Source organism: Kitasatospora sp. NPDC098663 (assembly GCF_044760075.1).
Taxonomy (GTDB): Bacteria; Actinomycetota; Actinomycetes; order Streptomycetales; family Streptomycetaceae; genus Kitasatospora.
Genome location: NZ_JBIWAP010000050.1, coordinates 1 through 56,629, shown reverse-complemented (window position 1 = coordinate 56,629; position 56,629 = coordinate 1). Strand labels below are relative to the sequence as shown.

Genomic DNA, 56,629 nt, shown 5'->3' with positions numbered 1-56,629 from the left:
GGCGTCCAGGTAGCCGAGCAGGTGGCCGAGGACGCGCCCGGCCTGCCCCTGGGCGCTCATGGCGTGCGCCCGGGCCCGGATCCGGCGGTAGCCGGCCGGCGAGGGCAGGCTGGAGGACGGCCAGCGCACCACGACGCACCACGGGCGGAACCCCTTGGCCAGCCCGGGGTAGGAGGTCGGTGCGGACCGGTGCAGGGCGGCGGCCTCGGTGAGCAGGGCGGCGGCCGAGCGGTCGGCGGCGGCGGGGCTGGTCTGCCAGCCGTGGACGTAGACGTAGATGTCGGTCGCCCGCGGGGGGATGCGCAGGTGCCGGGCGAGGTGTTGGGCGATCCGGGCCTCGGGCACCGGCGTGCGGGTGCCGGGCACGAGCAGCCGGCCCTCCTCGTCCAGGTCGACGGTGGCGGTGGCGATGGGCGTGGGCGCCGTCACGGGGTCAGCTCCAGGATGCTGTCGAGGCCGCAGTGCAGGGAGTAGGTGAGCGCCAGCGGGTTGCGGTACTCGCGGGCGAACCGCCGGACCAGCTGCTGGGTGATCTCGCCCGCCGTGAACTCCCCGGTGAGGTAGAGGTCGAGGAAGGCGAAGGCGTACTCGGCGGCGAAGACCTGCGGGATCTCGATCTGCGGGCCGAGCACGCCGTTGGCGCCGAGGTCGACCAGTGCCCGGCCGAGGTGTTCCAGTTCGGCGGCCGTGGACTGCCCGGTGTGGCAGGCGTTCAGCAGCACGAACGGCCGGAACATGGCGTCCGGCGCCTCGGCGTGCCGCCGGCGGTGGCGGCGCACCAGGTCGGCGTCGATCTGGCGGTCGTCGGAGAGCCGGACGGCGAGCTGCTCGTACGGGGAGTCGCCGGGGACGAACTGGCCGTGGCACCAGAAGTACATGACGTCCTCGTCCAGCACGGCGGAGGACAGCGCCTTGAGCAGCGGTTCGGACTCGGTGCGCACGGTCAGCTGGGAGCGGTCCTCCAGCAGTTTGCGGACCTCGGGGGCCCGGCCGACGTCGGTGAGCTGGTCGTCGGTGTTGAGGCTGGTGACGGGCCTGGTGCGGGCCGGGTACGGCGGCTGGATCGGCGGGTAGCCGGCGCCGGTCTGCTCGACCTGGTGGCGGTGGCCGAGGAAGTCCGCCCACGGGTCGGCGCGGCCGCCGTCGACGGCGAGCATCGGCCAGGGCAGGTGGAGGTCGGAGTCGAAGCTGATCCGCAGCGAGCCGTGTTCGGTGAGCGTCCGGGTGAGGTACTCGCGGAAGACGGTGAGCTCGCGCTCCGGACCGTCGAGCATCACCTCCAGGAAGTACCGTCCCTCCTCGGCCAGTTCGGCGACCTGCCGCTCGGCGACGCCGGCCAGCCGGTTGAAGTCGACGGCCTGGGCGAAGGGGTAGCCGCCGATCGGCTCGGGGTCGTATTGGACCAGGCGGTCGCGCCAGACGGTCCGCAGCCGGGAGGCCCGGGCGAGCAGGGCGGGGGCGGACACCTTCAGCTCCGCGCGGTGGGGGCGGGACCAGGGCGTGCGCTCGCCGGGCCGGAAGGCGGAGACGAACAGGTCGTCGCGGTGGCGGCGCAGCGAGACCACGAGGTCCAGGGGGGCCGGCTCCTTGGCCTGCGGGGCGTCCGGTGCCTGTTGCCGGGGGAGCCGGGTGAAGTCGGCGGAGGGGTTCTGGCGGATCTCGACGAGGAGGTCCCGGGCCACGCGTTACTCCTCGTCCTGGGCGGTGTCGGCGGTGTCGGCGGTGTCGGCGATACGGGCGACGGCGGGGCCGGGCGGGACGTCGACGACGGCGGACAGGTCCTGGAGCACGGCGCCGTGCCCCCGGTCGTAGACGGTGATCCGGACGGTGTGCGGCCCCGGCACGGACGGGGTCAGCGCGAAGCGGACGGGTTCCCCGGCGGGGCTGTAGTCGGCGACGGGTGGATCGAGCACGGCGTCCGAGGCAGCGACGGCCACCAGGCGCAGGCCCGGCAGCTCGCCGGGGTCGCTCTGCGGCACCTCGGGTTCCAGCCGCAGTTCCAGGTGCACGGTGGCCCGCACCGCCGGCTCGTCGAGCAGAGTGAGCCGGGGCCGCCAGGCCGTCCTGGCCGGCGCGGGCGCCGGGGGGAGGTGCCGCGACCCGCGCGAGCGCCGGATCAGCGCGGCCGGTTCGGCCGGTTCGGACGGTTCCGACCCCAGCTCCGCGCGGACGGGGGTGGACGGCAGCGACTCCGGCCCGCCGCCGTCGAGCGGGGCCGGCGACTGCGTCGCGCCGCCGTCGAGTCGGGCCAGGGCCGTCCGGCTCTCCGCGGCCAGCGGATGGCCGTGGCCCAGCAGGGTCCGGCGCGTGGTGTGGACGGCCGCCAGCAGCTCCCGGGCGGCGTCCCGGCGCCCGCTCGCGGCGAGCGCGGCGGCCAGGCCGACGGCCAGGGTGGGGAACACCGGGAGCAGCCCGGGACGCAGGGTGCCGAGGCTGACGGCGACGTCGTCGGCGTGCCGGTGCCCGGTCAGCAGTGTTCCGGCCGGGAGCCGGTCGGCGACGATGCCCTCGTAGACCCGTACCGCCCCGACGGCGTCGCCGGCCCGCAGCCGCGCGTGGGCGAGGCTCTGGCGGATGCTCAGGGTGAGGGGGTTGCGCGGGCCGTGGCTCGCGGCGCACTCCTCGGCGAGTTCCTCCAGCCGGACGACGGCGCGCAGCGGCCGCGGGCCGCAGGCCAGCAGCAGCGCGTGGGCCTCGCGGGCGATGAGGGTGGCGTCGTCGGTGCCGCCGAGGGCGTCGTCCGCGCAGGCGGCGAGGGTGGCGGCCAGGCGCACCGCCGCGTCGTGCTCCCCGTCGAGGTGGCGGGCGACGGCGAGGACGCACCCGGAGCGGACGAGGCCGGGCAGGGCGGGGCCGGCCGGTCTGGTCCAGTCCGCCGTCAGGGGCGACAGTTCGGCGATCGCGCCCTCGTGGTCCCCGGCGAGCAGCAGGGCCTGGGCGAGGCCGTACCGCACGGCGTGGGCGAGCAGGTGCTCCGGGCCGAGGGCCGATTCGGCGGCGGCCAGCGCCTCCCGGTAGCAGTCGGCGCCCTCCGCGTACCGGCCGGCCTCGACGAGGTTGAGCGCGATGCTGTCCAGGTCGTCGAGAGTGTCGAGGGCGTCGGGGGCGTCGGGAACGTCGGGGTGTTCGGCACCGAGGATCCGGGTGCGGTCGGCCAGCACGGCGCGGTAGAGCGCGTCGGCGCGGTCGTGCTCCCAGCGGCGGCGGTGGGCGTGGGCGAGGTCGGTGCACGCGGTGAGGGTGGCGGGGTGGTCCTGGCCGTGGACGCGCTCGTGGTCGGCGAGCAGCATCAGCCGTTCGACGATCTCCTGCCGCTGCCGGCCGGCGCGGGCGTGGACGGAGGCGAGGCCGGAGCGCTCGCCGAGGGTGTCCGGGTGGTCCGCGCCCTGGACCCGGGTCCGGTGGGCGATCAGCTCGGTGAACAGGGCTGTGGCGCGGTCGAGTTCGCCGGTGGCGAGGACGGCCTCGGCGAGCTGGGAGAGCTGGAGGAGGGTGTCCGGGTGGTCGGGGCCGTGGAGGCGCGCGCGGTCGGCGGCCAGCGCCTCCCGTTCGGCCTCGGCCCGGTGCAGGAGGCCCGCGAGCCGGCGGTCCTGGGCGAGGCTGCCTCGACAGGCGAGGGTGTCGGGGTGGTCCGGGCCCTGGAGCCGGATCCGGTCCCGCAGCAGTGCCTCGTCGAGTTCCGTCGCGGGGCGGTGGTCGCCGCCCGACCGGTACGTCCAGGCCAGCAGGAACCGGGCGCCGAGGGCGTCGGGGTGGTCGGGCCCGAGCACCCGCTCGGTGTCGGCGACCAGGGGCGCGGCCAGGTCGAGCGCGCGTTGGAGGTCGTAGCCCGCGCGGTACGAGGAGGCCTGCCACCAGCGGGCGTTGAGGGTGTCCGGGTGGTCGGCGCCGAGCACCCGGGCCCGGTCGGCGGCGACGGCGCCGAAGGCCTCGGCCGCGCGGCGATGGTCGTCCGCGTCGCGGTGGGCGGCGGCCTGCCACCACCGGGTGGTGAGCGTGTCCGGGTGGTCCGGGCCCTGCGCCCGCTCCTGGTCGGCCAGCAGCGCCGTGTACAGCTCGGCGGCGGCGGGGTGGTCGCCCGCCGCCACCACCGACCGGGCGAGGCCGAGCCGCGCGTCGAGGGTGTCGGGGTGGTCCGGTCCGAGCGCCCGCTCGTAGTCGGCGATCAGGGCCCGGAACAGGCCGACCGAGCGGTCGTGCTCGGCCGCCTCGCGCCAGGTCCGGGCCAGGCCGAGCCGGGTGTCCAGGGTGGCGGGGTGGTCGGGGCCCTGGAGCCGGGTGCGGTCGGCCACCAGCGCGCAGTGCAGCTCCGCGGCGCGGCGGTGCTCGCCCGCCTCGGCGTGCGCCCAGGCCAGGGAACCGCGGGCGTCCAGGGTCAGCGGGTGGTCGGCGCCGTGGATCCGGGTGCGGTCGGCGGCCAGGGCCTCGTAGCGGGCGATGGCGCGGCGGTGGTCGTTCGCGCTGGAGGTGGCCCAGGCCAGGCCGGAGCGCGTGGCCAGGGTCTCGGGGTGGTCGGCGCCGCGGATCCGGGTGTCGTCGGCCACCAGTGCGTCGAACAGCTCCACCGCACGGCGGTGGTCGCCGGCCCGCTGGTGACCGTTCGCCTGCCACCAGCGGGCGGTGAGGGTCTGCGGGTGGTCGGCGCCCAGGATCCGGGTGCGGTCGGCCGCCAGCGCGTCGTACAGCTCCACCGCGCGGCGGTGCTCGCCGGCCCGCTGGCAGTCGTGTGCCAGCCACCAGCGGGCATTGAGGGTGTCCGGGTGGTCGGGGCCCTGGATCCGGGCCCGGTCCGCGACGAGCTCCCGGTGGAGCTCCAGCGCCCGGCGGTGCCGGCCGGCGGCGGTGAGCGCCTGCGCCAGCGCCAGGCGGGCGCCCAGGGTGGCGGGGTGTTCCGGCCCGTGGACGCGGGTGTGGTCGGCCACCAGGGCTTCGGACAGCGTGACGGCCCGCCGGTGGTCGCCCGCCTCCCGGCAGCTGTCGGCGTGCCACCAGCGGGTGTTGAGCGTCTCCGGGTGGTCGGGGCCCTGGAGCCGGGCGCGGTCGGCCGCCAGCGCTTCGTACAGCTGCGCCGCGATCCGGTGCTCCCCGGCGTCCCCGTGCGCGGAGGCGAGCCACCACCGGGTGCTGAGGGTGCGGGGGTGCTCCTCGCCGTACAGCCGGACGCAGTCGGCGACCAGGTCCGCGTACAGCTCCAGGGCGCGCGGGTGGTTGCCGCTCTCGTCGTGGGTCCGTGCCAGCTGGAGGCGGGCGCCGAGGGTGGCAGGATGCCCGGCGCCGAGCACCAGGGCCAGGTCGGCCAGTACCTGTTCGCGTTCGGCGAGCGCCTCCCGGATCCGTCCCGCGCTCTGGAGGGCGTAGGCCAGGCCGGTGCGGGCGTTGAGGGTCTGCGGGTGGTCGGGGCCGTGGACCCGGCCGTAGTCGGCCACCAGCCGTTCGCGCAGTTCCACGGCCTGCCGGTGGTGCTCCGCCGCGCCGTGCAGCCAGGCCTGCCAGCCGCGGGTGTGGAGGACGGCGGGGTGGTCGGCGCCGAGCACCCGCAGCCGGTCGGCGACGAGTCGGTCGCACAGCTCCGCCGCGTGTCGGTGGTCGCCGGCGTCGCCGAGGGCCCGGGCCAGGCTCAGCCGGGCCTCGAAGGTCTCGTGGTGGTCGGGGCCGTGGACCCGCTCGCGGTCGGCGAGGAGCCGCCGGCATTCGGCGAGCGCCGCGCGTGGGCGCCCGGCCAGCAGCAGGGTGCGGGTGAGGTTGGACCGTTCGTCCAGGGTGTCCGGGTGGTCCGGGCCCTGGACGCGGGCGCGGTGGGCCACCAGGCCTTCGAACTCGGCCAGTTCGCGGTCGGTCCGGCCCGCGACGCGCAGCGCGTAGGCGAGGTCGCTGCGCTCCTCCAGCGTGCCGGGGTGGTCCGGCCCCTGGGCGCGGGCGCGGTCGCGGACCAGCGCCCGGTGTTCGTCCACCGCCGTCCGGAGTTGGCCCGCCTCGCGGTGGGCGTGGGCGAGACCCCTGCGCGCGTCCAGCGTGTGGGGGTGGTCGGGCCCGAGGACGCGGGTGTAGTCGCCGACCAGATCGGTGAACCGGGTGACCGCCGAGGCCGGGTGCCCGGACTCGCAGTGGGTTGCCGCCAGCCGGCCGCGCGCGAAGAGGGTCTGCGGGTGGTCCGGGCCCTGGACCCGGACGTGGTCGGCGACCAGCGCCTCGTACCCGGCGACCGCGGCCCGGTGGTCTCCCGCGACGAGGTGGGCGGCCGCGAGCCAGTCGCGGCTGGTCAGGGTGTCGGGGTGGTCGGCGCCGAGCACCCGGGCCCGGTCGGCCACCGCCTGCTCGTACAGGGTGATGGCCAACCGGTGCTGACCGGCGGTGAGTTGGGCGTACGCGAGCCCGTTGCGGTGGGCCAGGATGTCCGGGTGGTCAGGGTCGTCCAGGACCCGGCCGGCGTCGGCCAGCAGCCGCTCGAACTCCGCCACCGCCGCCTGGTGCCGACCGGCCACCTGGAGGGCGTAGGCCAGGCCCGCGCGGCTGGTGAGGGTCTCCCGGCTGTCGGCGCCGAGCACCCGCGTCCGGTCGGCCACCACTGAGTGGAACTCCTCGACGGCACGGTGGTGTTCACCCGCCTTGCGGTAGGCGTGGGCGAGCGTGCTGCGGTCGGCGAGGGTGGCCGGGTGGTCGTGGCCCTGGCGGCGGGTGCGGTCGGCCACCACCGCCCGGCAGAGCGCGACGGCGCGGGCCGGGTCGCCGGCCCGGGTGTGGAGCTCGGCGAGCCGGCCCCGGGTGGCCAGGGTGTCGGGGTGGTCGGAGCCCAGCAGGCGGGTCTGGCCGTCGGCCATCGCGGTGACCAGCGGGATGGCGAAGACCCGCTGGGCCCGGTCGGTCAGCTCGCCGGCGGCCAGCCGGTACAGCGCGACGGTCTGCGGGGTGGGGTGCTCGGACGGGCCGCCGGCGGCCAGCTCGCGGATGTGCGGCAGCAGCGCCCGGCGCAGCCGGGGCCCGGCGGTCGGCCAGAGCCGGGCGGCGGCCTCGGCGAGCTGCTGTTCGGCGCGCCGGCGCAGTGGGCGGGCGCCGTCGGAACGGCGCAGCACGCCCTGGAGCAGGCGGTGCACGGTGACGGTGTCGCCGAGGGTGATCAGGTTGTAGTCGGCGAGCAGCCGCAGCGCGGAGTCGACCTCGGCCGGGCGGCGCGCGCCGAAGGGCGTCAGGACTTCGCGCGGCAGCGCCTCGGGGGCGTACCAGGCGAGCGTGCGCAGCAGCTCGACGGCGAACGGGGTGGTGGCCTGGACGGTGCGCAGGGTGGTGTGCCAGAGCCGGGAGACGGTGGCCACCGCGCCGGAGCCAGTACCGGAGCCGGAGCCAGTACCGGAGCCGGAGTCGGCGTCAGGGCCGGCCGGGCTGCTGGTGCGCAGCAGCTCGCGGTAGGCGGCGAAGGTCGTGCCGGTCTGCTGCACGTAGGCGCCGGCCTGGGCGAGGGCGAGCGGGAGGTGGCCGAGTTCGTCGGCCAGGGCGAGCACCTCGGCCTGTTCGGCCCGCGCCCCGGGGTGGGCGGTGCCGCAGAGCAGCCGGGTGGCTTCGGCGGCGTCGAGGACGTCGATCCGTACCGGGCGGATGCCGGGGTGCCAGCCGCCGGCGCGGCGGCTGGTGACCAACTGGTGGCCGCGGCCGAGCAGTCGGCCGAGATAGGGGGTGAGGTGGACCGGGTCCTCGGCGTTGTCGTAGACGAGCAGCCAGCGGTCGTGGGCGCGCAGCCAGGCGAGCGCCCACTCGACCTGCTGGCCGGGCGGGGCGGTGAGGGCCCAGGTGGGGTGGAGGTGGACGGCGAGGTCGGCGAAGGCCTCGGCGAGCTGCTCCTCGGACTCGGCGGCGATCCACCAGATCAGCCGGTAGTGCGCGGCCTCGGCGTAGGCGTAGTGCAGCGCGACGGTGGTCTTGCCGACCCCACCGAGACCGTGCAGCGTGGTGGCCTGGGTGACCAGCCCGCTGCCGTCGCCGTCCGACAGCGCCTCGGCGATCGCCCGCAACGCGCCGTCGCGGCCCACGAGCCGGTCCGCGGCGCGGGGTGGCAGGTTGGGCGCGGGGGCGCTCGCCTCGACGGTCAGCGCGGCCCGCGCCGCCTCGGGCGGCAGTACGGCCGCCCGCTGCTCGGCGTGCGGGTTCCCGGCGGTGGCGGGCGAGGCCGGGCGGCGCCGCTGGTCGAAGGCCTCGTGGTCGGGCAGGCCGCCCTCGGGCCGGACATGCGTCGTCCTGGACATCAACACTTCGGCGCCCTCACCCCCACGTACGGTTCCGCCCGCCCACCGTAGTCGCGGGCGGGCGCCGTGTCACCGGATCCCGCCGCCCGCCCGGAGGCGGGTACGCGCCCCTGTCGGTACCGGACGGTAGCGTACCCGGATGATCATGCACACCGTTCCCACCTGGCAGGTCACCGAGACGGACGGCCTGGAGACGTCCTGGATCGAGCTCGGTGCCGCCGCCCTGCACGCCCGCGGCCGGGTCGCCGCCGCGCGGCCCGCGCCGTACTGGCTGACGTACGAACTGGAGACCGGCGAGGGCTTCGTCACCCGGCGGATGCGGGTCCGGGCCGAGACCGCCGACGGCGTCCGCGAGCTGGAACTGCGTCAGGACGGCGGCCGCTGGAGTGTCGACGGCGTGGAACGGCCCGACCTGGCCGGCGCGCTGGACTGCGACCTCGGGCTCTCCCCGGTGACCAACACCCCGCCGGTGCTGCGCCACGGCCTCCACCGGGGCCCGGGCGAGCGGCACTTCCTGATGGCCTGGATCCGGGTGCCCGACCTGACGGTGCACCCCTCCCGCCAGACCTACACCCACCTCGGCCTGGACGGCGGGCGGGCCACCGTCCGCTACGCCTCCGGGGACTTGCGCAGCGACCTCGTGCTGGACCGGGACGGCCTGGTCCTCGACTACCCGGGGCTGGCCGGCCGGATCGCCTGACGGCCGGGCGGGCGTCAGTCCGCCAGGCCCAGCGGGTCCGGGGCGGGGGCGAGCAGTTCCGGCCCGTCGGCGCGGACGCTGTTGACGGCGGGGGAGACGGCCCGCACCCGCAGGGCGCCGTCGGTGGGGCGGCGCAGCAGGTGGTGGAGTTCGCCGGAGTCCGTGAGATCGGGGGCGAGCCAGGCGGACAGGTCGGCGGGGGCGATGGTGAGCGGCATCCGGTCGTGGACGCGCCCGGCGCTGTCGGTGGCGTCGGTGGTGATGACGGTGGCGGTGGCGAGCCAGGCCGCCGGGTCGTCCTCGGGCCGGGTGCGGTCGCGCCAGAACTCGTACAGGCCGGCCATCAGCATGACCGAGCCGGTGCTGAGGAAGTACGGCTGCTTGTACTTCTTCCGGTCGGCCGCGGCGGGGACCTCGCGCCACTCGAAGTAGCCGTCGGCGGGGATGACGCAGCGCCGCGTGGTGAAGGCCTTGCGGAAGGCGGGCTTGAGGTGGACGGTCTCCGAGCGGGCGTTGATCATGCGCGCGCCGCCGGAGGGGTCCTTGGACCAGGACGGCACCAGGCCCCAGCGCAGCGGGCGCAGCTGCCGCAGCAGCTCGCCGCTCTCCCGGTCGACGCGTTCCAGGACGGCGGGTACCGGGTCGGTGGGCGCCACGTTCCAGCTCGGCGCGAACGACTCGGCCGGATCCCAGCGCAGTTCCCCGAGCAGGGCGACGAGGTCCTGGGGCGTGGTGGTGGAGACGAAACGACCGCACATGCTCCCCACCCTGCCACCAGCGGCCGACAACGCGCGGTCGGTACGCGGTCAGTACGCGGGGTGGCGGCCCGGGGTGTGGCCGAAGGTGCGGCGGAAGACGTCGATGAAGGCGCTCGCGGAGGACCAGCCGCAGCGGTGCGCGACCGTGGTGACGGGCAGGCCCTCGGCGAGCAGCACCAGCGCGTGGTGCAGCCGCAGCTGGGTGCGCCACTGCGGGAAGGTCATGCCGAGGTCGGCGCGGAAGAGCCGGGAGAGCGTGCGGTCGCTGGCGCCGACCTCCCGGCCCAGTTCGGCGAGGGTGCGCTGGTCGGCCGGGTCGGCGCGGAGCCGGTCGCAGACCGCGCGCAGCAGCGGTGTGGCGGGGGCGGGCAGGTGCAGCGGCTGCTGCGGGGAGGCGCGCAGCTGGTCGAGCAGGACGGCGCGCAGCCGGGCCCGTTCGGGGCTGCCGTCCTCGGGGGTGCGGGTGTAGGCGACGATCAGCTCGCGCAGCAGCGGTCCGACGGCGAGCACGGTCGGCCGGTCCAGGCCGAGCGGGTTCTCGGTGGCGGGCAGTCCGACCAGGTGGAGGTCCAGCTCGCCGTGGGCCTGGTGGGCGTGCACGGTGCCGGCCGGGACCCAGATGGCGCGGGTGCCGGGGGCGACCCAGGAGCCGGCGTCGGTGGTGATGGCGAGCACGCCGCTGGCCGCGTAGGCGATCTGGTGGTCGTCGTGGCGGTGGGCGTCGATCCCGGCGCCGGAGGCCAACAGCAGGACGCGGGTCGGGGCGACGGGGTCGTGGCGGATGTTCGGCATCACCTGGCAGATTATCGGAAGCCCGACAGGTGCCGCTGCGCCGAGCATGTCGGCATGCCGAAGACAACGCCGGACAACCTGCCGATCACGACGCCCAGTGCGTCCACTACATCCAGCAGTACATCCAGTACATCCAGTACGCCGAGTACGCCGAGTACGCCTGACAATCCGAGGAGCACACCCGCCAAGCGGGACTCCTCGATCACCCTGCTGTCCCTCGGACACGCCTGCGTGGACGTCTACCAGGGCGCGGTGGCCGCCCTGGTCCCGTTCTTCGTGGCCGAGCGCGGCTACGGCTACGCCGCCGTCTCGGGCGTGGTGCTCGCCGCCTCCCTGCTCTCCTCGGTGGCACAGCCGCTGTTCGGCGCGATCACCGACCGCCACCCGCTGCCCTGGCTGCTGCCGGTCAGCACCTTGGTGGGCGGCGTGGGCATCGCGCTCAGCGGGGTGAGCGGCTCGTACCCGCTGACCCTGGCCTTCGTGGCGCTGTCCGGGGTCGGGGTGGCCGCCTACCACCCGGAGTCCGCCCGGGTGGCCCGGCTGGCCGCGCGGGACGGCCACCGGGGGATGGCCTGGTTCTCGCTGGGCGGCAACCTGGGCTTCGCGGCGGCCCCGCTGCTGGTCTCCGTGGTGGTCTCGGGCGGCGGCCTGCGGCTGACCCCGCTGCTGGTGCTGCCGGCGCTCGTGGGCGCCGTCCTGTGCCTGCCGGTGCTGCGCGAGCTGGAGCGGCGGCGGGCCGCAGGGACGGCTTCGGCACCGGTGGTCGGGGCCGACGACCGGGCCTCGTTCGTGCGGCTGTCGCTGGCCGTGGTGTTCCGCTCGATCGCCTTCACGGGCCTGAGCACCTTCCTCGCGCTGTTCGCCACCCAGCGGGTCGGCGGCGGTACGGCGGCGGGCACCGCGGCGCTGGTGGTGCTGTACGCGGGCGGCGCGGTGGGTTCGGTGCTGGGCGGCGCGCTGGCGGACCGCTGGGGCCGGGTCGCGGTGGCGCGCTGGTCGTACCTGGTGGCGGCGGTGGCCGTGGCGGGCGTGGTGCTGGTGCCGGGCCCGGCGCTGTACGTCTTCGTGGCGCTGACCTCGGCGGGCCTGTACGTGCCGTTCTCGTTGCAGGTCACGCTGGGGCAGGACTACCTGCCGTCGCGGATCGGCACCGCCAGCGGGATCACGCTGGGCCTGACCGTCAGCATCGGCGGCCTGGCGAGCCCGGTGATCGGCGGCCTCGCCGACGCGACCTCGCTGCGCACCGCCCTGCTGCCGCTGGTGCTGATGCCGGTGCTGAGCTGGCTGCTGTTCCGCACCCTGCCGGAGCCGGTCGCGCCCGACGCGCCTGCTGCGGCGGCCGAGCCCGAGCCGGGTCCGGCGGCTACGCGGTGACGGCCGCGACGACCTTGGCGTAGGCGTCGAACAGCCGGGGCGCGCCCGGCCCGGGGTCGGCGAGCAGCAGCGCCCAGCAGCGGGCGACGAGTTCGCGGGCCGCGGTGCCGGGCCAGGGCTGTGGCAGGAGTTCCGGCGGCAGCAGCGGGTCGGGCCCCATGGCCTCGGTGAAGGAGGCGGCCAACTCCAGGGCGACGGTGAGCAGTTCGGGGCCGCTGAGGCCCTTCTCCAGTCGGGCGAGGCGGTCGGCCGCGACCTCGGCGAGCCGCTGGTGGCCCTCGGCGACCTGGTCCAGCGGCCACCAGCGCCGGGCGAGCGCGCGGGGGTCGTCGGTCTCGCCGGTGCGCAGGCCGGACATCTGCGACGACTGGGAACCCACCGTCGCCATGCTGGGGAGGTCAGGACACGATGCCCCAGCCCTGTCCGGGGGCGGCGCCGTCGGCCGCGTCCGTGGTCACGGTCGAACCCGCCGTGCCGGTACGGGCGTTGAGGACCAGGCCGGTGGCGACGTTGGTGATGGTGAGCGTGCCGGTGGCGCCGTCCTGGGTGACCCGCCACTCCTGCCAGCGGTTGCCGGGCGAGTAGTCGAGCAGGTAGGCGCTGTTGCCGGGGTCGGTGCCGGCGGCGAGCACGGTGTGCACGTGGGTGGCGGTGGCGCAGTTGTCGGCGATCCGCACGGTGCCGTCCGGGTTGCTGGTGAAGGTCCACTGCTCGGAGGTGTGCGTGGGCCACCAGGTGTCGACGTCGGCGACGGCGCCGAGCGGCGAGCTGCAGGTCCCCGCCACTTCCAGCACCAGGCCGCCACTGCCGCCGGCGCCGATCGCGTGGTAGCGGCCGTCGTCGACCACCGCAGCCGGCCCGGTGGCCGGCCGGGCGCTGAGCCGGTACAGCGCCACGCCGTGCGGGGCCACCGAGGCGCCGAGCGTGCCGGTGACGGTCGAACTCGCGCCCGTCCAAAGCTCCTTGGCGGTGTAGCCGGGCCCGGTGAGGCCGAGTTCGCCGAGGCTGGTGCTCACCGTGCGGCTCGCGGCCGGGTCCTGGTTGACGAGCAGCACGGCGGTGTCGCCGTTCGCCAGCCGCCGCTGGAGGACGACCGGCGCGGTGGCGTTCGCGGGCTTGGCGCCGACCAGGGTCGCGGGCTTGGCCAGCGCGTCCTGGTCGATGGCTATGACGTCGCGGTTCTTCAGGACCGCCAGGCTCGCGGCGTCGATCCCGGTGGACCAGGTGCGGCCGTCCGCGCTGTGCTGGGACTGCGCGGCGGTGCGCAGGTCGGCGCCGGAGACCAGCGGGGCGGCGAGCATCGCGAGGACGGAGGTCTCGGTGCGGGACTCGTCGTCGGTGAACGGCTTGTGGCAGGTGCAGGTGTCGGTGGTGCCCCAGGCGCCGTAGACGTCCTGCCAGCCGGTGAACATCATGTCGAGGTCGTTCCAGCTGCCCGGGCGCACGTTGCCGGGGTACTGCAGCGCGGTCTGCAACTGCCCCTTCCAGAGCACCCCGTCGAGCTCGCTGTCGCGGTCGCCACCGATCCGGCAGAGGTTGGCGACCTGGCCGCACCAGACGCCGGTCGGCGCGTAGCCGGGCGCCTGGAACGGCGCGGTGCCGGCGGCCCGCACCACCGGGTCGGTGCGCGCCGGGTCGTCGGCCGCGAGCAGGTACGGGACGCCGGTGTGGGCGGGCTGGGCGGAGACGCTGAGGGTGACCTTGGGCCGGCCCTGCGCGGCGGAGGCGGCGTCGAGGGCGCGCTGGAAGGTCTGGACGCGGGCGTAGACCGAGCGGGTGAGTTCCTTTCCCTCGCCCTGCGTGAAGTAGTCGTGGCCGTCCGGGCCGGTGATCTGCGGGCCGTAGGGGCAGTCGTCGTACTTGACGTAGTCGACGCCCCAGGAGACGAAGTCGCTCGCGTCGGTGCTCTCGTGGCCGAGGCTGCCGGGGTGCATCTGGCAGGTGAGGTAGGTGTCGGTGGCGTAGAGGCCGAACTTCATGCCCTTGCCGTGCGCGTACTGGGCGAGGTACTCGATGCCGTTGACGGTCCGCCCGTTGACGGTCTGCGCGGGGAAGTGGTCCGGGCGGGGGAGGAGGTGGCCGGAGGTGGGGTCGTCGCCGGTGCCGTCGGTGCCGCTGACGGGGTTCCCGGCGGCGTCCTGGAGCTGGAGGCCGCCGTCGGCGTTGCGGACCAGGTCGGTGCTCTGACCGTCGCGGTGCCAGAGCGACCAGCCGTCGTCGATGGTGACGGTGTCGTAGCCGGCCGCCACCAGGCCGTTGGCGGCCATGAAGTCGATGGTCTGGACGACCTGGTCCTCGGTGACCTCGGTGCCGAGGGAGTTCCAGGAGTTCCACCCCATGGGCGGGGTGAGGGCGTTGCCGTTGCCCAGGGCGGCGGCGGCGGGGGCGGCCGTGCCGAGCGTGAGGGTGCCGAGGCCGGTGGCGGCGAGGGCCAGCGCGAGCACGGGTGCCGCGAGGCGGTGGGGGATGTGGCGCATGCGTGCTCCTGAGGGTGTGGGGGAGGTGACGGTGTGCCGGGTGGAGCGGGGTGTGCGGCCTGGAGGTCAGTCCGTGACGGCGGCGCTCGCGGTGCGCCCGGGGGCGACGGTGACGGTGGCGTAGGTGTAGCTCACGCCGTCGACGGTCCTGGTGCGGGTGGGCCGGGCCTTGCCGTCGACGGTGATCCCGCCGTGCGGGCCGGCGAAGCGGGCCTCCCAGGTGAGCGGTGCGCGGCCGGTGTTGGTGACGGTGCTGCTGCGGTGGCCGTCGTGCCGGACGGTGACCGAGCCCGCGCCGACCGGGATGTCGGCGACCTCCAGCCAGCCCATCGAGGCGGGCAGCCGGGAGGCGGTCACGAGGGTGTGCGCGGCGGCGTCGGGCTCGACGCCGAGCAGGCCCTGCACGGTCTGGCCGAGCAGCGTGAACGGGACCTCGGGGTAGTCGCCGTTGAGCAGCCGCCCGGTGGCGTGGAGCTGGTCGACGCCCTGGTAGATCTGCCGCATCCACTTCCAGGCGGTGTCGCCGTCCTGGTCGGCGAAGAAGGCGTCGGGCAGGTAGGTGTAGGCCTCCAGGTTGGTCGAGCGCTGCGGGCCCGAGTCGGCGGCGTCGATGGCGGCGAGGAGGGCGTCCCGGCGCGGGCCGGGGTCGAGCAGCTGCTTGACCGGCATCAGCACGCTGGACTCGTAGCCCCAGCCGGTCACCGGCTTGCCGGTGGTGTCGTAGCCGTGCACGACCTCGCCGGGCTGCTGCCGGTCCACGCTCCAGGTGGTGTTGACGTAGTCGCGCAGCGCGGTGGCGGCCTGCCGGTAGCCGGTGGCGGCGGCGGTGTCGCCCTTGGCGGCGGCCAGGGTCGAGGCGGCGAGGTACGCCTGGTACTGGGCGCCGATCGCGTCGCCGGCCTCGGCGTAGGTGCTGGTGGCGTTCTCGGCGTAGCTCGCGGTGCCGGCGAAGATGCTGCGGCTGGTGGCCTGGGGGATGGGGAGGCCGCCGTTGTCGACCGGGCCGGGGTGCTGGGCGATGAAGGGGCCGAGGGTGTTGCGGACGTAGCCGCTCAGCGCGGGGTCGTCGGCGTAGTCGCGGTCCCCCGTCCACCGGTAGGCCTCGCCGGCCTTCTCGACCAGCTCGAACGGCGCGGGCAGCTCGCGCACGAAGCGGTCGGGGCTCCGGTAGTCGATGCCGCCGTACGTCCTGGCGTCGAAGTTGAGCGCCCAGACCGGGTAGAGCTTGTTGGTCTCGGTGGCGGAGGCGGCGAAGCCGCGCAGCATGGTCTTGTTCTCGGCGTCCAGGCCGAGCAGGTGGGCGCCGACCAGCTGGTGGGCGAAGTCGCGGCTGTAGAAGCCGGAGCGGAACGGGTAGCCGGCCCAGTAGGTGGTGTCGTAGGTGGTGGTGCCGGTGCCGCCGGGGTTGTTCTCGTCCTGGTTGAGCACGCCGGTGGTGCCGGCCTGCTGCACCCAGCTGTTGGCCTTGGTCTTGGCCCAGTCGAACAGGGCGACGACCTCGGGGTCCGAGGAGCTGACCCTCGGGTCGCTGGGGGCGGACGGGGCGACGGAGACGTCGTCCGCGTTGATCCAGCCGGTGGGGGAGGAGCCGATGCCGAGGGTGAGCCGGTCGCCGGCCGCGACGTGCACCCGGGGCAGGGTGTACTTCGCGTAGACGGGCTGCTCGGGCAGGATCAGCGAACGGACCGCGGTGCCATTGACGCTGACGGACAAGGTGCCGCCGGCGCCGCCGGTGGCGATCCAGGCGGACAGGTCGTAGCTGCCGGCGGTGACGGCGGTGACCTGCTGGGCGATCCGGTGGCCGGAGCCGGCGTCGAGGTAGGCGAGGCGGGTGCCGCCGTGCGGGTTGTTGGTGGCGACGCCGGTGTGCTCGGTGAACGTCCAGCCGTCCGTGCCCTGTTCGAAGCCGGGGTCGGTGAGGGTGAGCGGTTCGCTGCGGGTGAGGGTCCAGCGGTGGGCGGGCCGGGCGTCGCAGTGCCGGCGGTCCGCGGTGCTCTGCTCGCGGTCGGCTGCGCGGTCCTGCTCGCGGTCGGCTGCGCCGTCCTGCTCGCGCCCGGCAACGCTGTTCTGCTCGCGCCCGGCAACGCTGTTCTGCTCGTGGTCGCCTGCCGTGGTGAGGCAGGCGCCGTGTGCGGCCAGGGTGTGACTCCCGCCCGGTGCCGGGGAGATGGCGAAGGTCTCGGCGGCCGGGTCGGTGCCGCAGTCGGCCGTGCCGGGGTGCCGCCCGGTGCCGTCGAGGGTCAGGCAGCGTCCGCTCGCGGCGTTGACCAGCCGGTAGCCGTCGGTGGTGCGGTGCAGCTGCCAGCGCTGGCTGAGCAGGCCCTGGCAGGCCGTGCCGACGACGGGAGTGCCGGCCGCCGGTCGCGCGTACTGCGGGCCGAGGCAGCCGCCGTCCAGGGCGGACCCGAGGACGTAGCCGCCGCCGTCGACCAGCGGGGTCGGGCCGTCGGCTCGGGCCGGTCCCGCGCCGACGGCTTGGACGGCGAGGACGGCCAGGACCGCCAAGCCCGAGGGCAGGGCGCGGACCGGTCGGCGGCGCGGGGCGCGGGTGGGGGGCATCGGGGCTCTCCTGTCGGACGGGTGGCGGTGCGTCAGGGGGTGGGGCGGCGTGCGCCGGCGGGGGGTTTGAACGTTCAAATTCTCGGAGCGGCGCCGCGTGACATGTGCAATGTCACATGCCTATCCGAGTCGCGTCAACGGTCGGCGCACGGCCGGCTGCCACCCGCCGGACTCGTCCGCACTCGTCCTCCGGGTTCGCGTGCCGGGAGCCGGGGCCCGCCCGGCGTCAGCGCAGGGCGGTGACCAGCATCAGCGCGGCCACGCCGAGCAGGGCGAACGCGAAGGCCCGTTGCAGGGCGCGTCCGCTGAGCCGGTCGGCGAGCCGCTTGCCGTCCCAGGCGCCGAGGATCGCGGCCCCGGTGAAGGGGGCGGCCACGGCCCAGTCGATGGCGCCGGTCGCGCCGAGGCGGGGCAGCAGCGCGGCCAGCGCGTTGGCGGTGATCAGCAGCAGGCTGGTGCCCACCGCCTCGGCCATGGTGAAGGCGAGCACCGAGACCAGCGCGGGGACGGCGAGGAACCCGCCCCCGACGCCCAGCAACCCGGTGACCGCGCCGAGCCCGGCGCCGGTCGCCGTCGAGCGGCCCCACCCGGCGGCGGAACGTTCCTGCGGGGCGGCCTTCGGCGGCACCAGCATCCGCCAGGCGGCCAGCCCGGCCAGCACCGCGAACGCGCCGGTCAGCAGCGCCCCGGGCAGGTGTGCCGAGAGCGCCCCGCCGGCCGTGGCGGCGGGCAACCCGGCGGCGGCGAACAGCGTGCCGGTGCGCCAGCGGACCCGGCCCGCCCGGGCGTGCGCGAGCAGGCCGGTCAGCGAGGTCGCGGCGACGATCACCAGGGCGGCCGTGGTGGCCAGCGCCGGACTGAAGCCGAGCAGGTAGACCAGCGCGGGGACGGCGAGCATGCTGCCGCCCCCGCCGAGGCCGCCGAGGGCGAGGCCGACCACGGCCCCGGCGGCCAGCGCCAGGAGCAGCGCGGTCATATCGCGTCCCCGGCGGCCCTGGAGCCCCCGGAGTCTCCGACGCTGTCGCTGTCGCCGCTGCTGCTGCTGCCGCCTGGCATGGTGACCGGTAGTCCGGCCCGCTCCCAGGCGGCCATGCCGCCGACGACGTTCAGCACCTCGACGCCGCGTTCGGCGAGCAGCTGCGCCGCCCGTGCGGAACGGTTGCCCGAGTGGCAGATCGCCAGGACGAGCCGTCCGCCCGCCTCGGGCGGCAGCGGTTCGCGGGCGGCCAGCGCGATCAGCGGCAGGTGGAGGGCGCCGGGGGCGTGGCCGGCCGTGAACTCGCCGCGCTCCCGGACGTCGAGCAGGACGGCTGCGCCGGCGCGGGCGAGCTGGTGGGCCTGGGTGGGGGTGGTCTGCCCGGGGTTGGGCGGCAGTGGGGGCATGCGGTTCTCCGATGGTGTGGTGTGGACCGGGCCGCCGAGGGGGCGAAGGCGTGGGGGCCTCCTCGGTGTCGCCCGTCTCCGACGGCGACGACCGGACCCGCGCACTGTCCACCATAGTACCCCGGGGGGTATTATCGACCTCGTTCGGCGATACCCCACCCCGTACCGACCGTGGGGCCGTATGCTGGCACATATACCGGTGGGGGTATCGAGATCACGCCGAGGCGCCCGGCGCCGCCCAGGAGGTTCCCCGTGTACTTCGCCCAGTTATCACGAGTCTGACGTTTCTGCCCAGCTCAGGGGCATGATCGACCATCCGGGGTCAGCAAAGGGTCAGCAAGATTCCCGGAGGAACCACCAGATGGCGACGACAGGCCTCACCCGCGGCATGGGCAGCTTCTTCAAGGAGTGCGAGCACCCGGAGTCCCGATGGAGCAAGTGCCCGCACGAGTACAAGATCAGGTACCGCAACGCAGCGGGGCGGCAGACGGAGGAGTCCGGCTTCGCCAGCCAGGACAAGGCCAAGACCCGGCTCGCCGAGGTCTACCACGCGCGGAAGAACGCACCGCAGAGCCAGCGAAAGGCGGACCGCATCAAGCAGTACGGCGGGATGGCGTTCTCGGCCTACGCCGCCGAGTGGCGGAAAGGCCAGCGCCATCAGAGTCCGACCTCGCTGCGGAACATCGACTCCATCCTGAAGAACCACCTCCTTCCGGCCTTCGGCAGTCGCCGCATGGGCACCTTCGACCACAAGGTCGTGGAAGCGTTCATCGAGACCATGGAGCGGAACGGTGTCGGCCTGGCTGCCCAAACCAACGCCTTCGTCAGGCTGAAGGTGATCCTGCTGGACGCGCACAGGCTCGGCCTCTACGAGGACAGCCCGCTGCTCGGCGTCCAGCCTCCTCAGTACGACCCTGAGCGTGTGGTGATCCCCTCCATCGGTCAACTTCAGGAGATCCGGAACGCCGGCGACGACGCCTTCCGGCTGGTCGCCGAAGTCATGAGCGGCTGTGGGCTGCGCAACGGCGAGGCGTACGCCGTCAACATCAACAACATCGTCGCCGACGACGTCTACCGCGTCACCGAGCAGGTCAACCAGGCGACCAAGACCTATGCCCGCCTGAAGCACCGCAAGGTCGGCGAGTACCGCGACGTACCGCTGCCGGCGCGTACCAAGCACGCCATCGAGTGGTACGCGGACACGTACGGGACCGTGGACGGCTACCTCCTGCGCAGCCCGAAGGACATCAGCCAGGCCATGCCGCACCACACCATCTACAACCAGTGGCAAAGGATCAAAGCACGTGGACACTTCGACATCCCCGAGGGCATGGTGCTCTACGGGTTGCGCCACTTCTTCGCGTCGAACTGCCTCAGTCGCGGGATCCCGATCACCGATGTCGCGGAGTGGATGGGCCACCGCAACATCGAGATCACCTTCAAGATCTACCGACACCTGATGCCCGGCTCGATCAGTCGCGCGGCGCAGCTCCTCGACCTCGGCCTGGCCGCGTAAATCGCGCGAGGGGCCCGCCCTGTACCGGCGGACCCCTCGCGTGCAGGGCAGGTCTTACGAGCCGGACAGTCGCTGCTGCCTGACCCACGCCTGTACCTCCGACACCTTGAACTGAAGCTTCGCGTTCCGACCACTGCCGAACCGGTAGGGAATGAGTCCCACCCGCGGCGCTTCCCGGTATACCCATGCGACGGACATGTTCAGGTATTCGGCGGCCTGCTTGGCGCTCATGAACTGCTCGGACACGGGCTCCTCCTGGGGTGATCAACCACGTTCACGGAGCCCGAATATCGGGGGAGAAGGGCGGTTCGGTCGCACCGTCGTCGCGTGATAGAGCACAAGAGGCGAGCGCTTCGAGCAGGTTCGCCTGTCGAAATAAATACCCCCCTGGGTATGCTGGAGTGTGTGGCCGGCTGCTCAGACCCCAACGAAGGAGACAACCCCGTGATCTTCAGCCAGTACTACCTCGACTGTCTCTCCCAGGCGTCCTACCTGATCGCCGATGAGACCAGCGGCCAGGCCGTGATCGTCGACCCTCGCCGGGATGTCGACGAGTACCTTGCTGACGCCACGGCGCGCGGCCTGACCGTCGTCGGTGTCATCAACACGCACTTCCACGCCGACTTCCTGGCGGGCCACCTCGAACTGGCCGACCGCACCGGCGCGTGGATCGGGTACGGGCGGCGGGCGGAGACCGAGTACCCGATCCGCAAGCTCGCGGACGGCGAGCGGATCGAGCTCGGCGACGTCACCCTGGAGATCATGGAGACCCCCGGGCACACCCCGGAGTCGATCAGCGTCGTGGTCTTCGAGCAGCCTGACGACGCCGTCCCGTACGGCGTGCTCACCGGCGACGCGCTGTTCGTCGGCGACGTCGGCCGTCCCGACCTGCTCGCCTCCGTCGGCGTCACCGCCGAGGAACTCGGCGCCATGCTGTACGACAGCGTGCACCGCAAGCTGATGGGCCTGCCCGACGAGACCCTGGTCTTCCCCGCCCACGGCGCCGGCTCGGCCTGCGGCAAGAACCTCTCCACCGAGAAGCAGTCCACGATCGGAGCGCAGCGCCGCACCAACTACGCCTGCCAGCCGATGGACCAGGACGAGTTCGTCCGCCTCGTCACCGCCGGCCAGTCCGCCGCCCCCGCCTACTTCGGCCACGACGCCGACCTCAACCGCCGCGAGCGCGAGCTCTTCGACCGGGCCAACGCCGCCCGTCTGCTGTGCCCCGAAGGCTTCAGGGAGGCCCGTACCGCAGGCGCCGTCGTCCTCGACGCCCGCAACCCCCAGGACTTCGGTGCCGGACACATCCGAGGCGCCATCAACGTCCCCCTCGACGGCCGCTTCGCCGAACAGGCCGGCACCGTCCTCACCCCCGACAGCACCATCGCGATCATCGCCCCGCAGGACCGCGAGAACGAGGTCGTCACCCGCCTCGCCCGCATCGGCTTCGACCACATCGCCGGCTACCTGCGCAACCCCGCGGGCGCCCTGCCCGCCCTCGCCGACGACCTCACCCCCGCCAGCCGTCTCACCGCCGACCAGCTGCGCACCGCACTCGACGGTGAGCAGCCCCCCACCGTCCTGGACGTGCGCACCTGCGGCGAGCGCGAAGGAGGCTTCGTCGAAGGATCCCTGCACATCGCCCTGGCCGAACTCCCCGCCCGCCTGGACGAGATCCCCACCGACCGCCCCCTGGTCGTCCACTGCGCCGGCGGCCACCGCTCCTCCATCGCCGCCAGCCTCCTGCGCCACCACGGCCACACCGACGTCTCCGACCTCCTCGGCGGCTACGCCGCCTGGGACGCCCTCACCCACCCCGCGCGAGGCTGAACCCGGCCGTCCAGGCGTGGGCGTCGGTTGCCACGCCTGAAGCGGTACGGGACGAGGTCGACCTTAGGCGCCTCGTGGTGGACCCACTGAACGGACGTGTTCGGTGCTTTGTGGTCTGCTTGATGGTCATGAACTGCGAAGACGCGGACCCTCCTCTGCTTCGGCCAATGGCCATTGGTGTTTGTGGGGAGTCCAAAGCTGTTCCATCAACAGCAGTTTGGGAGTGCCGCGATCCCCAGGAGCGGGGCCTTCCTCGGCTCCAGCCGACAGGTGCCGAGGAAGGCCACTGCACAGGCTCAATTCACCCGAACAGGAAGGTGGACCGAATACACGGGCCACCCAGCCGTCGAGCCGGACGCCAAACTCCCGGGCTGACGCGATACCCGAGGCCGGAAGGGCGCCGGCGTTGTCCATGCCGTCGAAGTAGTCGACATCGGCCCAGCCGCCACGGAACAGCACCACCGACAGCTCAGCCTCCGCCGGGCCCGAAACGATCACGCCAATCGAGTCGGGATCGTTCACCAGCGACCTGTCCGTCACAAACCGCTGAGTCCAGGGCGCTGAATGGTCGCGCCAGGTCACCTGACCCACCACCAAGCCAGCGGCCCGCCACCCCGGCGTCCGAGCAGCCACCTTCGCAGCCACTTCGTCAAGATCAATGACTCGTTCCATGTCGGAATCATGCCCCGGACCCGACGTGCTGTTCCATCGACTTCCATAAGGGCGACATGGCTCAAGCGGTGTCAGTTCTTAGGAGCATTTCTTCGCCGAACGGATCGACGGGTGCTGCCGAAACTCTCAACATTCGCCATGCCCCATCCCTGATGGGGCATCATTGCAGCTTCAAATGTTGCCCGAATTGCCGCGGCGTACCGATCAAGGGTCTCTTTCAGCGCCGGCACACAAACAGCGAGCATCTGTATGTCGCTATGAGTCGAGTATCCAAGCCTTGGCGATGCGATGAACTGAATCTCCATCACTGCAAGCCGAATTTCTCGGAAAATCTGCCAGACCTCTTCGCGAGAGAAAAGCTTTAGGTCGGCCTCGTATTTCAGGTAGGCCGGGACGCAGTTGCTCAGTGCGAGCTGAAAATCTTCCGGCCACTCCGTCCGGACCGCTTGGGGCATGAAGCCCATGTGGCGGATGGCTGAACCGGAAGCCATTAGGAGTCGGTGCGTTACTTCGTAAACATCCTTGTATGCATTGCGCATTTTATCGTCTTCGGCTTCTCTCCCAAGGTGAACCCCTCCGTTGATGACATCCGCCTGGACGGCGTTCTGGACAGACGATCCATGAATCCAGTTCTCTGTCATCACTCCCCCAAGGCTGTAGAGCACAAGGCTACCGGGCTCCTTGGCTCTGCACGTGCGTTCCTCGGCGCTCAAACATCCGAGAGTGAACGTGCAGATCGCCGACATCCTGTCCAGGTTCCAGCAGGTCGCCTCGTATACAGATGGTGGGTGCATCGCCCGTTGCCCGGCCCGCAACGACTGGTCGTCGAGTCTTTGCGTGAGGCACGGAGGGGGAGGGAAGGTCCGTTCAAATGCCGGTCGGTGCGAGAACGACGCCGTCCGCAGGGCTGCACGGCTCAACTGGGGTGACCTCTTCAACGTCGGCGGGGACGGGCCGCGCGTGACCTCAGAGCGGCCAGCGCAGGCCGGACCCGACGCGATGGCGGCCCTGGCCATGCACCTCGTCTCACCTTGAAATATAGAGCTCATTCAAGCCCCGGCGTCCGATCGGGGTGCCTCCTCCTCTGGGGGCAGCCGGGTCGAGTGAGGAGGCTTCCAGAACCGTTCTTGCGAAGGAGAGCGTGTGCTCCAGGATGGCTCTGAGGTGTGGTGAAAGGGTGCCGGAGTTCAAGGCGAAGGCCCTCAGGGACTCCTTGAGGGGGTCTACCTGAGCAGCGTGGAGGTGGGCGAGGGCGGCAGGGTCGGTGAGGAGGTCCCGGAGTGCATAGCCGTCGCCGGACTCGGCGGTTCGGATGCTCAGGTGGCGTGCGAGGGCTCGGGCGGAGCGAGTGTTCGGGGCGCATATGTCGAGGGTGGTGAGGGCGAGGCGGGTGGTGAACAAGGCCAGGCCCTCGTCCGGTTCGTAGGCGAGGCAGTGGGCGATCGCGGTCTCGGTGGCGTACTGGTCACCGGGGCGGCACAGGGCGGTGAGGACGGCGGTGACGGCGTTCTCCCAGGGCTCGCCGGGCTCGGTGGCTGCCAGCACGCTGAGGGCGCCAGGCAGATCGCCGGTGGTGGCGTAGGCGAGGACGGCGACTTGGCGGCCGTCGAGGATGCGCTGGCCGATGCCGTGGTGCTCCTCGATGTGGCGCAGGGCGTCTGTCCAGTGGCCGGTGGTGGTGAGGGCGCGGGTTCCGTCGGCGATGACGACCCGCCATAGCCACTGGCGGACTTCGTGACGCTGCTGGTCGGTCTCGGCGAGGTGGGCGGGGATGGTGATGCCGTCGAGCGTCGTCTCGGTGGCGGTGGTGACGGCGCGGTAGAGGTCGAGGAGGAGTTGGTGGCCGCGTTGGTGGCGGCCGGCGCGGATGTGGAGGCGGGCGAGGTTGACGATCGGCTCCAGGCCGCGGATGGCGCTCGTGGCGGGGAGCGGGCCGCGGGTGAGGTAGAGGGCGGCGTGGCGGTGGCAGAGCTCGCGGGCGTAGGCGGGTAGGTCGAGGTCGGAGGCGAGGAGGGCGGCCTGGTTGAAGACGGTGGAGGCGAGGCCCGGGTCGTTCTGCCAGGAGGCCGTGTCGGCCAGCTCGGAGAGCCGGCCGACACGGGCGTCGAGGGGCAGGCACGCGGGCCGGTGGCGGGCGACCAGTGGGAAGCGCTGGGCGATCGGTCCGGTCGGGTGCACGCGGGCTACTCCCAGGTGACGGTGATGGGGTGGTGGGGGCGGTCCAGAACGAAGCGGCCGGCGGTCGGGTCCGCGGTGGTGGGGGCGTTGGGGAGTTCGATGCGCAGGGTCCGGTCGCGGAAGCCGGTGTTCCAGGTGCGGATCTGCTCGGCGACGAGGTCGGCGAGGGCGGCGCCGGCTGGGCCGTGGCCGATGACGCCGGTCTCGTAGGTCTTGCGGCCGTCGGTGTCGAGCTCGCCGGGGCGCAGGGTGAGGTAGGCGAGAGAGCCGGCGTCCACGGTGGCCATGGCACCCCAGCCGAACATGGGGGTGATGCTGCGTTCACGGGCAGTGCCGGTCACGCCCATGCGCATCAGGGAGTTGGGCAGGGTGAGGGCCAGCCACAGGTCCTGGTACTCGTAGGTGGTGCCGGCCGGGATGGTGACGCCGGTCCAGACGCAGTGGCGTTCGGTGTCGAGGACACCGAGCAGCAGGTCGGCGTCGACGGCGTCGTGCTGGTCCTTGTGGACCTGGAGGATGACGTCGCCTTCGTGGGTGAGGGTGACGGTGCGGCGGGCGTCGTCCATGCTGCCGCGCAGCGGCATGAAGACGGCGAGCTGGTCGTCGACCGACACCCAGCCGTTCTCGCCGCGCTCGAAGGCGATGGTGCGTGAGGCGGTGCCGCGCAGGCGCAGGGGCAGGACGATCCGCCCGGTGGGCTTGACCTGTCGGAGCCAGGCGGCGGGCATCTCGCTGGTGCTCACCGTGGCGATCACGCGGTCGAACGGGGCGGCGTCGGGGTGGCCGAGCGCGCCGTCGCCGAGGACCACGTCGACGTTGGTGAGCCCAGCGTCCGTGAGGTGCTTGCGGGCGCCGTCGACGAGGTCGTCGTCCACATCGACGGTGACCACGTGCCCGTCGGGGCCGACGATGCTGGCCAGGTAGGCGGCGTTGACTCCGGTCCCGGCCCCGGCCTCGAAGACGCGCTGGCCGGGCTGGGCGCCGAGCTGCTCCAGCATCAGGGCGACGATGGCGGGTTGGGAGGCGGCGCTGATCTGGGTGCCGGACCCATCAGTCTTGGTGTAGGTGGGGTTGTCCGCGTAGGCGGCCTCCAGGGGGAAGCCGGGCAGGAAGTGCTCGCGGGCGACGGTGCGGAAGGCGGCCTCGACCGCGTCGGAGCGGATGGCGTCCTGGTCGATCAGTCGGTCGGTGAGGCTGTCGCGCAGCTGGTCGACGAGGATGGAAGCGTTGTTGCTGAGAGTAGTCACGTGGGCGACCCTAGTGGTTGTGCGGATGGTGGGCTGCGAGGGCGTGGGGCCCTCGCCGGAATGGAAGACGGCGTCCAACGCGCGTGCGGCGGCTGCGGATTGGTGCTCGACCGGTAATCCAGCTCGGTTGGCGTGGAAGATCATCAGGTGGGCGAGGACGGCGCGCAGTCCGCGGGTGAGAAGGCCGTCCCGTGCGAGACGGACGAGGTCCTGTCCGGTCTCCTCGAAGGCGTCGACCCAGCCGGCGTGCCCGGCGAGCGGTTCACCGGGGCGGGAGAGTCGGCGGGTGTCCACGGTCATGAGGCGGCGCATCGCGGCGGTCAGGGCGGCGGCGCGTTCGGGTGCGAGGGCGGGCGGCGCGGGGCGTTCGGCAGCGAACTTGGCCCAGACGTCGCCCTGTTCGTACCAGTCGAGGCCGGCGGAGCGGAGCATGGCGGAGACGAGGACGACGAAGGCCTCGGTGCTGCGGAGTGCAGGCGGGTCGGGCTTGGCGGCACGGGCCATCAGGTGCCGGCTGTCGGTGTGGAAGAGCTGGTGGGTGATCTCCATGGCCTCGGGGCCGCCGAATGCCTCGGTCTCCGGCTCGTAGACCGCGGTGGCCCAGCCCTTGACGAGTCCCGTCTCGACGAGCGTGTCCAGGAGTGCGGTGACGACGGGGGCGGAGGCGGCGGCGCGGTAGCGCAGCCGCAGCCCCTTCTTGCGCATGTACCACCAGTCCTCCAGCGCGCCGGAGTTCTGGGCGTGGGCGAGGACGGGGGTCAGGTGGTGGGCGGTGATCTGTTCGACGGTGGCGGGGTTGGTGAAGGCGAGGTCGTGCTGGATCCAGCCGGTGGTCATCGAAGGAGTCCTTGGTCAGGAGGTCAGGAGGCAGGCGTCCCAGCTGGTTGCGGGGGTGGTGCCGGCGGCGGGGGCGAGTAGGGCGAGGGCGGTGCCGGCCGCGCCCTCCAGGAAGGCGGGCCCCGCTGTGGTGAGGAGGAAGCGGGCTTGCACGTCGGGGTCGGTGCGGGGCGGGTGGGCGGTGTCGAGGAGCAGGGAGGTGGCGGAGTGCAGGCGGTCCGCGTTGCGGGGGAGGGCGTCGGTGGCGGCGCGGTGGGCGATGTGGGCGAGACCGGCGTAGCCGTGGCAGACCGACAGGTCGGTGATCGCGGCGAGAGCCTTCGGGTCCGCCAGCGCAGTGGTGAGGGCTTGTTCGGCGTCGTTGCGCAGGTGGTGGTCGCCGAGGGCGAGGGCGGCGAGCTGCTGGGCGCGCGCGATTCCGGCGGTGCCGTAGCACCAGCTCGGCCGCTGGGGCGGCAGCGGCCGCCTGTGCCCGGCGTCGTCCAGGTGGGCGGGGGTGATCCAGTACGGCCAGGCGTGGTTTTCGCGCCAGCGCTCCAGCCAGGCCAGGGTGGTGCGGATCGCTTCGCGCTGGCCGTCAACCTCGATGCCGAGGCGCAGGGCCAGGGCGAGCAGTGCCAGGGGGCCTGCGATGCCGTGTGCCACGCCGGTGTTGGCGTGCCCGCCCGGGAACCGCTCATCCGGCCTGCCGGAGGGCCCGACCAGCGTCCACCAGCCCGGCAGCGTTCGGCTGTCGTGCTTGACGTCGTCGGTGAGGCGGACCAAACAGTCCAGGACCCGACGGATGGCCTCGCCGCCGGGCGACCGACCCAGAAGTACGGAGCCGATGCCGGCCAGGCCCCGGATGGCATCAAACTCCGCGAGCAGCGGCAGGTCGCCGTGGTCGAACCGGGCGAGGGCTGCGTCGCAGCGCCGCATCGCGTCGTCCGCCACGACCTGGTCGAGGTGGACGAGGGCACGCTGGTAGGAGCCTGGCCGGGCCTGCGCGGTGCAGGCGAGGGCGTGCGCGAGCGCCGGCGCACCGTAGTACAGGTAGCTCTCGGCGCCGCTCGTCACCGGGGTCGCGGCGGCGACGGACAGCCAGGCGCGGACCGGTTCCCACGGGCCTCGGTCGGTGGCGGCGCGTTCGATGTGGAGCAGAGCGATGCCGGGGGCGCCATGCGCGAGGGACTGGCGCCACTGCGGACGGGACGACCAGGCGGGCGGCACGGCCTCGGGGTTGGTGAGCAGCTCGGCGATCCGGTCGGACAGACGGAGAGCGGGGTGTGGGGTGGTCATCGGTCACCGTCCCGGGAGAGGCGGGCGAGGGCGGCGGCGCGCGCCAGGTAGAGGACCTGGGCTTCGTCGTCGAAGTCGATGCGGTGTGCCCGGACGAAGGAGCAGTGGAGGAGGGACCCGAGAACGTCGTCCGCCTGCACACCTTCGGTGTGCGGGCTGGGGAAGAAACGGCGGTAGGCGTCGAGCGCCTGATGGCGTACGGGCCAGGCGCCCAGGATTGCGGCACTGGTGGGCTCGGCACGAAGGGCAGCCCAGTTGTGTGCCGGATCGGCCAGGCGTACGGCCTCGCGGAACACGGGTCGTGGGACGGCGGCCGGTGCCTGGGAGGGGACGTTGTCGACGAGCCAGTGCAGCCCGGCAGTGGCCGAGCCGGCGAACCCTGCTGTGATGGCGATGGCGTGGGCTGCGAGCAGCGCCTGCCGGTCGGGCAGCGTGGGCTGGGAGAGCTGAGTGAGGACGGTGGCGGAGTCCGCGCGGAAGACTTCCTCTGCTGCCGCCCAAGCGGGTCCTTCGCCCCACCGGCCGGTCTCCGGGTATGAGGTGGGGTACACGACCTCCGCGAGCAGTCCGGCTTGGTTGAGGTCGGAGGTCCAGGTGCTGATCACGGTGGCGGCGGGCCCGAAAGCGGCTGGCTCGGGCAGGGCGATGCGCAACCGCAGGTGGTGGCGCGGGTCACGGAAGCGGACGAACCACCACTTCGGGTTGCCGAGCCGCTCCAGGAGGTCGGGTAGGTGGCGGGCGAGGAGGGTGTCCTGGCGTTCCAGGTCGCCGTAGAGGGATGCGAGCAGCACGCGGGAGGTGCCTGGCGCTTCGCCGTGGCCCCGCCGCATGACTCGGCCCGGGGTGGGCTTGGGCAGGCGCGGCCACGCCGGCGCCCGGGTGACGGTGACGGGAACGACGATCTCGTGGGCTCGACCGCCTGCCCAGCCGAGGCCGGCAGGCTCGGGCTCCTCGACCAGGACAGCGTGCGGGGCGGAGCGGAGGTGGTCGCGGAGCAGGGCGAGGTGGCCGGGGTGGTCGAGGTCGAGCGGCAGGCCCTGGCTGTCGGCGGCCAGCATCACGTGCCGCGGGGCTCGGCGCCGCTCCGCCCACGATGTGAGGGCCTCATCCCACCGTCGCTGCGAGGCGTCGTCGGAGGGAAGTTCGGCGGCGGTGAGGCGCCAGATGGCGGGGGAGAGGATGACCCGCCGGTGCCGCAGCCGAGGCCGGAAGGGCAGTGCGTGGAGCGAACCCCAGTCGAATCGGGTGACCTGTGCGGCCTGGGCGCGGGACAGCTCGGTGATCAGCCGGGCGAGCGGCGGGGTGTGGTGGCGGAGGTTGAGGGCGTGGGTGACGGCGGCCTCGATCCTCACACCGAGCGCCGGTGCCGCCAGGTACATGCGCCGCCCATCGCAGCCCACCGCCAGGTCCTGCGGGCCGAGGACGCCTTCGGAGACGGGGCGGTGTTCGGCGAGGCTGATCACCAGCTGGCCGGTGGCGACGCTGCGGGCGACGTGCCGGCTGGACGCGTCCAGCGGGGGGAAGGAAAGCTGGGTGGTGACGGTGTGCTCGTCCATCGTCGGGAGGTTTGCCAGCAGGGTGGTGAAGGCAGTCCGGTTCTCGGGTTCGAGGAGATGGAGGAAACGGCCGACCGAGACGCCGGCGGCCCGGGACACCGAGACCACCTCCAACCGGAACTCGCCCCGGCCGAGCGTCTCCCGACTGCGGGCGTGGACGCGGGTGATGACCTCCAGGTGCGGAGGAAGGCGGGGTTCGTCCGGGCCCAGCTGGAGGGAGGCCAACAGCGCTTCGTCGAGGACGACCTCACGCGCGCCGTCGAGAGCGGCTCGCTGGGCGAGCGCGGCGAGCAACTCGTCGCGCTCGTCGAAGCGCGGCTTCTCGACGGGCCGGGCACCGGGGTAGCCGTCGGGCCAGCCGATTCCGCTGTCGGCCAGCATGTCGAGCAGCGGGACCAGGGTGCCGCGGCCGTAGCGCTCGTAGAAGCGCTGGTGGTAGGCCCGCCATGCTGCCGTGCCGTTGGGCGCGGCACTGAGCCGGGCCAGTAGGTGGGCGGCTCGGGCGGCCTCGTCAGCCACCGAACGGGGGAGGACCAGGTCGGCGTCCAGTCGAAGGTCGACGGCGGCCACCGAAGGACGACTGCCGGCGGTCCGGAGGTCCGTCAGGATCTCGGCTGCCTCGGGGACGTGCTCGGCGCTGATCTTCGACAAGACCGTGAGGAGGTGCCCGAGCGGGTCGGGGTCGGTCGCCGGAGCGTGCAGGTTCGTGATGAGCACTCGCTGGGCGACGAGCTCGGACAGGAGGCCGGTGACCTGTTCGGCCGATGCGGCGGGGAGCTCGGTGTGGACGGCTTCGGCCAAGTCCCGGAAGCGGAGCGGGAGACGGGCGGCGGAGAGGGCGAAGGCGACGGGACGGTTGTGTCGTAGTGTCGTCTCGGCCGTGGTCGTGTTGCCGCCGGCCCGGGGGACCGGTCGATGGGGGACGACGAGTCGATCGCCCCGTACCTGGACGGTGTTGTTTGCCGTCACGTTCAGGAGTGCCAGTACGGCGGGGCGGCACTCCAACAGACCGACGGCCTGTGCGAGCAGGGACTCCGAGGCACTGGTGACAGTGCGGTGCCGGTCGCCCCAGCGCACCGTGCAGGACGGTCCGAATGATGCCGCCTGCACACCCGCGAAGCGTCCGAACGGGGTGGCGCGGCCGGCCGCGCGCAGGAGGTAGCGGGCGGTGGAGAGCGCGGCACGCCGCACTTCGCGCGGGGCGGGTTGCGAGTGGCCGAGCAACTGGGCAACGCGATCGGAGAGGGCCAGGCTGGCCAGTTCAAGGGCGCGGGCGAGGTGGTCGTCGGCCCACAGGGCCCGCAGCCACTGTGCCTGCTGGAGGGCCTCGGCAGGTCCGGCGGCCGAGAGGTCGGGCCAGGCCGGCACTCGCAGGTCGGGGCGGGCGACGGCGCGTACGAGCGCCACGTCGGCGGCGCGGTAGGCGGCCTTGGGGTTGGGTGGGCGCATCGCTGCGGACCTCGGGATTCGGAGATGGGGCGGGGGCGGGTGGTTCCCCGGGAACAGGTCCCGGGGAACCGCCCGGGGAGGTCAGTGCACGCCGGTGGTGCAGGCGCCGCAGGTGGAGCCGCAGCCGTCGTCGGTGAGGACCTGCAGACTGGCCGCGTCGGTGGTCTCGACGGTGCGCACGTCGAGGTCGAACTCGTCGCCGACGACGACGGCCGTGGTGGCCTTGGTCTCGGCCGGGATCATCTGAGCCATCGTGGCTCCTCCTTGAGGGTTTCCCTTGCGGGTGCCTGGAGCCGGGGCGCGGGTGCGCCCCGCATCACCAGGAGTCGATGGGTCGGCAGCGCCGCGATTCGACGGCCGACTGCCCGGCGGGGGCGGGCAGTTCGACGGACTCTGCGGCGTGGGCGCCCCCGTGCGGGGTGGAGAGGCTGGTGGGGGACCACGGCTGGCGGAAGCCGGGACCGAGACCGAGCGTGGGGTGCGGCTCGCCCAGCGCGCGCAGTATCAGCCGCTCGCCCGAGAACGCGGTGCGGCCGTGCAGCAGACGGTGGTTGTCCAGCACGACGCCCTGCCCGGGGGCCAGCCGAAGTCGGTGAGTGTTCCGTTCGATGGCCTGGCGCAGGGCGGGCAGGTGGGCCTGGGCGTCGGGGGAGAACCGGGCCAGGCCGTCCTGCCGCAGTCGCAACCGCCACCACCCGGCGGGCAGTTGCTGAAACACCGAGGCGAAGTGGCCACTCGACCCGCCGAAGTACGCGGCCCGCTCCGCGGAGAATGCCTCGATGACGGCGGGGTGGTGCGCGGCCAGCTCGGCGAGGACGGCCCGGCCGTCCACCAGCAGGCTCTCACCTCCCGCGTCGCCGGCCCGCGCACACGCCAGCAGAAGCAGACGGGGCGGATCCGAGTGCTGCGCGCACTCGGTGTGCAGAGCCAGCGCGCCGCGCCCCAGGCCCGCGAAGCCCGGCCGCCCGCTGCGGCGGCCGGTGTCGCGGATGACGGTCAACCCGTCCGGGTCGGCATCCCGGTGTTGCCACAACGAGGACATCAACCGGCCGGTCGCGACGAGCACATCGTCCCGACCGCCCAACCTGGCGAGCCTCAGCAGGCCGTCCTCACGCAACACCTCACCGGCCTGCTCGCGCGCCGCTCCGTCAAGTCCGCCCGTGACGAAGTCGTCTCCGCTGATGCCACTGGTGTTGAACGACGGCATGGTGAAGCTCCCTCGTGGGACCGAGTGGGTGGGAGGCGACACACTCTCCACGCCCCACCCGCCCGATGAAAAGTGACAGATTGTCAAAGCGCGATCACCGCACCGTGGGGCATCGCGGAGACCCGCGACTGCTACCTTCGACAGGCCCGTGCCCGTCTGCGTGCCTCGGAAGAAGCGATGAACGAGACTGAACAGCCCTACGTGCCAAAGGCCTTCCCGATCTCCATCAAGGGCGTCGTCCTCGACCCGCAGCGGCGGGTGCTGCTGCTGAAGAACGAACGCCAGGAGTGGGAGCTGCCCGGCGGGAAACTGGAGGGCACCGAGACCCCCGAAGAGCGGGTTGTCACCGAGATCCACGAGGAGAGCGGCTGGACGGCCACCGCCGGCCCCCTGCTGGACGTGTGGATGTACGAACCGATCCCCGGCCGACAGGTCTTCATCGTCACCTACGGCTGCACCGCCACCGACGCACACCAGGCCCCGGTCGTGAGCCACGAACACAAGGAAGCCGGCCTCTTCCACCGCGACGAGGTACCCGGCCTGGCCATGCCGCAGGGCTACAAGGACTCCATCGCCCGCTGGTACGAACTGCACCACCAGGCCTGACCGGTGACCCGGATCGACCCCCACAGCGGCATCCGCTGGCACTGGACCACCCCCAGAGCCCAGGACATCCTGCGCCGCCGCGCCCTGCCCGAGATCCTCCAGCTCTACCGCGAACTCCACGCACTGCCGCAACAAGAGCTCGCCGACGTCCTCGGCTACTCCACCAGCTACGTCTCCCGCATCGAGACCGGCTCGCGCACCATCACCGACCTGGGCGCCCTGCGCCACATCGCCGAACGCCTCGGCCTCCCGCCACACTGCCTCGGCATCACCGACGACGCCGACGGGGACCACCAACTCGTGATCCAGCTCGCCGAATCCGTGCTGCGCCTGGCCGAGATCGCCCGCCAGGCCGGCCAGGCCACCACTGCCGTCGCGGAACTGTGGCCGTTGGTCGCCCGCCTGGAGGCCCGCACCGCCGACGGCCACGCCGACCTCGACACCTTGTGCCTGCTCGCCCGGGCCCGCGTCGGCCTCGGCGTCGCCCTCGGCCATGTCCTGCCGGAGGAGCGCCTGGCCACCGCCGCCCGCTGGACCGGCAAGGGCCTGAACGTCGCCCGGCGCCTGGGCGACCCCGGCCTGCACGCCAACGCCCTGCGCCACCACGGCAACGAGCTCCGCAAAGCAGGGTTGCACCTGCGGGCGCTGGACCGGCTCGGGCAGGCCCGTGACACCGCTCGCACCGCCACCGAACGCGCCGAGGCGATCGTCCTGCTCGCCCGCGCCGCCGGGGCCGCAGGCAACGCCCTCGTCTTCGACACCGCGATCGAGGAGGGTCACCGTCTCCTGGACGAGGCGGCGCCCACCGCCCTGTTCTCCGAGTTCACCCTCCACGAGGTCCGCCTCCGGGGTCTCATGAGCACGGGCCGGGTCGCGGAGGCCGTCCGGCAGCTCGACCGCGCGCCCGTCGCCGGACTCGCGGCGACCTCCCAGTGGCGGATCATCGCGGCGATCACCGCAGGCGAGGTGCTGCTGCAGAAGGGGGATTCCACCGGAGCGGCGCAGCAGCTCGGCGCGGCGGTCGACGGGGCGACCCTTCACCACCTGCCGCACCAGCTCCAGCGCGTCGTGCGGGCCGGTCGCAGCCTGCCCGAGGTCCGGGAGCGTGCGGGCGACGCCTTGGCGCGGCTGCGGGCCGAGATAGCGGCCTGACCTCCGACCTGGCAGCGCGGCGACGATGAGCATGGCGATTCACATTCCTGAGCTCTGAGCTGAACCATCTTGACGGTGTGGTGGGGCGTCGCTCAGCGTGCGGAGCGGGCGGGCAGCGGGGCGGTGAGCGAGGGTCACTCGGGCAGTAGCGCGAGCAGCCGACTCTGCAGGCGTTCCACGTCGCGGCTGCTGCCCAGGTTCCGGTACTGGTCCTGGCTGGCGGCGTACCAGCTGGCGGCGAGTGCGGGCAGGTTGCCGCGTTCCGCGGCCTGTCCGAGGAACTCGATGCCGTAGGCCGCCCAGTGGCGGTGGCCGAGGCGCACGAACTTCTGCACGGCGGTGTTGATGGTGCCCGCCGCGACGTCGTGTTCGCCGGCCAGGGACTGGGCCTCGCCCAGGAAGACCTTCGCCCGGGCCACGTTCAGCGGGTCGGGCGGGGTGAGCGATTCGAGGTCGGCGACGGCCTGCTGGAGCAGCGGGATGCCGAGGTCGGTGTTGCCCTGGCGGGCGGCGGCGGAGCCGAGGAGGATCTCGGCGAGGCCGGCGCCGCGCCGGTCGTCGAGGTCGGCGTAGAGCTCGATGGCGCGGGTGAGTTCGGGCTCGGCGGTGGCGAACTGTTCGGCCTCGTACAGGGTGGCGCCGATGCCGGCGGTGCACTGGGCGATGCGGACGGGGTCCTGCTCCTCGGTGGCGAGAGTTCGGCTTTCCTCGTAGAACCGGAGAGTGTCCTCGTGTTCTCCGGTGCGTTTGTGTGAGATGGCCAGGGTGGTGGTCATCTCGTAGACGGCCAGGGGGTGGCCCCAGATTCGGGCGGAGTCGAGGCCCAGCTTGTGGCAGGTGAGGCTCAGGTCGGTTCGCCGCAGGCGGTGGAACAGGGGCCACAGGTCGTGGGCCAGGACCGTGGCGGCCTGGTGCTCGCCGAGGGTGCGGGCGGCCGTGAGGGCGGGCAGGACGGCGGGGGCGATGGCCTCCAGCCAGTCCAGCGCGGTGCGGTCGTCGGTGATGTGCACCGGCTCGGCAGGGTGGTGGCGGTGTTGGCGTGGCAGGACGCGGTGGTGCGGGGTGAGGCGCTGGACGGTGCCCTGGGCGGTGGCGATCAGGTGGTCGAGGTAGCGCTGCACTACGAGCCGCCGGTCGTCGGCCTGGTCGCGGATCAGCTCGCGGACGTGGGCTCGGATGCTGTAGACGTCGCCGCGCACGGGCCGGCGGCCGGTGTGGTCCAAGAGGTTCCGGGCCGCGAGTTCGTGCAGCAGCTGAAGGGTGTCGGTGGCGGGAGTCGCGGTGGCGGCGGCCACGGTGAGGTGGTCGAGATCCGGCGCGGGGATCAGCGCGGCGAGCCGGAGTAAGCGCGCTTCGGGCTCGGGCAGCGAGGCGAGGGCGACGGCGGTGGTCATGGGGAGACTCTCCAAGTCGGTTGCAGTGAGCGCGGGGTGGGAGGCGAGCGAACGTGTGGGGGTGAGGACGAACGCGCCGGCGGCCAGCCCCAGGGCCAACGGGCTGCCCTCGCAGGCGCGAGCGAGCGCCTCGGCGGCGGCCGGCTCGGCGCGCACCCGGCCCTCGCCGAGGATTCGGCCGAGCAGCTGGATGGCGTGGACGGGCGCGAGCGGGCCCAGGTGATGATGGTGAGCACCGAGAGTGGCGAGTGCGGGCAGCGGCGAGCGGCTGGTGACGACGACCAGGCACGCACTGGTGGCGGGGATCAGAGGCACCACTTGGTCGGCGGTGGCGACGTCGTCCAATACCACCAGCAGCCGTCGGGTGGCGGCGATGGACCGCCAAAGCGCGCGCAAGTCCGACTCGTGCCAGGGGAGTTGATCCACGTCGCGGTCTCCGAGACCGCGAAGTAGCGAGCGGACGGTCTCGGCAGCCGGTGTCGGACCGTCGACGCCTCCCGCGCGCAGCTGGACGAGTAGCTGTCCGTCCCGGTAGCGATCGGCGTGTCGGCGGCCCCAGTGCGAGACCAGGGCGCTCTTGCCGACCCCGCCGGGCCCGGTGATCGCGATCACTGGAGCGGTGCCTTCCGGCAGGTCGGAGAGTAGCTTGTCCAGGGCGGCGACGTCGTGCTCGCGGTCGGTGAACACCCCGGTGACCGCGGTGAGTTGTCGGGGAACTTGCCGTGGCGGCCCGGCGGGATGGAAGTGGATGTCACGGATCTGGCCGGCCTGGACGGCGTGGTGGACCTGGGTGCCATCGATGTGGTTGGAGACGGTTGGCATGAGGTCGTCGTCAGAGCGAGGCAACGGCGCCGGTCCGGGGACGCGGAAGGACGGGAACGGACGGCACACCGAGGGCGACGGCGGCGTTGACCAGCGCCAGGTGGCTCAGCCCCTGCGGCGTGTTGCCGAGCTGGCGGCCGGCGGAGGGGTCGTACTCCTCGGCGAGGATGCCCACGTCGTTGCGCAGGGCGAGCAGCGCGTCCATCCGCTCGCAGGCCTCGTCGGTGCGGCCGACCAGGGCGAGCGCGGTGACCAGCCAGAACGAGCACGCGAAGAACGCGCCCTCCTCGCCGGCGAGGCCGTCCACGTTGGCGTCGGCGTCCTGGTGGGTGCGGTAGCGCAGCACGAGGCCGTCGTAGGTGGCGAGTTCGCGTTGGACGGCCTCGATGGTGCCGACAACCCGTTTGTCGTCGGGCGGCAGGAAGCCGGTCTGCGGCAGTAGCAGCAGGGAGGCGTCCAGCTCGCGACTGCCGTAGGACTGGGTGAAGGTGTTGCGCTCCTCGTCGTAGCCTCGGGCGAGGACGGTGGTGTGGAAGAGTGCCGCGGCCGCGCGCAGTCGGGTCAGGGTGGCCCGCTCGTGGTCCGGGCGGCGCTCCAGGAGTCGGACGGTCCGGTCGATCGCGACCCACGCCATGATCTTGGAGTGGGTGAAGTGGCGCTCGGGCCCGCGGATCTCCCAGATTCCCCGGTCCGGCTTGTGCGCGGTGGCGACGACGACTTCGGCCAGCCCGAGAAGCAGCGCGTCGGCTGCGGGATCGGGTTCGAGGCCGGCGTCCTCGGCGGTCAGCAGGGCGTCCGCGACGTATCCGAAGACGTCGAGCTGGAGCTGGCCGGCCGCGCCGTTGCCGATCCGCACTGGGCGTGAGCCCTGGTACCCGGGCAGGTGGTCCAGGACGGTCTCGGTGAGCTCGGTGCTTCCGTCGAGTCGGTACATGATCCGCGCGGTGATCGGGTCGCCGATCGTGTCGACCAGCCACGTCCGCCAGGCACGCGCCTGCTCCAGGAAACGGCCGGCGCGTACCAGCTCCCGGAGGGTGAGCGCGGAGTCGCGCAGCCACGGGTAGCGGTAGTCCCAGTTGCGTTCGCCGCCGATCTCCTCGGGCAGCGAGGTGGTGGGGGCGGCGATGACCGCGCCGGTGGGCCGGTGGACGAGGGAGCCGAGAACGGCCACCGAGTCGAGGACGGCGTCGCGGTAGCACCCGGTGTAGGTGACGTTGGCGCTCCAGTCGGCCCACGCCCGCAGGGTTGCGGCGAGGGCCTGGCCGGTGTCCGGCACGAGCGGGACCGGGGCGTCGGGCTCCTGCCAGGTCAGGGCGTACGCGGCCTCCTGTCCCGCGGTCAGGACGGTTTCGGCGACCGCGGCTCCACGTCGCCGGGGCCGATGGTCGGGACCGTCCAGCCACAGGGCGGCGCCCTCGTGCTCGGCGGCGAAGCGTCGCACGCCGTCGGGGTTGGTGACCTCGTGCAGGGTGGCGTGGGAGCGGCCGTAGCCGGGCGCGACGACGATGCGGGAGGTGACGCTCATCCGGCCGCGCAGGCACCTGGCGATCCGGATCACCTGGGCCGGCCGCTCGGCACCGGAGGTGGGCATGAACTCGGTGACCTGCAATGCCCCCTCGGGCAGCTCCCAGACCTGGTCCAGGACGAGGCCGCCGCTGCGGTAGGCGCGACGGGTGACGGGGAGGGGCTGAGTGGAGGTGGGGGCGAGCGACCAGTAGCCGTGGCGCCGGTCGCCGAGGAGCGAGGCGAACACCGCCGGCGAGTCGAACTCCGGCAGGCACAGCCACGAGATCGCGCCGTGGAGGTCGACGAGGGCCGTCGAGCGGCCGTTGCCGATCGGGGCATAGCCCTCGATCGGGAGGGGAACGGGCATGCGAAGTCCTGGTGTTGGCGGAGTGGTGGGAAGTCAGGGGCGGGAGCGGGTGTGCGCGACGAGCTGCTCCAGCAGCCGCACGGCCCCGGCTGCGGCGGGTCGGGTCGGGACGGCGGTCGGGAGAGGCCCGTCCTTGCGTCCGGGTTCACGCCACCGGGCAAATCGTCTCCAAGTAGGGGATGTGGTTCGGCGGGGGCAGCGCGACGATTCCGGTGATCACGGCGACGGCCGCAGCATGGGTGCGGCTGCCGCGCCGGGAGAGCGCCCGGACGACTCGTCCCTCGACCGTCCGTGCCGTGCGCAGGCTCAGGCCGACGGCGCTCGCCCCGGCCTCGCTCAGCGTCCCGGTGCAGATCAGCGCCGCCACGGCCCGCCCCGCCTGATCCAGCTCGGGGACGGGGTCGGGCAGATCGGCGCGCAGCCGCTCGGTGCCGATCGCCCCCGCCGTGATCAGGCGGACGACCAGGTGCGCGTCGTCCACGGCGCCGACACGCCGGCGCAAGTCGGCCAGGCGAGTCCGGACCAGGTACTCCCCGGTATGGACGTGGTCGCCGATCTCGGCGACGCCCAGCCCCTGGGCGGCCAGTTCGGCGATCCGGCGCTCCAGCGCGTTCAACTCGGGCCTCGGGGCACGCCGAGGCCTGGTGTCCGGCACGATGCTCGGGGTCGTCAGGATCCGGCGGACCCCGGCTTCTCCCACCACGGGCGCCTGGTCGGCGGTGCACACGACCAGCAGCTCGTCGAGCGGGGCCCCGAGCAGGTGGGCGGCTTCCAGATAGGCGGCGGTGCTGCGGTCGTACGCCCCTTGGCGGACCGCGCACGTCCAGGCCGCTCCCAGACCTACCGCCTCGACGGCACGGTCGGCATCGACCGCCACTGCGGGGAGCACCAGGGCGCACGGGACACCGAGGGCCAGTGCCTGGTGCACCAGCCGCACGACGGCCGGCGCCGTCCTGCGGGGCGCCGCCCCAGCCAGGACTTCTGCCAGCGACGGCAATTCCGGCAGGCCGGCCAGCGCACCGAGGTGTACGGCCAGACCCTGCGCGGAGCGCAGCGTCGCGACCGAGCGGTCCAGCGGATCAGGGCTATCGGGTTCAGCGTGCGCTTCGTCTACGAGTTCGGTTGCACCGGTCCCTCCCTTCGTGCGGTGGTGCAGGGTGCGGCCCTGGCCCGAATCGGCCGCCATGGGTGTGGTGAGGTCGGCCAGGGCGTCCCCGGCCGGATCGATCAGTTGCTGTTCGAGTGCCCGGCGGACGGCGACAACGCGCTTGCGGGTACCGAGCGCGTCGAGCACGGCGTCCTCGTAGAGTTCTGCCGCGCTCTCCCGGACCTCCAGGGCGCGGGCGACGTCGCGGCGATTCCCACCCTGTCCCCAGACCCGCAGGATCAACTTCTGCTCGTCCGACAGCACTGGAGCAACACCCACCGAGGCCGAACGGGGGAGCAGGCCGGACTGCCACCCTCGTACGAAGGCCTGAACCCGGTTCGTGGTGTCCAACCGGTCGTACACCTGTCGCAGGTGGCCCTTGACGGTGTCGACACCCAGATTCAGGGCCGCGCCGATCTCCGCGTTCGTCATGCCGAGGCCGGCCCTGTCTAACACCGCGACCTGCTGCGCGGTCAGCGCCGTGGGCGGCGCCTTCGTCCGCATCAGTCGATCCCCCCGAGCATGGGCATCAGCAGCACGTCGGGATCTCCGGCATGCCGGATGCGGCGCGGCATTAGTGCGCCTCCGCCGACTGCCGGAGCTCGCTGAGCCTCACGTCGGGCCAACCGGCTCCCAAGGCCCGCAATGGCACCAGATCGGTCAGTACGGCCGCCGCGCTCGCCTGCTCCCTCGACCGGACCCCGAGGGCCCGCAAGGTCGTCTGGATGTACGTCTTCACCGTGTTCACGGTCAGCCCCAGCCGCTGTGCGATGGCGTCCGCGCCCTCACCGCCCACCAGGCCGGCGAGGACCTCGACGTGCCGCGCCGACAGCGACTTGCCGGTGGGGTTCATCGCGTGTACGTCCGTCACCAGCCCCCAGGCCGCACCCAAGGCGGCGGCGTGAAAGCGCGACTTGGCGCCGACCTTCGTCGCCAGGGCGACGACGGCGGCGCCGACCTCGGCCTTCTCGATACCGGTGGCGCGGCTGGTCTCGCCGTGCAGGGAACCGCGAGCCACCTGTTGCAGGAGGAGGACGTCGGTGTCGGACAGGTCGGGCTTGACGGGAGCGGGCACGGGCATGGGGGACCTCCAACAGGAGCGGGGTCGTGACGGGGGTGGGGTGGGGGCTATCGGGCGGGCTGCGGCCGGTGGAGAGCGGCCAGCAGGGAGGGCCCGATCCGCCGGGCGGCCTGGGAGCCGATGGTCAGGACCAGGTCGCCCCGCTGCACGAGGGAGGCAATCAGGGCCTCGGAGCCCTGCTGGTGCAGGTCGGGCTCGAAGCGGATCACCGTGCCGGTGGAGCAGACGTTGAAGATGGATTCGCCGCCGTCGGCGTGGTTCTGACCACGGGGGAACGTCGAGTGGACGGGAAGCAGCACGGTCCGGTCGGCGGCACCCAGGGCCTCGGCGATCAGACTGGCGAGGGCGTTCGACCGCAGGTGCCCGGAGGGCTCGTACACGGCCACCACCGCGCCCTCCGTGAGCATCCGGGCGCCCTGGAGGTCGGCAGCGATCTCCTTCGGGTGCACAGCCCTGGACTCGACGACGTCGATGCCACCGGTCGAGCCGAGCCGGGTCAGCGACCGTTCGACGCCCGCGAACGCGCCGAGCCCGTCGACGAGTTCACGGCCGGGAACACCGAGGGCCCAGCCCGCGGCCCACGCGGCGGCCACGGCCATGGCGTTGTTCGTCCCGGCGACCGGCGCGGTGAACGTGTGGCGTTCGCCGTCGACCTTGACGGTGACGCGGTGGTCCTCTCCGGTCCAGAACGTCCCGAGGACCTGGACGTCCATGTCGGTGCCGCGGCCGACGGTCACCACCCTCGGACCCGGCCGGTGCCTGCGCAGCCGGTCCGCGAGCTCCTGGCAGCCGGGCTGGGCGACCCACACCACCACCGTGTCGCTCCGCCGGGCGAGGGCCTCCATCTGGTCCAGCGCTTCCTGCTGGTTCCAGAACGCCGGCGGTGCCGCATCCACGGCGGTGATCAGCGTGACCGTCGGGCTCAGCCCTTCGCCGAGCGTGCGGAACCGCCAACCGGGCGGCGAAGTCTCGTGGCTGGAGCCGTCCGGGCAGAGGTCCACGACCAGGACCTCTCCGCCGCCGTCGTAGCCGACGGAGTCCCCCTTCGGAGCCTCGGCGAGGATCCACCCGGGATCGCGGCTGACGAGCGCACAGGTGAGCGCGGCGGCGGCCATGGTGGTCGAGTGGCTGCCGGCGACGGCGACCGTGATCGGTGCCGTGCCGGCCAGCAGCTCGACGGCCCGCGAGTAGCCCATCATGGGCAGGCCGTGGCCGGCGATGTGGCTGGTGAGGTCGTGGGTCACGGTGTTGTCGCCGCCCCAGATCAGCGAGGCCGTACCGGGGGCGGCCGCTCGGAGTGCGGCCCCGCGACGCTGAAGCCGTTCGACCAGCTCGGGACGAAGGCTCGCCTGCACGGGGGAGACGGTGACCCGGGCGTGGCGTCGGGTGAGGTAGGAGGCTAGTCCGGCCATGCCGGGGCTGAGCGGGTCGGGGATGTGCACGGTGCCGAGGACATCGGGCAGCGGCAACGGGCGCCGTGGGCGGGTCGGGGCCTTGGTCGAGATCGGGTTCACGCCGCAGCCCCCACGGTGACGGTGTTGTCCGCCAGTTCGACGAGCCGGGCGGCGATGTCGCCCAGTTGGGCGCTCTTCCCGCACACCGCGGCGAGCATCGAGCCGTCGTTGACGCCGACGAGAATCAGCGTGCGGCCGGCCCGGTCCTCGATCACGCTGTGGCCCCAGAGGCCCCGTTCGGCGGTGCTACGGCCGATGATCTCGGTGCTGCGGTTGCTCACGGCGTGCAGCGCCGCCATCACGGCCGACCAGTGGTCGGCGTCGTCTTCGTCGACCCCGGGCGAGCTGCCGAGGACCAGCCCTTCGGGGCTGACGTGGATGGCGGCGAGGGCGCCGGCGGTGCCGGTGATTAAGTCCTTCAGGAACTGCGGATGGCGCAACACGTGAGCCTCCTTGGCCAGAACGAACGCGGGGGAGGAGGGGTCGAAGCGCGAGAGGATCGGCTGGGACCCGAGGGGATCGCCGAGGTGGCGTCTCCCACACGTTCAGAGTGGCCAAGGGGACGGTGCGAGCGGGAGGGGGACGATGGGGACAACCTCGGGATGGCCCAGTTGTCCCCATCAATGGAGCTGAGCAGCCTCGATTGCGTAGGCGCACAAGAGGTGCAGCCCTACTTGCATCGATCGATGTGGCATCCCGGTCTGGCGGTGGACCCGTATGCCGCCGAGATCGCTGTCCACACCCCGACCGCCGGCTCCGGCTTCATCGCGGCCCACACGCGCAAGTGCGGCTCGGGAGAGCTGGCCGACGGACGGGTCTAACCCTCGAACTGGACGAGCTGCCCCGCCCCGAGCCGAACGCTTGCCGGCTGTATGGCGGATCCCGACCCGCGCCTCCGCGCACTGGAGCGCCGTACGTGTGGATGGCGCGGGTCCGGCGGGGCTGGTGCTATTGGTCCGCACGGCGCAGGAACCGCCAGCCCAGTACGGTCAGGGCGAGTGTCAGCGCGACAGAAGTGAGAACGAGCAGGGGCTGAACGATGGGAGAGCACCAGAACGCGGTCGTGCAGACCATCGGCAGGACCAGGTATGCGAACAGGTCCACCGCGGTCTGAAGCCGCTTGCGCATGGTGCGGCCCGCAACATTGCGGTGGTAGACCTCCCAGCCGAACACCGTGCCGTGGGCGGAGGCGAGCTCCCCCAGGCGTGGTCCCAATTGGTCGCGGACGTAGCAGCCGATCGCCGAGATCTTCTCGTCGTTGACCAGGTAGGTCCAGCCCAGGATCAGGCAGATCGCGGGGACGGAGAGCAGCAGTCGGTACTGTCCGCTCTGGACGGTGATCGCCATGACCGCAGTGGCCGCGGCGAGCGTGAAGTAGAGCAGGTTGTCACGGAACCCTATGCGGGTCTTCTGTTCCTCTTTGAGGCAGTCGTACTCGGCCAGCAGGATTTTGCTCTCGGTGACATCGTCCGTGGAGGTCACAGGCATTCCTAAGCTCGAGTTCAGGATCAACCGGCGATCTGGAAGGGCGTCAGATTGGTGGGGCTGTGCCGTTCGATCCAGCCCTTCCCGTCCGCCGCGATCCCCTCCAGGAGACGGAAGGTGTGGGTGGAGCCGGCCGCGCTGAGGGTGATCTCGGAGATTTCCTGAGCGTTCTCGTCCGGCGCGAGTTGATGGGCCTCGGCGTCCTTGATGCGGATCTTCCTGGTCGGTCCGTTGGTGAGGACGAGCTCCAGGTCGTAGCCGATGTCGGCGTTCTCGGTCACCTGCACGGAGGACAGCGCGTCGAACCGGTAGTTGCTCCGCTGCTCGTTCTTGCGCGTCGCGTCGGAGAAGTCGAACTCGGAGCTGATCTCGCGGATGCCGTCCTGGGTGAACAGGAACAGGCGGAAGACGTAGCGCGAGTACCGCCAGGGGCCGCCCCTGACCCGGCCCCGCTTGTGGGGACGGGCTGGGGTCACCAATACGGTGTGGGTGATCAGGTCGCGCCAGGTGAGCCGGTGGTACCGGAGTGCTTCGTCGATGAACGACGTCTTGTCGCAGCTGAGCCAGGTCTCCATCTCCTGCTCGCTCGGGCGTGTGACGTCCAGGAGCTCCTTCCAGCGTTCGTAGGCGATCTGTCGTGCGGTCAGCTGCTCCTGGTACCTCTGGGTCTCCCGGGCAAGTCGGTGTTCTTCACGCCGGATCTCCAGCCACCGGGAAGCGGTCGCGTGCCCGGACCAGGCGGCGCCGAGCACGGCCAGGAACGCCCACAGCGGCCGTGGGGAGGCGGCGCCCGACACTACCGTTCCGAACGCGGCCAGGGCCGCGGTGGCGAGAAGGGCGAGGGCCGCCACCGTCAGGGCCTTCGTCCTGGCCGGAGTTCGGTCCTGGCGGTGGTCTTCGAACAGGGTGCCGTTGTTGTGGCGGTTCCGGGTGTCCTCGGCGAGGTACCGGATCAGCCAGGTGACCCGTTCCACGCCGATCCGGCTCTCCCGGTAGAGGTCCGCGATCTCGGCGGCGAGGCTGCCGCGGACCGGAGCGGTGTGGGCGAGCCAGGCCTCCGCAGTGAATCCGTAGGGCGTGCGGACGCTGAAGTAGTGATCGAACGAACGGCGGACGCTGTTGGTGAACCCGCCCTCGGCGGAAATGGGATCGTGCCGGGCGCCGGCCCCGGCGGTGGGGTCCGGCCGGGGTTCGCGGCCCCACCACCGGACTCCGGAGAGGGCCGCGGTCAGACCCGCACCGAGTGCCACCAGTACCTCGGCGATCGCCTTGGCCGGATCCGCGATCAGTGCCAGGGCCCAGAGGAGCGCGCTGCTGAAGGCGAACAGGGCTGCCCGAACCGGGAGGGCAGCCCGTGCGGCGGCAGCGGTGCTCGGGCGGGGCGGAGCGGCCCGCGCCCCGATGGGGACGGGCGCGAAGTAGGCCCAGACCCGCCGGATCCGGTCGTTGCCGAAGCGCTCCGCTGCGGCCCGTTCGCAGGTCTCCGCCCACAGGTCGTCCCTCAGCCCTCCAGTGAGCATGAGGTCGAGGTGGCGGAGGATCGCGTCGCGCTGGCGGAGCGGCAGGTCGTGCAGCTGCTTCAGCACGGCTCCGGTTTCGCCGCTCGTGGCGCTGAGCACCGCCAGTAGGTCGAAGGTGACGCGCAGGGCTTCTTTCCACTCTCCCTCGGCGTAGATCCGTAGGAGCCCGGAGGTGTAGTGCAGCCGGTGGACCTCTTCGGTGCTGAGATCGTGGTAAGTGCGTCCGCTGAGTATGGCGAGTACCCAGTGGAAACGCACTTCTGCGCCGTCGTACCCATGAGCCAACGCATCGGTGATCATTTCGCGGGCACGGCTGGAGACGCCGTCCTCCAGGAACCGCACACCCACCCGGTACTTCTCCTGCGGGGAGGCGTCCGGGTGGACGAAGTAGACGTTGGAGTTGTGTACGGTCCCGGCCTGGATCCCGACGGTGGAGTCGTGATCGGCCGAGTTGAACGTGGCACCGTTGCCGTGGCTCATGCCAGGTCACCGGCCGCGGCGATCAGAGGGGCCAGCCCGGCCAGCAGCGCGGGGCACTCCGCGACCAGTCCGCGCAGCCTCCTGAGCGTCATGACCGTCCGCTTCGACGATTCAGGGGTGTTCGTTCCGGCAGACCGGAGGGCGGAGTCCAGATCGGTCAGGGCCTCCCGGTAGGTGTCTTCGTCGAGGGCGCCGTCGGCGAGGTGCCGTCCCAACTGCTGGCGGAAATTGCTCAGTTCCGCGAGCAGGTCCGTAGGGCCGGAGGCTGTCGGGGCCGCGTTCAGGTGGACACTGCTGCCCGTGACCGAGCCGGCCATGATGCCGACGGTGCTGTTGTGGGCGATGTTGCTGACGTTCCGGTCGAACCGGTCTGCGGAACGGACCCTGTCGTCCCGGGGCATTGCGCTCTCCTCCAGTTCCCCCACCAGTTCCACCGCTAGCCGGGTGGCGAACGCCGCCGCGTTTGCTGCGGCCCGCGGCTGCCAGTTACGGTCATCCGCACTGTTCTTCGTGCCGTCCGCCCGATCGCTGATTCCCCGGATGATGGCCACCGGCGCCCCGTTGAGATGGCCGGCCTGTGCCACACCGGCCGCCTCCATCTCGATGGCGAGTGCGTCGTTGTAGTGCTGTCGGATCCACTTCGCCTCGGCTGAGATCCTCGAGTTCTGGACGACTTCGCCGGCGGCGATCGCCCCGAAGCGCACCTGCGGCGCGTCCTCGTGACCGGGCGCGGGGTCCGCCCAGTCGTTCAAGCGGGCCAGGTGCGAGGCGAGCTGGCTGATACCGTGCGGCGCTTCCCACACCCGGGGACGGGCTTTGAGCCCGTCGTCCTCGCTGGTCCCGCCGTGGTAGGCGTACACGTGCGACGCCATCACCACGTCGCCCAGCCTGGTGGCGTCCCACAGGGCGCCGGCGACCCCGACGAACAGCACGGCCACCGGCGAGAACTCCTGGATCGCGCGTTCGGCGATCACTGCGGCGGAGTGGTTCCCCTTGCTCGTCAGACCGAGTGCGACACGGCACGACGTGCCCCGCACGGTTCCCACCTCGAAGCGGGTACCACGCTCATGGCGATGCACCTGCGGATCCGCCAGCCTCTGGCGCACAGCCTGGTATTCAAGATTGAGGGCAGTGAGAACCACCACCGGGCCGTTCGACATCTATTCCTCTTCCTCTTTCGTGTTCTCTTCCGTCGCGGATGGCACGGGTCGGATCAGCGGTGGGAACAGCACGGTCTTCGGACCGGCCCGGTACAGCCGTGCGGGCCGTCCTCCCGTGGTCCTGCGATCCGTGCCGGCGGGAACGATGAACCCCTTCGCGGCTTGGACCTTCCGGTAGAAATTGCGGGTGTCGAGTTCGGTGCCCCAGACGGCCTCGTACACCTCTTGCAGCTCTGCGATGGTGAAGTTCTCCCTGCAGAACGCTGTGGCCAGCGCCGAGAACTCGAGCTTGGTGCGCGCGTGTTCGATCCCGTCCGAAGCGATTCGACGGTGGTCGAAGGCGAGCTCCACCTCGCCGGACAGGACGGCTTCCGCGGGAATCCACGCGGCATCGGTGGCGTCCGTTCCCGCGACCGGGTCGGGCAGCCCCGGCGCGATCGCCAGGTGGGCCACGGAGACGACTCGGCCTCGCGGATCGCGGCCCGAGCCGCCGTACACGGCCAGCTGTTCAAGGTGCACCCAGCCGGCCGCCAGTGCCGTTTCCTCGCTCAGTTCGCGGTGGGCGGCATCCAGAATCTCCTCGCTTTCGTGGTTCAGGAATCCTCCAGGCAGGGCGGGCATGCCCCGGAAGGGATCTTCGCCCCGCTCCACCAGGAGGACGTGCAGGCGACTCTCCCGCAGCGTCAGGATCACGAGATCGACCGTCAGCAGTACAGCAGGTGGTGACCACACGTCATCTTGCATGTCTTGCAAGGTACTTCAGTTACTGTCACTTACACAAGAAGGGGGTAGTGGGGATCGCTGGGCCGTTCGACTCCGCAGCTACGGCGCGTGGTGGGGCCGCATGGATCGACCGGCTGGCACCGACCCCACCAGTCCGTTCCGGGTTGGGGGTTCCCGCGGCCCCGATCGCCGTGACGGAGAGCCGGAAGCTCCCATCGGGACGGGCCTGCGGCTCGTGACGCCACGGGGCTGACAGCCAGGCAGCGCTTCCATGAGAACAAGTAGGACGAGCGCGTCGAGGACCAGACCAGCACGCTGGTCTGGTCCTCGACGCGCTCATTGGCTGCCGCTGCCAGGGCACGAAGAGCCCGAGACCGGGGAGGTGGAGGCCGGACTCTTCAACGTGAGCGGGTGCGCCCGCGAGTTCCGCCTCTCACGGGTGGCAGAGGGATCGGACTGGCAGGGGCGGTCGTCGGGTCGACCCACGGTACAGGGTGCGTTTCTCCGACCCACCCCCCGAGCTTCAGCTGCATCTGGTACGAGCCCTGGTAGCCGATGGAGTGGAGCACCGCGAGGGTCACATAGTGCAGGGAAAGCCTCCAGACCTCAACCGAGAGGCCGTCACGTGCATAGAGGTCATCTGCGAGTACCTTGGGGTGAACGAGGTTGTTTCGGATCCGCGTGACGGCCGTTGGCCCGTCGATCCGATGGTCCGCTGCATACTTGGCCAGCACGGGGAGATCGGTGGCGTCGACCGATGTCGGTACGCCAGCAGATTTCAGAAGATAGCGCAGCTTGTCCTCGGCAGCGCATTTCTTGAACTCACCTTGCGGCATCAAGTTGCCCAGCACCAGCTTCGTCCACGCGAGGCTCTCCAGCGCTGGTGCGGCGGTAAGAATTCGCTGTTCGACAAAGCCCGTTGCCACGGCCGCGGTCGCCATCAGCATCTGGAAGCGGGTGGTCCCTCTCCGTGAGGCGTCGGCGAAGGCGCGCACCGCGCACGAGACGAGCTCGGTGCAGTCATCGGGGCTGCCGTTGTAGAGCCATCCCGATCCGATTGTCTGTGCCCGGTCGACGAGGGGTGAGAACCATTGCTCCCAGATGACTCTCCCGTTCGCGTCGTATCCCGCGGGAAGCGCAGGAACCACCTTGCGGCCGAACCCGAAGGACAGGCTGACCCGGAGGCATTCCAGTAGTTCTCGCCCCTGGGCCACTGAAAAGTCCTCGCCACCTGTGCGTTTGAGTTCCATGACGTGCGTTAGGACGGACGAGATCTGTTCGGTGGCCGTTCTGAGAACGGTGGAGAGATCGGGACGCTGGTCGATCGTTACCGTCCATCCCTCGATCTCAATGGACCAGCGCCCTCGCCGACGGTGAACACCGTGAGCCGTCTCCTCTCCCAAGATCGCGTTCCCAGCAGAGAGGGGGAGGTTCAGCCACTGGGTCACCAGCCGTTGGAGGCGCGTGCTCTGATCTCCGTCGCTGGTGCCATTGATCCATCCAGCGTTGTTGCGCCGGGCGTTGGCTATGAACTCCACGGGCGGCGTCCGGTCGACCGTCGTGATGATCGCACCGTCATTCCCCAGTTCCCAGTAGTCGTCTGAGTGCGGTTCTACCGACCATTCCAGACTCGGCTTGGCCCCGAATGTGAGCTCGATCCTCCCTTGCCGCGCTCCCTGCCGGAACCCGGTGAGCGTGCCCTCGTACAGGGTCACTGTCTCCCCGGGGGCGTTCCAGCCGTGAGGCGGAACTAGCGGGGTGTGGAACATGATCTGGTCCGTGGGTTCCATCGAGGGGGTGGCCTCCGTCCGGTGGGTGAGCCGCCGACAGGGCAGCCGGACAGGCTATCAGGTTGTGCTGGGCAAGCCGGAAGCCTTTAAGGTCCGTGCAGCCATGCATCGTCGGCCTGTGCCGGCCGGTCTCAGTGCTGAAGTCAGTGCTCGCCAGGGCTGGGTGGTAGCGGTGGAGGAACCTCTTTGACGAAGAATCGCGCTGCGGTGAGCCGTTCGAGTGGGGTGCTGAGCGGATGGGCGAGCAGAAGCCGGCCGGCGAGTGTGGCTGGGATCTGGTCTCGCAGGTCAGAGGCCCTCTACAGGACGGTCCAGCCCCACGGCCGGGCGCCTTCCCGGCCTTGGATACAGGCGAGGCGGTAGTGGGCCTGGGTGTAATGCCGCGCGGGGTCGGCCGCGGCGAGTTGGAGGGCGAAGCAGGTGACGCGCAGCTCGCGGATGTTGCGCAGGACCGGATAGCTCGGCCACTCCGTGACGTCGGCACCGTAGGCGGTGCAGATCGCCTGGTACTGCTTCGCCGTTACGCTGCCGAAGCTCGTGAAGCCGGCCGCCATCGTCGCGAGGTCGTACTCGCGCCGTCCCCGGGAGGAGCGCTCGAAGTCGAGTAGGTACGTGGTGGTCGGGGTGACTGCGGTGTTGCCACCCCAGGCGTCTCCGTGGACGACGCAGAGCGGTTGTCCGGCGGGGAGTTCGTCCCATGCGGTCTGTAGGTCGGCGAGGTACCCCCGCAGCCAGTGCCGCTGGTGCTGGTCGAGGGTGACGGCTTCGTCGATCCGTTCGGCGAGCCGGACGAGCGGATCGAGGAGGCCGAGGTTGATGTGCTCGGGTACCGGCAGCTCGTGCAACCTGCGGAGGAGGGGCGCCATGTCGGCGCCGGTGCCCGGTTGGTGGGGTGGGAGTTCGTGCCAGAAGGTGACGGGCCGGTCGCCAACGAGGGCCGGGGCTGAGAACACCTCCAGCGGGCGGACGACCGGCAGGCCGCACTCGTGGAGCCAGCGGGCTATCGCGATCTCCTGCACCGCCGCGGACCACTGGCCGGGTCGGGCGACGCGGGCCACCACACCGTCAGGGAGACGCCACAGGGCGTTCTCACCCAGTCTGATCAGCTCGGCACCGTCGGCGGACAGACCGGCGTCGGCACATGCGCTGAGCAGGACGGCGTGGGAGTCGCTGGCAGTGGTCACTCACCTACCGTAGCGGCGATCTGGATACGCAGGCCTTCGAGCCTGGCGTGCTGTTCGTACCGACGTGCAAGCTTCGCCAGCTCCTGGAGGTCCCGCACAGCTCGGTGCGAACGGAGCTGTGCGACCTCGGCCACGGCCCGCTCGGCCTCCGGAAGCGCGGCGTCGGGGTTCCCCATGATCAGCAGCAGCCCGGCGAGCTTGGTGCGGCTGAACGTCCTGGACCGGGCGAAAGGTTGGGCGTGCCCGTCGACGGCAGTCCTGAGCCGGCCGAGCGCATCGTCGACGGCGTGGCCCGCGAGCGCGAGGTCGTAGACGGCGTGACCGGTGTCGCCGTGGTGCTGGGCTTCGTCGTAGTAGGTCATCCAGCGCGACTCCTCGGCGGCCCGGAGCTGGGCGTACGCTTCGTCGGACCGTCCGATGGCCGTCAGCGCCGCTTGGCGGTTGCCCAACCTGGCGTGCCCTCGCGCCGCGGCGTTGTGCAGCATGGCCCGCTCGGCCGGGGAGAGCCGGTCGGACCGAACGAGGCCCAGCTCGGCCAGGGTCACGCCGTCGTCGTAGTGCTCGCGCCAAGTGGCGAGCCGGGAGCGCAGGTTGTACGAGACCGCACGTGCTGACCAGTCGCCCGCCTCCTCCGCGAGGTCGGTCGCCCATCGAAGGCGCCGGCCGGCCTCGGCGAACTCGGCGGCGTCGAGCAGGACGGCGCCGGCGGCCGAGGCGAGACGGCTCGCCGCGGTGAGCAACTCCGGGCGCAACACGCTGCTGCAGGGCGCCGAGGTGAGAGCCTCGGCCCACCGCAGCTGCGCGACGGCCGTCTCCCGCACGAGCCCGCCTCCGCCGTGCAGGTTGTCCCAGCTGCGCAGGACCGCGGCTGCGGATTGGACGTGAGCCACGTCCCCCGGGCGCACCGCCGCCCCTGGTTCGGGGTCGACGGGGATCGCCGGGGCCACGACGGGTACGGAGGTGTTCGAGGGCGCGGCTGAGGGCTGCGGGCCGGGAGCCTTCGTCGTCGTGACGGCGGCGTCGTCCCCGCTACGGAGGTCCACCCGCATGCACACCAGCACCAGGCTGCGCGTGAGCGCTCCGCCGGTGTCCAGAGCGGCATCGAGTGCTTTGGTGTGATGCTGCAAGCACCTGCGCTCACCGCGTTCCATCTTGCCGATCAGATCGCCGCTGAGGTGTGCCCGTTCGCCGAGCTCGTCCTGCCCGTAACCCCTCAGCGTGCGCCACTGCCGGATCTCGTTGCCCAGCCATTCCTCGGGTGAACGCTCCGGGTGCAGCGTGCTGGGTCGTGCCGCCATATCGGCCCCCTCGACCCGGGATGGGGACAAGCGCGTTGTCTCCATCCCGGGGAAGTTCTCTTTCCTGGACTGGGAACCAGCGGTTCCGTACATCTACTGCGATGGACTCGGCGTCTTCGTCAGTGCCGGACGGCCTGGTGCTCGGCCTCGTCGATGTCCGGCTCGAACTCGCCGTCCTGGCATCCTCGAACGAAGGCGATCCACTCCGCGGAGGTGAAGAAGAGCACCTTTCCGGTGGCCGAGTGCCGCAGTGCGGCGGCGCCGCCCTGAAGGTGCGCGACCTCCAAGCGGTCGGCGGGATCGCTGCCCGGGGCCGCCAGCCACCGGGCCGTGCGGAGGTCGAGCGCGTAGAGGTCGACCTTGGCGACCGGCGCGTCCGTCGTCACGCTTCGACCAGGGCATCGGCCGCGAGGGCGTGGATGAACGACCGCACCTGACCGGCACCGGACCGGAGCGCCGGGATCTCCGGGTTCTTCGAGTCGCGGATGGCGACGGCCGGCAAGCCCGGGACGGCCGCCACCTCGACGCAGTTGCCGTTGTTCGCGGTGTAACTGCTCCTGTGCCAGCGCACGTTGTCGAGCGGTGCGGCGTAGAGGCGATTCGTTTCGATCACGATGCGGTCAGTCTTCTCTCGGTCTGCTCGATGAGTGCCAGCGATTCCTGGGGGCCAAGGGCGGCGCGCAGGAGGTAGGAGTGGAGGCGGGAAAGACGTCGAAGTCCGAGCGCGTCGTCGACCACGATCGTCCCCGTGACAGCCTCGGCGAAGGCGGTGTCCGGTGCGTCCTGGCCGCTGCCCTGGAACAGGGTGAACGCTCCGGTCAACGCGCCTTCGGCTCCTCGGGAGAACGGGACGACTCGAAGGTCCACGCTCGCCAGACGGCAGACGTCCTGGAGATGGCCGAGCTGCGCGGCCTGGACCGCCGGTCCTCCCACCTCGAACTCCAACGCGGCCTGGCTGATGACGGCCGTCAAGCGAAGGGGGACTTCGTCACGCAGACGGCGCTGCCTCATGTTCTTGACCTCGACCAGGCTGTCGACCTGGTCCGGGCCGAGCGCCGCGAAGCCGACCTCGGTGACGGCGCGGGCGTAGGCCTCGGTCTGCAACAGGGCGGGTATGTACGCGATCTGGTACTCGGCCGTGGAGGCGGCCTCGTGCTCGTAGGAGATGAACTCCGTGTACCTGCTGCTGAGAACGTCCGCGTAGGCGTCCCACCACATGGCCGTGCGTGTCCGCCCTCTACGGAAGAGTGCTTCCAGGTGCTCGCGGTCCGGCTCGGGGACATCGAAGAGGTCCATGAGGGCCTCGAAGTCGGCCGGGGTGGCGCTGCGCTTGCCGGTCTCGACTCGCGTGATCTTGGAAGTGCTGCACCCGATCCGGCTGCCGACCCCTTCGGCCGTCCAGCCAGCGGCTTCGCGTCGACGCCGCAGGTCGGCACCGAACTTGCTGCGTGCAGCGAGGGGTTGTTGTGGGACGGCTGGCACCATCGATCCCTCCGCGAAGCCGTAATCCAAGGGACTCTGTCGTTCCGTCAGCTTAGCGGGAGCCCATGCGCCGCACATGCGTGGCAAGAGAATTGGCATTTTGCCAGTCACGTGCTTGACGGCGCGAGGGGAAGGCGGGACCCTGATGGCGGTGACACACCGCAGCGAATCGAATGCGGATTGCCACCTCTCATTCGCTTGCGCCCCAGCGACCTCGTGACGTCTTGCCGAGGTCTGCGCCAGGGTCTTCACCCTCTCCGCCCCAGGGCGAGCGGCCGGTGGACACGACCCGCTCTCGGCCTGGTGTGCCTCGCCACCACACGTCTCGGTCGGCGCGCACCTTCATGGTCCGTTCTGTGGGGCCAAGCGCAGGCTATGGCCGCGGCGGTAACGCCGGGGCACCCGATTGGAAGGGATGACGTGTGGACCAGGAGACACGGACGGATTCGTCCGGCGGGGGCAGCGCGGCGGAGGACACGATGGTGGCGCAGATCGTGAAGGCCGCAGGCCGTACGGGCCGGGCACCGCTGCTGATCCTCGGCGCCTTCGAACGCGTGGGCTCGAACTGGGTCAGTGATCAGCTTCGAGCCTCGATGCAGCAGCACAACGAGCCCTTCCGGCAGCAACTCGGCACGGCGCACCCGCTGTCGGCCCTGAACCCGCGGCCGGAGTACGAGCTGACCGCCCTCAACCGGCACCACCTGGCCTGTGCACTCCACGACCTCCACGGCTCGGAGCGGCACGCCGTCAAGGAGACTGGTCACTGGGCCTCGCTTCGCGGCTGGCTGGGGCGGTCGTCGTCCTCGTCGAACCCTCGAGAGAACCCGGCCATGCCTACGCTCCCGGCTGATCCGATGGGGTGGATCAACTGCCCCGTTCCGAAGGGTGGTCGTCGGCTTGGCGAAGGGGATCAACGCTGTCGGCCAGCAGCAGCTATCCCGGCAACTGGACGCTCACCCGGCCGCCTCCTCCAAGCTCCCGAGGACCGCGCGCAGTGACTGGGCGCGGTCCACTGCACCCAGCGGGACCAGCATCAGGCATTCGCGCAAGCGCCGCACGGTTGCCAACTGCACGTTGCCCGGACCGACAGCGTCGATCACAGCGCTAACCGCGTGCAATGCCCAGAACTGGGCGAACGGAAGAACTTCCTCGGTGGCCGCCTCCACGAGAGCCGGCAGGAGGTCCCCCTCCGGGCAGGCGTACAGGCGAGCGTAGGCGGTCAGTCGAGTACCGCCGTCGGTCGAGCCGAGGGCACCAGCGATGTCGAACTCATCCAACTGCGGCGTGAGCCTGACCAACTCGGCGAATATCAGCTCCTGACGGTAGGTACGCTCCGGGCCGGAGGGCATCCTACGTCGCAGGTCGGTGAACTCGTCCTGGAGCCGCCCGACCGCCTCGTCCGCGCTCTCCTCGCGGACACTCTCATTGCCGGACGCCACCAGCGCGACCCGCGCCTGGCGACTCGCGCCGTTCACGGCCAGCCGCACCTCCTCGGCACGCTCCTCGGCGGCCTCTAGTCGCTCCTCCAGCTTGCGGTACTGGAACTTGGCACCGCCTGGAAGCTCGATGCTCTCGAACAGATCACCCAGCCACGGCACCACTGCGATTGCGGCCAGGACCAGCGTGGCACCGTCGATCTTCACATCCGGCTTGACGAGGTGAACGACGCCCAGTCCGATCGCCCCAAGCGAGATCAACGGCGCTATCAACTGCTTCCGCGAACCCACCGACGTGCTCCCCCCAGCCCTGATCCCCGACAGTGAGCCCAGCATTCCAAAGAACGATGCCCGATGGGCCGCATCTGTCCACTCGAACCTCACCGTGCCCGAGACGGAACAGACTTGGCGAAGCCTAGGTCGGACCGCCCCGGTGACCCCTCTCCGGCAGGACTCCCTTTCGCGGTCGAAGCCCATACAGATCCGGTGATCGACGACGGCTCGCAAGAGACAGACCAGGAACGAGGAATACTCCCCACCTTGAAAAACCCCACTGCACCAGTTGAACAGCGGCTGCGCGCCGAGCTGACCCAGGACGACCTGGTCCTCGTCGGACCGGAGGCGTGAGGGTTAGAGCCGTCACCCGGCCAAGGGGCCGAAGGCGCGAAAGGGCGGCCGGAGCACCACGCTCCAGCCGCCCTCCCCCGCCCCGTCAGGGCTCCTCGACCGCCCGCCGGATGAACGGCACCGCCTTCTCCACGTCCGCCGACGAGACGACCCGCACCTCCAGATCCCCCGTCCCCAGGTGCCCGACGTTCCGCACGTCGCGGGTGAAGCCCTCCTCCAGCTCCACCGTGTCCGGGTCCAGCCGCAGGTACACCAGCAGCGCCCGATGCGACGGCGACGGGCGGAAGACCACCGACGCCACGTTCAGCAGCCGCTTGTAGGCGATGTAGTGCTTGAGCACCACCACCTCCAGCTCGCCCACCGCGGTCAGCACCTCGTCCAGCTCGCCGTACAACTCCCGTAGGCACCCCGGCACCTCCACCTGCGAGACCCCCGCCGGCACCGCGACCACCTCCGGCTCGTCACCCGCCTCGTCGGCCGCACAGGCTGGCACCGACGCGGCACCCGAGGCGGAGAAACCCGGAACGGTCTCGACCAGCTGCAGCGTCAGCAGGTCCGGCCCAAAGACGCGGTAACGCACCAAGTCCACGCGGTGATCCCGCTGGTAGAGCGAGGCAGCAGCCCGGTCATGGCGCGAGAAATCGCCCGCGACGCAGATCACCCGAGGCCGCTGCCACTGGACCGCCGCTGCCACCTCGGCGCCCAGCTGTCTGCGCACCAGGGCCTCGAACTCGTGCCGGTGCGCGAGCAGCCAGACCAGATAGGACCCGGCCTGGGTGATCACCCCGGCATCGCGCCCGCGCTTGAACTCGATGACCGCCGGCACGCCGTCCTCGTCCAGCCCCAGCGAGTCGATTCGCCCTTGGTGCCACGGCCCCGTCGAGTACTCCGACGCCAGGAACCGAACCCCCAGCATCTCCTCCAGCGCCCCCTCGACCCGCCGCTGCAGCGCCCGCTCCCGCGCCACCGTCGAACCCTGCAGCTCGACATCCCGGCCATCGGCACCCCGCCGGAATACCTTCAGATCGGCCACCCCCGCCCCCTTCGCACGACCGTACCCAGGGACCAATCGAGAAGAGGAACGTGGTATTCCCTGTCCTGGCCTCCAGGCGTGCTTCGCGACGATCGGCCCTGCGGGGATTCGACGTCAGCTCAGGTCGAGATGCCTCAGGGCGAGGTTGAGAAGGACGAACTACGGCTGCAGCGGGATTGTCATGCTCTGCGCGGAGTTGTGCGGCGCGATGGCTGTCCGGCATCCCCGTCCCGGCCCTTCGGTTGCTCCGGGGCGTCGCTAACCGGCGCTGTATTCGCGCCCCTTCCCAGGCCGTCCCGGATCCAGTGGAGGGACACCCCCCCGAGCGTGGAACCCCGACTCAGCGGGAGTGGGCGGCGAGGCTGAGCAGCAGGTGGGCGGATTCCGGGTGTTGGAAGTTGGAGTGGGCGCCGGAGGGGTGCAGCCGAGTGGCGAGACCGCCTCGGTAGACGTGGCCGGCGTCGATGTTGAGGATCGGGTGGTCGAGTTCGGCGTGCGGGTACGGCGAGTCCGCCGGGCGGAGCCGGGTGCTGAACTGGGGGACCGGGGCGGTGCCGGTGCCGGAGTGGCCGATGCCCGGCAGGCCCTCGGCGCGCAGGTGCCAGAAGCCGGTGGCGCGGTCCCAGCGGGAGTGGGTGAGGTCGAGCGGGCCGCGTAGCGGGGCGCCGGCCCGGCCGGGGCCGAGGAACAGCCGGGGGAAGAGCCGGGTGAAGGCGTCGCGGGGCGCGGCCATTTGGAAGACTAGTGCTGCTCCGCGCAAGTTCGTGGAGGGGTCAGGTCGCCGGGCTGTCGAGGTAGAGGCCGCAGGCGCAGTCCAGGCATTCTTCGGGGGCGC

Annotated in this window: 48 protein-coding genes (1 of these 48 cut by a window edge); 10 read left to right on the top strand and 38 right to left on the bottom strand. The window is 71.9% G+C overall.

What is annotated here, in order from left to right; genetic code table 11:
* The 3 genes in view from ACIQVZ_RS36095 to fxsT are tightly spaced (at most 3 nt apart) and all read right to left on the bottom strand, a layout consistent with a single transcriptional unit that may run on beyond the window.
* On the bottom strand, nt 1-429 hold the 5' portion of the coding sequence (locus tag ACIQVZ_RS36095) for a hypothetical protein (RefSeq protein WP_402456062.1). It extends 600 nt beyond the left edge of the window; only the first 429 of its 1,029 coding nucleotides appear in the window; its start codon is at nt 427-429; its stop codon lies off the left edge, out of view.
* Nucleotides 426-1,682, bottom strand: coding sequence for a CHAT domain-containing protein (locus ACIQVZ_RS36090; RefSeq protein ID WP_402456060.1), 1,257 nt, complete (start codon nt 1,680-1,682; stop codon nt 426-428). The genes ACIQVZ_RS36095 and ACIQVZ_RS36090 overlap by 4 nt, the downstream gene beginning before the upstream one ends.
* Before the next feature lie 3 nt (nt 1,683-1,685).
* Nucleotides 1,686-8,234 carry an FxSxx-COOH system tetratricopeptide repeat protein gene (fxsT, locus tag ACIQVZ_RS36085; RefSeq protein WP_402456058.1) on the bottom strand — a complete coding sequence of 2,183 codons (6,549 nt, stop codon included), beginning with the start codon at nt 8,232-8,234 and terminating at the stop codon, nt 1,686-1,688.
* Between the two features lie 139 nt (nt 8,235-8,373).
* Here fxsT and ACIQVZ_RS36080 point away from each other — a divergent pair, with 139 nt between their 5' ends.
* Nucleotides 8,374-8,934 carry a putative glycolipid-binding domain-containing protein gene (locus ACIQVZ_RS36080; protein ID WP_402456056.1) on the top strand — a complete coding sequence of 187 codons (561 nt, stop codon included), beginning with the start codon at nt 8,374-8,376 and terminating at the stop codon, nt 8,932-8,934.
* Between the two features lie 14 nt (nt 8,935-8,948).
* On the opposite strand, the gene ACIQVZ_RS36075 is transcribed toward ACIQVZ_RS36080, so the two are convergent.
* Together ACIQVZ_RS36075 and ACIQVZ_RS36070 are read right to left on the bottom strand one after the other, a co-directional pair.
* Nucleotides 8,949-9,692, bottom strand: a complete 744-nt coding sequence (locus ACIQVZ_RS36075) for an SOS response-associated peptidase (RefSeq protein WP_402456054.1) — start codon at nt 9,690-9,692, stop codon at nt 8,949-8,951.
* A gap of 48 nt (nt 9,693-9,740) precedes the next feature.
* Entirely contained in the window at nt 9,741-10,484 is a 744-nt protein-coding gene (locus tag ACIQVZ_RS36070) for a helix-turn-helix transcriptional regulator (protein WP_350884845.1), read from the bottom strand.
* A gap of 29 nt (nt 10,485-10,513) precedes the next feature.
* Here ACIQVZ_RS36070 and ACIQVZ_RS36065 point away from each other — a divergent pair, with 29 nt between their 5' ends.
* The gene (locus ACIQVZ_RS36065; RefSeq protein ID WP_402456052.1) at nt 10,514-10,648 is read left to right on the top strand and encodes a hypothetical protein; all 135 of its coding nucleotides are present in this window, start codon (nt 10,514-10,516) and stop codon (nt 10,646-10,648) included.
* Between the two features lie 67 nt (nt 10,649-10,715).
* Nucleotides 10,716-11,858, top strand: coding sequence for an MFS transporter (locus ACIQVZ_RS36060; RefSeq protein ID WP_402456050.1), 1,143 nt, complete (start codon nt 10,716-10,718; stop codon nt 11,856-11,858).
* On the opposite strand, the gene ACIQVZ_RS36055 is transcribed toward ACIQVZ_RS36060, so the two are convergent.
* The 5 genes from ACIQVZ_RS36055 to ACIQVZ_RS36035 form a co-directional block, all read right to left on the bottom strand.
* A complete protein-coding gene (locus ACIQVZ_RS36055; protein WP_402456049.1) occupies nt 11,848-12,237 on the bottom strand; it encodes a PaaX family transcriptional regulator C-terminal domain-containing protein in 390 nt (129 codons plus the stop codon). The two genes, ACIQVZ_RS36060 and ACIQVZ_RS36055, sit on opposite strands and share 11 nt — an antisense overlap.
* A 19-nt stretch (nt 12,238-12,256) precedes the next feature.
* Entirely contained in the window at nt 12,257-14,335 is a 2,079-nt protein-coding gene (locus tag ACIQVZ_RS36050; protein WP_402456047.1) for an RICIN domain-containing protein, read from the bottom strand.
* Between the two features lie 66 nt (nt 14,336-14,401).
* On the bottom strand, nt 14,402-16,894 hold the full coding sequence (locus ACIQVZ_RS36045) for an RICIN domain-containing protein (protein ID WP_402456046.1): 2,493 nt from the start codon (nt 16,892-16,894) through the stop codon (nt 14,402-14,404).
* Nucleotides 16,895-17,120: 226 nt separating this feature from the next.
* Nucleotides 17,121-17,870, bottom strand: coding sequence for a sulfite exporter TauE/SafE family protein (locus ACIQVZ_RS36040; protein WP_402456043.1), 750 nt, complete (start codon nt 17,868-17,870; stop codon nt 17,121-17,123).
* Nucleotides 17,867-18,277 carry a rhodanese-like domain-containing protein gene (locus tag ACIQVZ_RS36035; RefSeq protein WP_402456041.1) on the bottom strand — a complete coding sequence of 137 codons (411 nt, stop codon included), beginning with the start codon at nt 18,275-18,277 and terminating at the stop codon, nt 17,867-17,869. The genes ACIQVZ_RS36040 and ACIQVZ_RS36035 overlap by 4 nt, the downstream gene beginning before the upstream one ends.
* 361 nt (nt 18,278-18,638) lie before the next feature.
* Here ACIQVZ_RS36035 and ACIQVZ_RS36030 point away from each other — a divergent pair, with 361 nt between their 5' ends.
* The gene (locus ACIQVZ_RS36030) at nt 18,639-19,793 is read left to right on the top strand and encodes a tyrosine-type recombinase/integrase (RefSeq protein WP_402456039.1); all 1,155 of its coding nucleotides are present in this window, start codon (nt 18,639-18,641) and stop codon (nt 19,791-19,793) included.
* Between the two features lie 54 nt (nt 19,794-19,847).
* Here ACIQVZ_RS36030 and ACIQVZ_RS36025 read toward each other — a convergent pair whose 3' ends face one another.
* Nucleotides 19,848-20,039, bottom strand: coding sequence for a helix-turn-helix transcriptional regulator (locus tag ACIQVZ_RS36025; RefSeq protein WP_402456038.1), 192 nt, complete (start codon nt 20,037-20,039; stop codon nt 19,848-19,850).
* A 198-nt stretch (nt 20,040-20,237) separates the two neighbouring features.
* Here ACIQVZ_RS36025 and ACIQVZ_RS36020 point away from each other — a divergent pair, with 198 nt between their 5' ends.
* Complete coding sequence (locus ACIQVZ_RS36020; protein WP_402456036.1) at nt 20,238-21,623, top strand: rhodanese-like domain-containing protein; 1,386 nt, start codon at nt 20,238-20,240, stop codon at nt 21,621-21,623.
* Between the two features lie 126 nt (nt 21,624-21,749).
* Here the strand turns inward: ACIQVZ_RS36020 and ACIQVZ_RS36015 are convergent, their stop codons facing one another.
* The 8 genes from ACIQVZ_RS36015 to ACIQVZ_RS35980 all read right to left on the bottom strand — a co-directional run bounded on the left by ACIQVZ_RS36015 (nt 21,750) and on the right by ACIQVZ_RS35980 (nt 32,047).
* The gene (locus ACIQVZ_RS36015; RefSeq protein WP_402456034.1) at nt 21,750-22,295 is read right to left on the bottom strand and encodes a hypothetical protein; all 546 of its coding nucleotides are present in this window, start codon (nt 22,293-22,295) and stop codon (nt 21,750-21,752) included.
* A 71-nt stretch (nt 22,296-22,366) separates the two neighbouring features.
* Nucleotides 22,367-22,960: a hypothetical protein gene (locus tag ACIQVZ_RS36010; protein ID WP_402456032.1), complete on the bottom strand. Its 594-nt coding sequence runs from the start codon at nt 22,958-22,960 to the stop codon at nt 22,367-22,369.
* Between the two features lie 361 nt (nt 22,961-23,321).
* Complete coding sequence (locus ACIQVZ_RS36005; RefSeq protein WP_402456030.1) at nt 23,322-24,473, bottom strand: hypothetical protein; 1,152 nt, start codon at nt 24,471-24,473, stop codon at nt 23,322-23,324.
* Between the two features lie 5 nt (nt 24,474-24,478).
* Entirely contained in the window at nt 24,479-26,557 is a 2,079-nt protein-coding gene (gene fxlM, locus ACIQVZ_RS36000; protein ID WP_402456028.1) for a methyltransferase, FxLD system, read from the bottom strand.
* 15 nt (nt 26,558-26,572) lie between these two features.
* Entirely contained in the window at nt 26,573-27,835 is a 1,263-nt protein-coding gene (locus ACIQVZ_RS35995; RefSeq protein ID WP_402456026.1) for a lanthionine synthetase C family protein, read from the bottom strand.
* Nucleotides 27,832-30,840 (bottom strand): lantibiotic dehydratase, encoded by a 3,009-nt coding sequence (locus ACIQVZ_RS35990; RefSeq protein ID WP_402456024.1) that lies wholly within the window; start codon nt 30,838-30,840, stop codon nt 27,832-27,834. Before ACIQVZ_RS35990 ends, ACIQVZ_RS35995 begins: the two co-directional genes overlap by 4 nt.
* A gap of 81 nt (nt 30,841-30,921) precedes the next feature.
* On the bottom strand, nt 30,922-31,092 hold the full coding sequence (locus ACIQVZ_RS35985; RefSeq protein ID WP_402456022.1) for an FxLD family lanthipeptide: 171 nt from the start codon (nt 31,090-31,092) through the stop codon (nt 30,922-30,924).
* 64 nt (nt 31,093-31,156) lie between these two features.
* Entirely contained in the window at nt 31,157-32,047 is an 891-nt protein-coding gene (locus tag ACIQVZ_RS35980) for a TauD/TfdA family dioxygenase (RefSeq protein ID WP_402456020.1), read from the bottom strand.
* A gap of 177 nt (nt 32,048-32,224) precedes the next feature.
* Between ACIQVZ_RS35980 and ACIQVZ_RS35975 the strand changes: the two genes are divergently transcribed.
* Entirely contained in the window at nt 32,225-32,653 is a 429-nt protein-coding gene (locus ACIQVZ_RS35975; protein WP_402456018.1) for an NUDIX domain-containing protein, read from the top strand.
* Between the two features lie 3 nt (nt 32,654-32,656).
* Complete coding sequence (locus tag ACIQVZ_RS35970; protein WP_402456016.1) at nt 32,657-33,805, top strand: helix-turn-helix domain-containing protein; 1,149 nt, start codon at nt 32,657-32,659, stop codon at nt 33,803-33,805.
* Between the two features lie 134 nt (nt 33,806-33,939).
* Here the strand turns inward: ACIQVZ_RS35970 and ACIQVZ_RS35965 are convergent, their stop codons facing one another.
* The 6 genes from ACIQVZ_RS35965 to ACIQVZ_RS35940 all read right to left on the bottom strand — a co-directional run bounded on the left by ACIQVZ_RS35965 (nt 33,940) and on the right by ACIQVZ_RS35940 (nt 42,019).
* Nucleotides 33,940-36,021, bottom strand: coding sequence for an NB-ARC domain-containing protein (locus ACIQVZ_RS35965; RefSeq protein WP_402456014.1), 2,082 nt, complete (start codon nt 36,019-36,021; stop codon nt 33,940-33,942).
* Between the two features lie 10 nt (nt 36,022-36,031).
* A complete protein-coding gene (locus ACIQVZ_RS35960; RefSeq protein ID WP_402456012.1) occupies nt 36,032-37,894 on the bottom strand; it encodes a glycoside hydrolase family 15 protein in 1,863 nt (620 codons plus the stop codon).
* Between the two features lie 145 nt (nt 37,895-38,039).
* Nucleotides 38,040-39,545: a LuxR C-terminal-related transcriptional regulator gene (locus ACIQVZ_RS35955; protein WP_402456010.1), complete on the bottom strand. Its 1,506-nt coding sequence runs from the start codon at nt 39,543-39,545 to the stop codon at nt 38,040-38,042.
* 70 nt (nt 39,546-39,615) lie between these two features.
* Entirely contained in the window at nt 39,616-40,122 is a 507-nt protein-coding gene (locus tag ACIQVZ_RS35950; RefSeq protein ID WP_402456008.1) for a helix-turn-helix transcriptional regulator, read from the bottom strand.
* Between the two features lie 47 nt (nt 40,123-40,169).
* On the bottom strand, nt 40,170-41,636 hold the full coding sequence (locus ACIQVZ_RS35945) for a hypothetical protein (protein ID WP_402456006.1): 1,467 nt from the start codon (nt 41,634-41,636) through the stop codon (nt 40,170-40,172).
* Nucleotides 41,633-42,019: a roadblock/LC7 domain-containing protein gene (locus ACIQVZ_RS35940; RefSeq protein WP_402456004.1), complete on the bottom strand. Its 387-nt coding sequence runs from the start codon at nt 42,017-42,019 to the stop codon at nt 41,633-41,635. The genes ACIQVZ_RS35945 and ACIQVZ_RS35940 overlap by 4 nt, the downstream gene beginning before the upstream one ends.
* A gap of 243 nt (nt 42,020-42,262) precedes the next feature.
* Between ACIQVZ_RS35940 and ACIQVZ_RS35935 the strand changes: the two genes are divergently transcribed.
* The gene (locus ACIQVZ_RS35935) at nt 42,263-42,397 is read left to right on the top strand and encodes a hypothetical protein (RefSeq protein WP_402456002.1); all 135 of its coding nucleotides are present in this window, start codon (nt 42,263-42,265) and stop codon (nt 42,395-42,397) included.
* Nucleotides 42,398-42,524: 127 nt separating this feature from the next.
* On the opposite strand, the gene ACIQVZ_RS35930 is transcribed toward ACIQVZ_RS35935, so the two are convergent.
* The 10 genes from ACIQVZ_RS35930 to ACIQVZ_RS35885 all read right to left on the bottom strand — a co-directional run bounded on the left by ACIQVZ_RS35930 (nt 42,525) and on the right by ACIQVZ_RS35885 (nt 52,701).
* Entirely contained in the window at nt 42,525-43,064 is a 540-nt protein-coding gene (locus ACIQVZ_RS35930) for a hypothetical protein (RefSeq protein WP_402456000.1), read from the bottom strand.
* A 20-nt stretch (nt 43,065-43,084) separates the two neighbouring features.
* The gene (locus ACIQVZ_RS35925; protein ID WP_402455998.1) at nt 43,085-45,061 is read right to left on the bottom strand and encodes a hypothetical protein; all 1,977 of its coding nucleotides are present in this window, start codon (nt 45,059-45,061) and stop codon (nt 43,085-43,087) included.
* Complete coding sequence (locus ACIQVZ_RS35920; RefSeq protein ID WP_402455996.1) at nt 45,058-46,221, bottom strand: purine phosphorylase; 1,164 nt, start codon at nt 46,219-46,221, stop codon at nt 45,058-45,060. Before ACIQVZ_RS35920 ends, ACIQVZ_RS35925 begins: the two co-directional genes overlap by 4 nt.
* On the bottom strand, nt 46,222-46,965 hold the full coding sequence (locus tag ACIQVZ_RS35915) for an NUDIX hydrolase (protein WP_402455994.1): 744 nt from the start codon (nt 46,963-46,965) through the stop codon (nt 46,222-46,224).
* A 377-nt stretch (nt 46,966-47,342) separates the two neighbouring features.
* The gene (locus tag ACIQVZ_RS35910) at nt 47,343-48,734 is read right to left on the bottom strand and encodes a hypothetical protein (protein ID WP_402455992.1); all 1,392 of its coding nucleotides are present in this window, start codon (nt 48,732-48,734) and stop codon (nt 47,343-47,345) included.
* A 299-nt stretch (nt 48,735-49,033) separates the two neighbouring features.
* The gene (locus ACIQVZ_RS35905; protein WP_402455990.1) at nt 49,034-49,918 is read right to left on the bottom strand and encodes a phosphotransferase enzyme family protein; all 885 of its coding nucleotides are present in this window, start codon (nt 49,916-49,918) and stop codon (nt 49,034-49,036) included.
* Nucleotides 49,915-51,216, bottom strand: a complete 1,302-nt coding sequence (locus ACIQVZ_RS35900; protein WP_402455988.1) for a helix-turn-helix domain-containing protein — start codon at nt 51,214-51,216, stop codon at nt 49,915-49,917. The genes ACIQVZ_RS35905 and ACIQVZ_RS35900 overlap by 4 nt, the downstream gene beginning before the upstream one ends.
* A 119-nt stretch (nt 51,217-51,335) precedes the next feature.
* A complete protein-coding gene (locus tag ACIQVZ_RS35895; protein WP_402455986.1) occupies nt 51,336-51,602 on the bottom strand; it encodes a DUF397 domain-containing protein in 267 nt (88 codons plus the stop codon).
* A complete protein-coding gene (locus tag ACIQVZ_RS35890) occupies nt 51,599-51,829 on the bottom strand; it encodes a DUF397 domain-containing protein (protein ID WP_402455984.1) in 231 nt (76 codons plus the stop codon). The genes ACIQVZ_RS35895 and ACIQVZ_RS35890 overlap by 4 nt, the downstream gene beginning before the upstream one ends.
* Nucleotides 51,826-52,701 carry a helix-turn-helix domain-containing protein gene (locus tag ACIQVZ_RS35885; RefSeq protein WP_402455982.1) on the bottom strand — a complete coding sequence of 292 codons (876 nt, stop codon included), beginning with the start codon at nt 52,699-52,701 and terminating at the stop codon, nt 51,826-51,828. Before ACIQVZ_RS35885 ends, ACIQVZ_RS35890 begins: the two co-directional genes overlap by 4 nt.
* 476 nt (nt 52,702-53,177) lie before the next feature.
* On the opposite strand from ACIQVZ_RS35885, the gene ACIQVZ_RS35880 reads away from it, so the two are divergent.
* On the top strand, nt 53,178-53,696 hold the full coding sequence (locus ACIQVZ_RS35880; RefSeq protein ID WP_402455980.1) for a hypothetical protein: 519 nt from the start codon (nt 53,178-53,180) through the stop codon (nt 53,694-53,696).
* Here ACIQVZ_RS35880 and ACIQVZ_RS35875 read toward each other — a convergent pair.
* Entirely contained in the window at nt 53,652-54,425 is a 774-nt protein-coding gene (locus tag ACIQVZ_RS35875) for a hypothetical protein (protein WP_402455978.1), read from the bottom strand. The genes ACIQVZ_RS35880 and ACIQVZ_RS35875 overlap by 45 nt on opposite strands.
* 195 nt (nt 54,426-54,620) lie before the next feature.
* Between ACIQVZ_RS35875 and ACIQVZ_RS35870 the strand changes: the two genes are divergently transcribed.
* Entirely contained in the window at nt 54,621-54,761 is a 141-nt protein-coding gene (locus ACIQVZ_RS35870; protein WP_402455976.1) for a hypothetical protein, read from the top strand.
* A gap of 85 nt (nt 54,762-54,846) precedes the next feature.
* On the opposite strand, the gene ACIQVZ_RS35865 is transcribed toward ACIQVZ_RS35870, so the two are convergent.
* Both ACIQVZ_RS35865 and ACIQVZ_RS35860 read right to left on the bottom strand, forming a co-directional pair.
* The gene (locus tag ACIQVZ_RS35865) at nt 54,847-55,794 is read right to left on the bottom strand and encodes a hypothetical protein (protein WP_402455975.1); all 948 of its coding nucleotides are present in this window, start codon (nt 55,792-55,794) and stop codon (nt 54,847-54,849) included.
* 340 nt (nt 55,795-56,134) lie between these two features.
* Nucleotides 56,135-56,527, bottom strand: a complete 393-nt coding sequence (locus tag ACIQVZ_RS35860; RefSeq protein WP_402455973.1) for a hypothetical protein — start codon at nt 56,525-56,527, stop codon at nt 56,135-56,137.
* Nucleotides 56,528-56,629: the final 102 nt, after the last annotated feature.

Coding starts and splice junctions, on each gene's coding strand:
- ACIQVZ_RS35880 (WP_402455980.1), top strand. CDS start 53,178: ATGGTGGCGCAGATCGTGAAGGCCGCAGGCCGTACGGGCCGGGCACCG.
- ACIQVZ_RS35900 (WP_402455988.1), bottom strand. CDS start 51,216: ATGGCGGCACGACCCAGCACGCTGCACCCGGAGCGTTCACCCGAGGAA.
- ACIQVZ_RS35860 (WP_402455973.1), bottom strand. CDS start 56,527: ATGGCCGCGCCCCGCGACGCCTTCACCCGGCTCTTCCCCCGGCTGTTC.
- ACIQVZ_RS36040 (WP_402456043.1), bottom strand. CDS start 17,870: ATGACCGCGCTGCTCCTGGCGCTGGCCGCCGGGGCCGTGGTCGGCCTC.
- ACIQVZ_RS36030 (WP_402456039.1), top strand. CDS start 18,639: ATGGCGACGACAGGCCTCACCCGCGGCATGGGCAGCTTCTTCAAGGAG.
- ACIQVZ_RS35885 (WP_402455982.1), bottom strand. CDS start 52,701: ATGGTGCCAGCCGTCCCACAACAACCCCTCGCTGCACGCAGCAAGTTC.
- ACIQVZ_RS35955 (WP_402456010.1), bottom strand. CDS start 39,545: ATGCGGACGAAGGCGCCGCCCACGGCGCTGACCGCGCAGCAGGTCGCG.
- ACIQVZ_RS35975 (WP_402456018.1), top strand. CDS start 32,225: ATGAACGAGACTGAACAGCCCTACGTGCCAAAGGCCTTCCCGATCTCC.
- ACIQVZ_RS35925 (WP_402455998.1), bottom strand. CDS start 45,061: ATGAGCCACGGCAACGGTGCCACGTTCAACTCGGCCGATCACGACTCC.
- fxlM (WP_402456028.1), bottom strand. CDS start 26,557: ATGACCACCGGCTGGATCCAGCACGACCTCGCCTTCACCAACCCCGCC.
- ACIQVZ_RS35930 (WP_402456000.1), bottom strand. CDS start 43,064: ATGCCTGTGACCTCCACGGACGATGTCACCGAGAGCAAAATCCTGCTG.
- ACIQVZ_RS36070 (WP_350884845.1), bottom strand. CDS start 10,484: ATGCCGAACATCCGCCACGACCCCGTCGCCCCGACCCGCGTCCTGCTG.
- ACIQVZ_RS35950 (WP_402456008.1), bottom strand. CDS start 40,122: ATGCCCGTGCCCGCTCCCGTCAAGCCCGACCTGTCCGACACCGACGTC.
- ACIQVZ_RS35920 (WP_402455996.1), bottom strand. CDS start 46,221: ATGTCGAACGGCCCGGTGGTGGTTCTCACTGCCCTCAATCTTGAATAC.
- ACIQVZ_RS36035 (WP_402456041.1), bottom strand. CDS start 18,277: ATGCCCCCACTGCCGCCCAACCCCGGGCAGACCACCCCCACCCAGGCC.
- ACIQVZ_RS35985 (WP_402456022.1), bottom strand. CDS start 31,092: ATGGCTCAGATGATCCCGGCCGAGACCAAGGCCACCACGGCCGTCGTC.
- ACIQVZ_RS35990 (WP_402456024.1), bottom strand. CDS start 30,840: ATGCGCCCACCCAACCCCAAGGCCGCCTACCGCGCCGCCGACGTGGCG.
- ACIQVZ_RS36045 (WP_402456046.1), bottom strand. CDS start 16,894: ATGCCCCCCACCCGCGCCCCGCGCCGCCGACCGGTCCGCGCCCTGCCC.
- ACIQVZ_RS35965 (WP_402456014.1), bottom strand. CDS start 36,021: ATGCCAACCGTCTCCAACCACATCGATGGCACCCAGGTCCACCACGCC.
- ACIQVZ_RS36015 (WP_402456034.1), bottom strand. CDS start 22,295: ATGGAACGAGTCATTGATCTTGACGAAGTGGCTGCGAAGGTGGCTGCT.
- fxsT (WP_402456058.1), bottom strand. CDS start 8,234: ATGTCCAGGACGACGCATGTCCGGCCCGAGGGCGGCCTGCCCGACCAC.
- ACIQVZ_RS35995 (WP_402456026.1), bottom strand. CDS start 27,835: ATGACCACCCCACACCCCGCTCTCCGTCTGTCCGACCGGATCGCCGAG.
- ACIQVZ_RS35910 (WP_402455992.1), bottom strand. CDS start 48,734: ATGGAACCCACGGACCAGATCATGTTCCACACCCCGCTAGTTCCGCCT.
- ACIQVZ_RS35915 (WP_402455994.1), bottom strand. CDS start 46,965: ATGCAAGATGACGTGTGGTCACCACCTGCTGTACTGCTGACGGTCGAT.
- ACIQVZ_RS36050 (WP_402456047.1), bottom strand. CDS start 14,335: ATGCGCCACATCCCCCACCGCCTCGCGGCACCCGTGCTCGCGCTGGCC.
- ACIQVZ_RS35960 (WP_402456012.1), bottom strand. CDS start 37,894: ATGCCCGTTCCCCTCCCGATCGAGGGCTATGCCCCGATCGGCAACGGC.
- ACIQVZ_RS36075 (WP_402456054.1), bottom strand. CDS start 9,692: ATGTGCGGTCGTTTCGTCTCCACCACCACGCCCCAGGACCTCGTCGCC.
- ACIQVZ_RS36080 (WP_402456056.1), top strand. CDS start 8,374: ATGATCATGCACACCGTTCCCACCTGGCAGGTCACCGAGACGGACGGC.
- ACIQVZ_RS35935 (WP_402456002.1), top strand. CDS start 42,263: ATGTGGCATCCCGGTCTGGCGGTGGACCCGTATGCCGCCGAGATCGCT.
- ACIQVZ_RS35980 (WP_402456020.1), bottom strand. CDS start 32,047: ATGCCGTCGTTCAACACCAGTGGCATCAGCGGAGACGACTTCGTCACG.